The organism is Kitasatospora cinereorecta (assembly GCF_024172095.1).
GTDB classification, from domain to species: domain Bacteria; phylum Actinomycetota; class Actinomycetes; order Streptomycetales; family Streptomycetaceae; genus Kitasatospora; species Kitasatospora cinereorecta.
Genome location: NZ_JAMZDX010000001.1, coordinates 372,071 through 428,966 on the forward strand (window position 1 = coordinate 372,071; position 56,896 = coordinate 428,966).

Here is a 56,896-nt window from a genome sequence, read left to right on the forward strand (position 1 = left end):
GTTCTCGTCGAACAGGTCCCTCATGTCCGCCCCTTCCGTGCCCGGGAGCCGTCACCATACCGCCGCCGCCGACCCGGCGCACCACCCCGGCGGGCATCGGTCCGTACGCTCCCGAATCACCCGTGTGCCTGCTGTCCTCGCAGGTCAGCGGGGGGCGATCGTGTCCCCATGACATCTGACACCCCGCCCGGGGCCGACCCGGCGCCGGGCCTGCACCGGGTCGCCGCGGCCGCCCTCACCGGGACCGCCATCGAGTTCTACGACTTCTTCATCTACGGCACCGCGGCCGCCCTGGTCTTCCCGGCCGTCTTCTTCCCCGACCTCGGCGCCGCCGGGGCGCTGCTGGCCGCCTTCTCGGTCTACGCGGTGGCCTTCCTGGCCCGCCCGCTGGGCGCCGTGCTGTTCGGTCACTTCGGCGACCGGCTGGGCCGCAAGGCCACGCTGGTGGTGTCGTTGCTGCTGATGGGGCTGTCCACGGCGGCGGTCGGCCTGCTGCCCGGGTACGGCCGGTGGGGGCTGTGGGCGCCCGCCGCGCTGACCGTGCTGCGCTTCTGTCAGGGGCTCGGACTCGGCGGCGAGTGGGGCGGGGCGGCGCTGCTGCTGGCCGAGCACGCCCCGGCCCGGCGCCGCGGACGGTACGGCGGGTTCCTCCAACTCGGGCCCTGCATCGGCTTCTTCCTCGCCACCGGGGCGTTCCTGGTGCTGGCCGGGGCGCTCAGCGAGCAGGCCTTCCTGGGCTGGGGCTGGCGGCTGCCCTTCCTCGGCTCGTTCGCCCTGGTCGCGGTCGGGCTGTTCGTCCGGCTGCGGGTCGCCGAGACGCCGCTCTTCCTCGCCGCCGGGGAGCGGGCCGACCGCGCCCGGGTGCCGGTCGCCGAGGTGCTGCGCCGGCACGCCCCCGCGGTGCTGCTGGGCGCCGGCGCGATCGTCCTCGGGTACGGGCTGTTCTACCTCACCACCACCTACGCACTGGCGTACGCCACCGGGGAGTTGGGGTACGCCCGCACCCTGGTGCTGGAACTGCTGATGGCCGGCGCGGTCGCCAAGGCCGCCGCCGTCTGGCTGACCGCCGGCGCCGCCGACCGCTTCGGGCGGCGGCGGATGCTGCAACTGGCCACGGCGGCCGCCGCCGGGTGGTCGCTGCTGCTCTTCCCGCTGCTGGAGACCGGGCGGACGGCGTACGCGGCGGTGGCGCTGATCGGGGCGATGACGGTGCTCGGCGCGCTGCTCGGGCCGATCGCCGCGTACCTGCCGGAGCTGTTCCCGACCCGGATCCGGTACACCGGCGCCGCGCTCACCTACAACCTCGGCGGCGTGGTCGGTGGGGCCACCGCACCGCTGGTGGCGACCCGGCTCACCGCGACGTACGGCACCGCGCAGCCGGTGGGCTGGTACCTGGCCGGGCTGGGGGCGGTGTCGCTGCTCTGTCTGGTGGCTCTGCCCGAGACCCGGGGCGGTGATCTCGGCCTGCGGGGCGGGGCGGCACCGATTTCCCAAGGGGTGCGATGACCATGTAATGTCTTCCTCGTTGCGACGGACAGGGAAACCTTCCGAAGCCGGCCCCTATAGCTCAGTCGGTAGAGCGTCTCCATGGTAAGGAGAAGGTCTGCGGTTCGATTCCGCATGGGGGCTCAGCAAGATCGAGGCCTCCGCCCCTGTGGCGGGGGCCTTCGGCGTTTCCGGGGGGACGCCTGCGCCGGGTGGCGTCGCGGTCTGGCGGGACGGGTACCGAATGCGCTGTGATGGTGCGTCATCGACGTTCCGCGGGGTCGGATCCGGGGGTGGGGGCGTGAGCGCTCGGCTCGTGGTGGTCGACGACCACCGGCTGATGGCCGAGGCCCTGGGCACGGCGCTGCAGCAGCGCGGCCACCGCGTGCTCGCGGTCGGCGCCCCGTCGGCCGCCGTGGTGGAGCTGGTCGCGGGCCGGCGGCCGGAGGTGTGCCTGCTCGGGGTGGGACCGGCCGCCGAGCAGGATCCGTACGAGCCGCTGCGCCGGCTGCGCCGGGACCGGCCGGAGATCGCGGTGGTGGTGCTGGGCCCGCTCGGGTCGCCGGGCCGGGTGGCGGCGGCGTTCGCCGCCGGGGCGGCCGGGTACGTGCGCAGCGACGAGCGGATCGAGGTGGTGGACCGGGCGATCGCGCGGGTGCGGGCCGGTGAGGCGGCGGTGGCGGTGGAGGTGCTGCGCGGGGCGTTCGAGCAGCTGCTGTGGCCGTCGGCGGAGCCGGACGACGAGGCGCTGCGGCTGCTGCGGGTGCTGACCCGGCGCGAGGCGCAGGTGCTGGTGCGGATCGCCGAGGGCGAGGACACCGCGGCGATCGCGGCCGGGATGGCGATCGCCTCCAGTACCGCGCGCACCCATGTGCAGCGGGTCCTGATGAAGCTCGGGGCGCGCTCCCGGCTGGAGGCGGCGGCGGTGGCGGCCCGGACCGGGCTGCTGGACCGGCTGCGCTGACCGGGTGCGGCTCGCGGGCGCGCGGACTGTGGGCGCCGCGTGCGGCCGACTGTTGACTTGTGTGCGGTCGTGTTTGAAACTGTTCGACGTGAAGAAGACCGTGACCAAGCTCGCGGACGGCCGCGAACTCCTCTACTTCGACCGTGACGAGACCGTGGTCCGGGACTCCGCCGACCTGCGCCCGCTGGAGCCCGCCACGAGCCTCTCCGAGGTCCGGCTCGACCCCGCCACCGGCGACTGGGTCACCGTGGCGGCCCACCGCCAGGGCCGGACCTACCACCCGCCCGCCGACCAGTGCCCGCTCTGCCCCTCGGCACCCGGGCGGCTCAGCGAGATCCCGGCCGCCGACTACGACGTGGCGGTGTTCGAGAACCGCTTCCCGTCGCTCGCCCTCGGCGCCCCCGACCCCGCCGGGGACGGCAGCCCGCTGCACGGCAGCGGAGCGGGCACCGGCCGCTGCGAGGTGGTCTGCTTCACCGCCGACCACGGCGCCTCCTTCGCCGACCTCGACCCGGCCAAGGCCCGGCTGGTCCTGGACGCGTGGACCGACCGCACCGCCGAACTCTCGGCGCTGCCCGGCATCCGCCAGGTCTACTGCTTCGAGAACCGCGGCGCGGAGATCGGCGTCACCCTGGCCCACCCGCACGGCCAGGTCTACGCCTTCCCCTTCACCACCCCGCGCACCACCCGGATGATCACCGCCGCGGCCGAGCACCGCGCCCGTACCGGCGGCAACCTCTTCGAGGACCTGCTCGACGCCGAGCGCGCCGACCCCGTCCGGGTGGTCCTGGCCGGCGAGCACTGGACGGCGTTCGTCCCCTTCGCCGCCCGCTGGCCGTACGAGGTGCACCTGTACCCGCACCGCCGGGTCGCCGACCTGACCGGTCTCACCGAGGCCGAACGCGCCGAGTTCCCCGGTCTCTACCTCGAACTTCTCCGCCGCTTTGACCGTCTCTTCACGCAGCCGGGGGACAATACTCCGGTCGCACCGACGCCGTACATCGCCGCATGGCACCAGGCGCCGGCCCTCCAGGGCGAGGAGCTGGCACTGCACCTGGAGCTGTTCACGATCCGGCGCACGGTCGGCAAGCTGAAGTTCCTGGCCGGCGTCGAGTCCGGCATGGACGCGTTCGTCAACGATGTGTCGCCGGAGGCGGCGGCGCAGCGCCTGCGGGAGGTCGCATCATGAGCAAGTACCTGGTCACCGGCGGTGCCGGTTACGTCGGCAGTGTCGTCGCCGCCCACCTGCTGGAGGCGGGGCACCAGGTGACCGTGCTCGACGACCTCTCCACCGGCTTCCAGGTCGGCATCCCGGCCGGCGCCGAGTTCGTCCGCGGCCGGATCCAGGACGCCGCCGACGTGCTCGACTCCTCCTACGAGGCGGTCCTGCACTTCGCCGCCTCCTCCCAGGTCGGCGAGTCCGTCGCCGACCCGGAGAAGTACTGGCGCAACAACGTCGCCGGCTCGCTGGAGCTGATCTCCGCCATGCGCAAGGCCGGCGTCGGCAAGCTGGTCTTCTCCTCCACCGCCGCCGTCTACGGCGAGCCGGAGGAGGTCCCGATCGCCGAGACCGCCCGCACCGCCCCGACCAACACCTACGGCGCCACCAAGCTGGCCGTCGACCACCTGATCACCAGCGAGGCGGTCGCCCACGGCCTCGCCGCGGTCAGCCTCCGCTACTTCAACGTGGCCGGCGCGTACGGGACCTACGGCGAGCGGCACGAGCCCGAGTCGCACCTGATCCCGCTGGTCTTCCAGGCCGCCCTCGGCCAGCGCCCGCACATTTCCGTCTACGGCGACGACTACCCGACCCCGGACGGCACCTGCATCCGCGACTACATCCACGTCGCCGACCTCGCCGAGGCCCACCTGCTCGCCCTCGCCGCCGCCAAGTCCGGCGAGCACCTGATCTGCAACCTCGGCAACGGCAGCGGCTTCTCGGTCCACGAGGTGATCGAGTCCGTCAAGCGCGTCACCGGCCGCGAGATCCCCGTCGTGGTCGCCGACCGCCGCCCCGGCGACCCGGCCGTCCTGGTCGCCTCCGCCGCCCGCGCCCACGAGGCGCTCGGCTGGCAGCCCCGCCGCCCCGAGCTCGACGACATCGTCGCCGACGCCTGGAACTTCACCCTGGAGCACCGAGCCCGATGAGCGACTTCCAGACCGTGTACGGCGCCGCCCCGGCCGGGGCCTGGGCGGCGCCCGGCCGGGTCAACCTGATCGGTGAGCACACCGACTACAACGACGGATTCGTGCTGCCGATCGCCCTCCCGCACGCCGCCCGGGCCGAGGCCCGGCGCCGCGACGACGGCCTGCTGCGCCTGTACAGCGCGCAGGGCGACGGCGCGGTGACCGAGCTCCGCGTCGACGAGCTCACCCCCGGCGGCGTGACGGGCTGGGCCAAGTACCCGGCCGCCGTGGTCTGGACCCTGCGCCAGGCGGGCCACCCGGTCGGCGGCGCCGACCTGTACATCGACAGCGATGTGCCGACCGGGGCCGGCCTCTCCTCCTCCGCCGCGCTCGAGTGCGCGGTGGTCGGCGCCTACGACGGCCTGTACGGACTCGGGCTCGACGCCGCCGAATCCGCCCTGATCGCCCAGCGCGCCGAGAACGAGTTCGTCGGCGTGCCCTGCGGCGTGATGGACCAGATGGCGTCCATGTGCTGCGCCGAGGGCTCCGCCCTGCTGCTCGACACCCGCGACCTCGGCCGGCGGCAGGTCCCGCTCGACCTCGCCGGGGCCGGCCTGCGCCTCCTGGTGATCGACACCCGGGTCAAGCACGACCTCGCCGACGGTGCGTACGCCGAACTGCGGGCCGGCTGCGAGCGGGCCGCCGCCCTGCTCTCGCTCACCGCCCTGCGCGACCTCCCGCTCGCCGGACTGGACGCCGCCCTCGACCGCCTCCCCACCGAACTCCGGCCGCTGGTACGGCACGTGGTCACCGAGGACGACCGCGTCGAGCAGGCCGTCGCCCTCCTCGACGCCGGCGACCTGGCCGGCCTCGGCCCGATCCTCACCGCCGGCCACGCCTCGCTCCGCGACGACTACCAGGTCTCCTGCCCGGAGACCGACCTCGCTGTCGCCACCGCCGTCGCGGCCGGCGCCCTCGGCGCCCGGATGACCGGCGGCGGCTTCGGCGGCTCCGTCATCGCCCTGCTGGCCGCCGACCGTCTCGACACCGTCGCCGCCGCCGTTGCCGCCGCCTTCCGCGACGCCGGCTACGCCGAGCCCCGCACCTTCGCCGCCACGCCGTCCGCGGGCGCCCGGCGAGTCCGGTAGGGGCTCGGGGACCTGCGAGGCCGACCCCGGGGGCGGGATCCCGCCGGGGTCGGCCCGCCCCCGATCCGGTTCCCTCCGTCGCGGGAACTTCACCAAACCCCCACCCCGCCATCCCCTCCGCCCGTACGCTGAGTCCGGAACCGGTGGGGGTCGGTCCGAGGCAGGGGGGAAGAACGATGGGGCGTATTCGCGTCCTGGTGGTCGACGGCCACCGGATCTTCGCCGAGGCGCTCGCCACGGCGCTCACCGCCGAGCCCGACGTGGACGTCGGCGCCGCGGGCACCGCAGCCGCAGCGGAACGCGCGCTGGAACGCGCCACCGACGAACACCGCCCGTACGACGTGGTCCTGATCGACGCGGACCTCGGCATCACGCCGCCGCTGCCGCCAACAGCGCTGCGCCGTACGCATGTTGGTGCCGAATCCAGACCGCGCCCCACGCTCTCCCTACCGCAGTCGCGCCGGATCGCCGCGATTCCGCCCCAGGCGCCCCGCACGTCCGCGCCGACCATGCCGTCCGGTCCGCCGAGGCCGGCCGTGCCGGCCGCCACCGCGAACCACCAACGCGCCCAGCCCGGCCGGGACCTGCGCCCCGCCTCCCGCAGCGATGCAGCCGCCGGCGCCCGCGCCGCGGTCGACGGCATCGCCCTCCTCGCCCGGGTCTGCCGCACCCATCCGAGGCTCCACGCCGTGGTGCTGGCCGCTGTCGACGACCCGCAGCGGGCGGTGCGCGCCCTCCAGGCGGGCGCCTCCGGCTGGGTGGCCAAGGAGAGTTCGCTGGCCGCGCTGATGACCGTGATCCGCGGCGTGCTGCGCGACGAGACGCACCTGCCGCCTGCCCTTCTCACCGGCGTGGTACGGGAGTTGACCTCTGCGCGGCGCGACCGCTCGGAGAGCGAGCGGTTGGTGGCGGCACTGACCCCGCGCGAGGAGGAGGTGCTGCGGTGCATGGTCGCCGGCCTCGGCCGGCAGGCGGTGGCCGAACGGCTCTACCTCTCGCCGCACACCGTCCGCACCCACATGCAGAACGTGCTCGGCAAGTTGGGGGTGCACTCCACCCTCGCCGCCGTCGCGGTGGCCCGCCGGGCGGGGATCACGCCCTCCGAGCCGCCCGCCCCACCGCCGGCCGCGACCGGCTCGAGCGTCGCACCCGTCAACTCGAGCGTCGTGCCCGTCAATTCGACCGCCGCGCCCGTCAACTCGACCGTCGCCTCGACCACAGGCCGCGGCGCCGGCTGACCGGCACCGTCCGGTCCGAGCCCCCGCCGCACCCGATCCCGACTTCGTGAGGTCTGGGAGACCGGAGGACAGATGTCGCCGAACAGTACTGCCGAACGCCTGGATCCGCCCGAGAGGCCGGGGATACCGGCGCAGCCGGACGGCCGGGTCGGACTGCGGACCCTGGTGGTCGGCGCCGGCGCCGCCGGCACCGCCCTGGTCCGCGACCTCGGCCGGACCCCCGATTTCGGACTCCGCCCGATCGGTGTCCTGGACGACGATCCGGCCAAGGCCGGCCGGGAGGTCGCCGGCGCGCCCGTCCTGGGCCCCCTGGCCGACCTCACCGCCCTCGCCGTCGAGCACGGCGTCCACGTCGTCGTCCTCGCCATCCCCGGCCTCCCGCACCACCGGGTAAGGGAGTTGGCGACCGCGGCGGCCGCCGCCGGAGCGGCCGTCCGCTACCTGCCGTCCTTCCTGTCCGCGCTGCGCCGCGAGGTGGTCGGCTCGGACATGCGCAGCCTGGACGTCAACCGGCTGATCGGCCGGCACGAGGTCCACGTGGTCTCGCCGGACGTCCGTACGGTGATCGAGGGCCGACGGGTCCTGGTGACCGGCGCGGGCGGCTCGATCGGCAGCGAACTCTGCCGCCAGGTCCACGCGTTCGGGCCGTCCGAGCTGTACATGCTGGACCACGACGAGTCCAACCTGCACCGGCTCCAGCTGGAGATCTGGGGTGAGGCGCTGCTCACCGACGACTCGCTGGTGATCGCCGACATCCGGGACCGGCCGCGGATCCAGCAGATCTTCCGCGACCTCAAGCCCGAGGTGGTCTTCCACGCGGCGGCCCACAAGCACCTGCCGCTGCTGGAGCGCCACCCCTCGGAGGCGGTGAAGTCCAACGTGCTGGGCACGGACAACCTGGTGGAGGCGGCGCTGGCCACCGGGGTCGAGCGGTTCGTACTGATCTCCACCGACAAGGCGGCCGATCCCACCTCGGTGCTGGGCGCCTCCAAGCGGCTGGCCGAGCTGATCGTCCGGGCCAACGCCCGGGACGCCCGCAACCTGGGCACCGGGGTGTTCTCCGCGGTCCGGTTCGGCAACGTGCTCGGCTCGCGCGGCTCGCTGCTCTCCGTCCTCGCGGAACAGCTGCGCAGCGGCGGCCCGGTCACCGTCACCCACCCGGACGTGACCCGCTTCTTCATGACCATCGAGGAGGCGGTCGGGCTGGTGCTGGAGGCCGGCCGGATGGCCGAGGGCGGCGAGGTGTTCGTGCTCGACATGGGCGAGCCGGTGCGGATCGTCGACCTGGTGCACAACTTTGCCGAGCAAGTGCAGTTGGGCGCGGAGGAGGTGGAGATCCGCTACACCGGCCTGCGGGCGGGGGAGAAGCTCAACGAGGCGCTGTTCTCGGAGGGCGAGGAGCGGCTGCCGACCGAGCACGCCCGGATCTTCGCCACCGTGGCCGGTGACGGCGCCGGGCCGGAGGACCTGGCGGGCGGCCTCACCGGGCTGTACCGGGCGGCGGCGGGCAACGCCGACGCCGAGGTCCGCCGCCGGCTGGCCGAGCTGCTGCCCGGCTACCGGACGCCGGAGGCGGACCCCGTACCGGCGCTCGCCACGCCGTACCCGGACGGGTTCTGACCAGTCACTGTTTCCGGCCGGTCACTGCTTCCGGTCGAGGGTGGCCAGCAGCAGGTTCGGGTCGGTGGTCGCGAAGGCGGCGCTGGTCACGTGGACGGTGTCGCCGAGCACCGCGACCGAGGTCGGGTTGGAGAGCCCGTCGGCGCCGGTGAGCACGATGGTGTGGGTGCCGTCGGGCCGGACGTACGCCACCTGGTTCGGGGTGTCGAGGGCGGCCAGCACGGTGTCACCGCCCGGGTCGGTGAAGCCGAAGTCGTCGATCCCGGTGAGGTCCCGGGCCCTGGTCTCGATCGGCCCGGCGGTGCCGTCGGGGCAGAACGGGATGCGCAGCAGGGTGCCGGCATCGGTGTTGGTCACCCAGACGGAGTCCTTGTGCATCCGGACGCCGTTGACCCCGATGAAGCCGGACGGCGCCAGTTCGGGGCCGGACGCCCAGGTGGTCACCGGGCCGCCCTGCAGCGGGATGCGGCGGACCACGCCGTGCACCGAGTCGGCGGAGAAGAGCGCCTTGCGGTGCTCGTCCAGGGCGAGGCCGTTCGGGAAGCTGTCGGGCGGCAGTGCGGCGAGCAGCTCCGGGGTGCCGCCGGGGGCGAGCCGGTAGACACCGGTGGCGTCGGTGCCGGTGGCGAAGTGGAAGTAGAGCGTGCCGTCGTGGGCGCGGGCGATGCCGGTGACCGCGGCGAACCCGATCACTGGGGTGGCCGGATCGGCCGGCTCCGGCATCTGCGCGAGCTGTCGTACCTCGCCGCCGGGTGAGACGCGGACGACCTGGCGGCTGCGGATCAGGGTGAGGTCGGCGGAGCCGTCGGGCTCCATGGCGATGTTCTCGGGCATCTGGCCGGCCGCCAGGTCGAAGTGGACCAGGATGCGCGGATCGGAGAGCGGCGGGGAGACCGCGGTGGCGGGGGTGAGGGCGGCGGCCGCGAGCAGGCCGAGTGCGAGGGCGGTGGCGCAGGCGGCTGCGCCGAGCCGGGGACGACGGGACACGGCGGGGTTCCTCCAGGGATGGCCGAGCGGGCTTCCAGATCAGCACGGAGGGCCGTGGCCCACCCTGCCCACGCGGCGTCGCCGACCGGCCGTTCGGGTCGCGGTCGGGCCGGGGCGGGAGGGCACCGCCGGGATTCGCCCGGGCGGCGGGCACCGGGGCGGAGCAACGGCAACGGCAACGGCGGGTGCGGGGCTCAGCCTGCGGAGTGGTCAGCCCTCGGAGTCGTCAGCCTGCGGAGTGGCCGGCCTGCCGAGTGGCCTGCCCGCCGAGTGGTCAGCCCGCGGAGTCGAAGGGGGCGACCAGCTGCCGCAGCAGAGTGGCGAGTTCGACCTGCTGGCCGGAGCTCAGCTGGGCGAGCAGTTCGCGCTCGTGGACGAGCAGACCGGCCAGCGCCTGGTCGGCCTTGTCCCGGCCGTCGTCGGTCAGCCGGACCAGGACCCCACGCCGGTCGTCCGGGTCGGGTAGGCGCTTGACCAGGCCCTTGCCGGTGAGCCGGTCGATCCGGTTGGTCATGGTGCCGGAGGTGACCAGGGTCTGGGTGAGAAGCTGGCCCGGGGACAGCTGGTACGGCGAGCCGGCCCGCCGAAGCGCCGTCAGGACGTCGAACTCCCAGGGCTCCAGGCCGTGCTCGGCGAAGGCGGTGCGGCGGGCACGGTCGAGGTGCCGGGCCAGTCGGCTGACGCGGCTGAGCACCTCGAGTGGTTCCACGTCGAGGTCGGGGCGCTCGCGGCGCCATGCTGCGACCAGGCGGTCGACCTCGTCCTCCATGGCGATCAGTGTATCGGTGGTTGTGTCGATGTGAAGTCTCTTGACATCAAGAGAATGGACGAACCACACTCGGAGATATCTTGATATCGAGATACTTTGCGAGGGAACCGCCATGACCACCTGGGATCCGCAGCAGTACCTCCGCTACGCCGACGAGCGCACCCGCCCGTTCCGCGAACTCCTCGACCGCGTCCCCGTGCTGCCGCCCGCCCCCGTCGTCCTCGACATCGGCTGCGGCCCCGGCAACTCCACCGCCGAACTCCGCCACCGCTGGCCCGACGCCCGCCTGACCGGCCTCGACAACTCCGCCGAGATGCTCGCCACCGCCCGCAGCGAGCGCGGCGAGCCCAGCGCCGAGTACGTCCTCGCCGACGCTGCCACGTATGACCCCGCCCCGGCGGCGCCCGACCTGATCGCCTCGAATGCCACCCTTCAGTGGGTGCCCGGGCACCTGGAACTGCTGCCGCGGTGGGCGGCCGCACTTCGACCCGGCGGAGTGCTCGCCTTCCAGGTGCCGGGCAACTTCGACGCGCCCAGCCACACGCTGCTCACCGAACTGCGCACCAGCGCCCGCTGGCGGGACGTCCTCGGCGACGACGCGGTCCGGGCCGGCGTCCACGACCCCGGCCGCTACCTGGAGGCGCTGCTCGACGCGGGCTGCACGGCGGACGTCTGGGAGACCACGTACAGCACCGTGCTGACCGGACCGGACCCGGTGCTGGAGTGGGTGCGGGGGACCGCCCTGCGGCCGGTCCTGGCCCGGCTGGCGGACCCGGTCGAGCGGGCGGCGTTCGAGGAGGAGTACGGGGCGCTGCTGCGGGAGGCGTACCCGGCGGGGGCGCACGGGACGGTGTTTCCGTTTCGGCGGATCTTTGCGGTTGGCGTGAGGCGGTAGGACAGATTTCGTCATCTGTCATCTGTCATCCGGGATCGGCCGGATGCCCGCTGATGGCGGGGATCGGTCATCGGCCATCGGTCATCGGTCGGCGCCCGACCGTCAGCGCCCGACCGTCGGCGGTCAGCGCTCCTCGTGGTGGTGCTGCGGCAGGTGCGGCCGCGGGAAGTGGTGCTCGTGCCCGGGCATCGCCGGGTGGCGGCCGAGGATCACCACACCGGTGACGATCGCCAGCAGGCCCAGCACCTGTCCGACCACGGCGGCCGGGGTGACCCGGAGCTGGTCGCCGAGGATGCCGACCGCGCAGGCGATCCCGGAGATCGGCTGGGCCGCGGTCAGCGCGGGCAGCGACATCCGCAGCGGCGCCGCCTCGAAGGCGGACTGCACCAACAGCAGGCCCACCACCCCGATCGCCACCACTGCGTACGGCTGCCAGCCGCGCAGCACCTCCGACAGGCCGCCGCTGTTCAGCCGGTCGGAGGTGGTGCGGGTGAGGGCGTCCTGCAGGCCGTAGAGCAGGCCGGCGGCGAGCGCCAGCATGGTGGCCTCCTCGAACAGGTCCAGGTGCCGGGCGAACAGGACCAGCATCAGCGCCAGTCCGACGACCACACCGACCACCAGCCAGTAGCGCAGCGGCCCGGCCTTCGCGCCGCCGCCGGTCGGATGGCCGGCCACGATGAAGGCGGCGACCCCGAGGGCGATCAGCACCACCCCGATCCAGCCGGAGCGTCCGAGCGAGGTCCCGGTCAGCACCCGGGCAAGCGCCATCGCGAAGACCAGGTTGGTGGCCAGCAGCGGTTCGACCAGGGCCACCTCGCCCTGGCTCAGCGCCAGCGCGCTCAGCACCTGGCCGGCGACCATGAAGACGATGCCGAGCAGCCACTCCGGCATCCGGGCCAGGTGGAGCAGCAGCCGCCAGTGCAGCAGGTCGCTCTTGGGTGCGCGCTGGGCCGCGTGCTGTTGCAGCACGAAGCCGAGGCCGAGGAAGCAGGCTGCACTGATCGCCAGGATGAAGACCGCCACGGGGACCTTCCAAACGTCGCCCCCGCCAGCCTATGCCGGGCACCCGTCCCGGGCCTGCTCGGCTCGCGCGCCCGGAGGAGCCGACCGCACCCGAACGGTCACGCACGCGAGCCGGCCCGCTCGCCGCACCGGAGCCGGCCCGCTCACCGCGCGGGCCGGTCCGACCCCACCGGCCTCGCGCACCCCAGCCCCGCGCACCCCGGCCCCGCGCACCCCGGCCCGGCCCGGCTCAGTTCTTGCGCTCGCCGACCAGCTTGGGGTGCCGCTCCAGCCCCTCCAGCCCGTGCCAGGCCAGGTTCACCAGGTGCGCCGCCACGTCGGCCTTGCCGGGCTTGCGCACCTCCAGCCACCACTGGCCGGTCAGCGCCACCATGCCGACGAGCATCTGCGAGTACATCGGCGCCAGTCGGGGGTCGAAGCCCCGGGCCTTGAACTCCAGGCCGAGGATGTCCTCGACCTGGGTCGCGATGTCGCTGATCAGCGAGGCGAAGCTGCCGGTGGCCTGGGCGACCGGCGAGTCCCGGACCAGGATCTTGAATCCGTCGGTCGAGGTGTCGATGTAGTCCATCAGCGCGAAGGCCGCCTGCTCCAGGAGCTCCCGCGAGTGCCCGCCGGTCAGCGCGCCGGTGACCATGTCGAGCAGCAGCTGCATCTCGCGGTCGACCACGACCGCGTAGAGGCCCTCCTTGCCGCCGAAGTGCTCGTACACCACCGGCTTGGAGACGCCGGCCCGCTCCGCGATCTCCTCCACGGAGGTGCCGTCGTAGCCGCGCTCGGCGAAGACCGCCCGGCCGATCTCCAGCAGCTGCTCCCGGCGCTGCTTGCCGGTCATCCGGACCCGGCCGCCGGCCTTCTTGCCTCCGTTGCTCCCGTTCACCCCTACATCATGCGGCAGGTGGCGCCTCATCCGGCGCGGCGGGCTTCGATCCGCTGGGTGCTGGGCCAGCGGACGTCGGTCGCCCACCCGGCCCGCTCGAACCAGCGGATCAGCCGGGCGGAGGAGTCGATCTGGCCGCGCAGCACGCCGTGCCGGGCCGAGGTCGGGTCGGCGTGGTGCAGGTTGTGCCAGGACTCGCCGCAGGACAGCACGGCCAGCCACCAGACGTTGCCCGACCGGTCGCGGGACTTGAACGGGCGCTCGCCGATCGCGTGGCAGATGGAGTTGATCGACCAGGTCACGTGGTGGAGCAGGGCGACCCGGACCATCGAGCCCCAGAAGAAGGCGGACAGCGCGCCCTGCCAGGAGAGCGTGACCAGACCGCCGACCAGCGGCGGCAGCAGCAGGGAGACCAGCGTCCAGACCCAGAACGTCCGGGAGATCCCCCTTATCACCGGGTCGCCCACCAGGTCGGGCGCGTACTTGGCCTGCGAGGTCTGCTCCTCGTCGAACATCCAGCCCATGTGGGCCCACCACAGACCCTTGAGCAGCGCCGGGACGGTCTCGCCGTAGCGCCAGGGGGAGTGCGGGTCGCCCTCCTTGTCGCTGAACCGGTGGTGCTTGCGGTGGTCGGCGACCCAGCGCACCAGCGGTCCCTCGACCGCCAGGCTGCCGGCGATCGCCAGGGCGATCCGCAGGGCCCGGTTGGCCTTGAAGGCGCCGTGGGTGAAGTAGCGGTGGTACCCGATCGTGATGCCGTGGCAGGTGAGGAAGTACATCCCCACGCCGAGGCCCAGGTCGAGCCAGCCCAGGCCCCAGCCCCAGGCCACCGGGACGGCGGCGAGCAGGGCGAGGAAGGGGACGCCGATGAACAGGGCGAGGGTGATCCGTTCGGCGAGCCCCTGGCGCTCCCCGCCTCTGGTGGCGGAGGTGATCGGCAGCTCGGCTGCTTCGAGGGCGCTGGGCGCCGCCTCGTCGGCCTGAATGGTCATGAGGGGTCCCCTGGGTGCGATCAGATACCTACGTTTCCGTAACTTACGGCATCGTAGGTACTGTCCCGGGTCCAAGGGAAGACGTGTCGCCGTCGCGCCCGTGAATGGTGGTGGATGCCGGGCCCGGTTCCCCGTAGTCTTAGCCTTGCCTGCCCTGGCGACGGGGCGGATGAGATGGCAGTCCCGGATCGTCTAATGGCAGGACAGCTGGTTTTGGTCCAGCTTGTGGGGGTTCGAATCCTCCTCCGGGAGCCCATCGCACGGTCCGGACGTCCGGCCTCGGTATTCTCTGTGCTCCCCCTCACCCTCTCGTTCGAGGAGCCCCTCCGCGTGACTGCCAACCAGACCGCTGCCGTGATCGTGCTTGCCGCCGGTGGCGGGACTCGGATGAAGTCGAAGGCCCTGCCGAAGGTGCTGCACCCGATCTGCGGACGGTCGCTGGTCGGGCACGCCGTGGCGGCGGCCCAGGAGCTGGAGCCCGAGCAGCTGGTCGTGGTGATCGGCCACATGCGCGAGCTGGTGCAGGCGCACCTGGCCGAGCACTTCCCGGCCGCCCGCACCGCCGTCCAGGAGGAGCAGAACGGCACCGGCCACGCGGTCCGGATCGCGCTGGCGTCGCTCTCCGCCGACGGCGTGGAGCTGGACGGCACCGTGGTGGTCACCACCGGCGACGCGCCGCTGCTGACCGGCGACACGCTGGCCGCGCTGGTCCGGGCCCACCACGAGCAGGGCAACGGTGTGACCGTGCTGACCGCGGTGGTGCCGGACGCGACCGGGTACGGCCGGATCCTGCGGGACGCCGAGGGCGCGGTGGCCGCGATCGTCGAGCACAAGGACGCCACCGACGGGCAGCGGGCGATCTCCGAGATCAACTCCGGCGTGTTCGCCTTCGACGCCAAGCTGCTGGCCCACGGGCTCTCCCAGCTGCGCACCGACAACGTGCAGGGCGAGGAGTACCTCACCGACACCCTGGAGATCCTGCGTACGGCGGGCCACCGGGTGGGCGCGGTGGTGGCCGACGACCACCGGGACATCGCGGGCATCAACGACCGCGTCCAGCTGGCCCAGGCCCGCCGGATGCTCAACGACCGCCTGCTGGAGCGCGCCATGCGCGAGGGCGTCACCGTGGTCGACCCGGCGAGCACCTGGATCGACGTCCAGGTGAGCTACGAGCCGGACGCGGTGGTGCTGCCGGGCACCCAGCTGCAGGGCGCCACCCACCTGGGCGAAGGCTGCCAGGTCGGTCCGAACACCACCCTGACCGACACCACGGTCGGCGCCGGCGCCCAGGTCAGCAACACCACGGCCGACCGCGCGGAGATCGGCGAGCTGGCCCAGGTCGGCCCGTACGCCTACCTGCGGCCGGGCGCGAAGCTGGCCCGCAAGGCGAAGGCCGGCACCTACGTGGAGATCAAGAACTCCGAGCTCGGCGAGGGCGCCAAGGTGCCGCACCTGTCGTACATCGGCGACGCGACCATCGGCGAGGGCACCAACATCGGTGCGGCGTCGGTCACAGTCAACTACGACGGGGTCAACAAGCACCGGACAGTCATCGGGGCCCACTGCCGCACGGGTTCCGACAACATGTTCATCGCACCGGTGACGGTGGGTGACGGCGCCTACACCGCGGCCGGCTCGGTGATCACCAACGACGTTCCGGCGGGCTCGCTGGGCGTGGCCCGGGCCCAGCAGCGCAACATCAACGGCTGGGTTGAGCGGAAGCGGCCCGGCAGCAGCTCCGCCGCGGCCGCCGCGGCCGCGGGTGAGGCGCAGTAGCCGGGAGGGTCCGGCGAGGATCTTGAGGAGTGGTCCCCGCGCACCGGGTTCGGCCCGGTGCGCGTAACCTGGTGTACATACGTGCGCCACTGGGCCCCCTGTCCGCGCCTCGGCGTACTCCACAATCCCCCGCAACCGCCCGCCCGGGTCCCTGCCCGGGCGCGCCGGGGCGGGTCAATCTGCGGCAGCAACGCGAGGAGACGGTGCAGTGAGCGGGATCACGACGTCGGGTGAGAAGAAGCTCAAGCTCTTCTCCGGCCGTGCCCACCCCGAGCTGGCGGAGGCGGTGGCCAGCGAGCTGGGCACCGAACTCGTCCCGACCAAGGCCCTGGACTTCGCCAACGGCGAGATCTACGTCCGCTTCCTGGACTCCGCCCGCGGTGCGGACTGCTTCGTGATCCAGAGCCACACGGCTCCGATCAACCAGTGGATCATGGAGCAGCTGATCATGATCGATGCTCTGAAGCGGGCCTCCGCCCGGAGTATCACCGCGATCCTGCCGTTCTACGGCTACGCCCGGCAGGACAAGAAGCACCTCGGCCGCGAGCCCATCTCGGCCCGTCTGGTCGCCGACCTGCTGCACACCGCCGGTGCCGACCGCCTGATGGCCGTCGACCTGCACACCGCGCAGATCCAGGGCTTCTTCAGCGGCCCGGTCGACCACCTGTTCGCGCTGCCGATGCTGGCCGACTACGTCGGCGACCGGGTCTCCGACCGGTCCAAGCTGACCATCGTCTCGCCGGACGCCGGCCGGGTGAAGGTCGCCGACCAGTGGTGCGACCGCCTGGACGCCCCGCTGGCCGTGATCCACAAGCGCCGCGACCTGACCCAGGCCAACACCATCCTGTCGGCCCAGGTCGTCGGTGACGTCAAGGACCGGATCTGCGTCCTGGTCGACGACATGATCGACACCGCCGGCACCATCTGCGCCGCCGCCGACGCGCTGTTCGAGAACGGTGCCGCCGACGTGATCGTGGCCGCCACCCACGGCGTGCTCTCCGGCCCGGCCGCCGACCGGCTGAAGAACTCCCGGGTCAGCGAGTTCGTCTTCACCAACACGCTGCCCAACCCGGCCGGCCTCCAGCTGGACAAGGTCACCACCCTCTCCATCGCCCCCTCGATCGCCGCCGCGATCAAGGAGGTCTTCGAGGACGGCTCGGTCACCAGCCTGTTCGAGGGCGTGCACTGACACCCCGCACGAACCCCTCGGCCCCCCGGCGCACCGCGCGCCGGGGGGCCGATTTCACGGTCGGCCGCCCGTGCGGTTAGACTCGTGAGACTGCTCGGCGAGGGATCCCTCCGCGGCTCCGTGATCGACGCGCTGGTTCCACGCGCTGGATCAAGCCGCCGAGCGTCCCCCCAACGTACTTGAGGGTGTGGCCCGGCGGTTCTGTCGTTCCTGCACCCGTTTTGCTTGCCACGAGGAGTGCAGGATGTCCGAGATCCGCCTTGCCGCCGAGCCCCGCACCGAGTTCGGCAAGGGTGCCGCCCGTCGCGCCCGCCGCGCCGGCTTCGTCCCCGGTGTCGTCTACGGCCACGGCCACGCCCCGGTTCACCTGAACCTGCCCGGCCACGACCTGATGATGGCTCTGAAGACCCCGAACGCCCTCCTCGTGCTGCCGATCGACGGCAAGGACGAGTACGTGCTGCCGAAGGCCGTCCAGCGCGAGGCCATCAAGCGCAACATCGAGCACGTCGACCTGCTCCTGGTCAAGCGCGGCGAGAAGGTCACCGTCGAGATCCCGGTCCACACCGAGGGCGAGCTGGCCCCCGGCGGCAACCTGGTCGAGCACGTGCTGACCGCCCTGCCGATCGAGGCCGAGGCCACCCACCTGCCCGAGGGCGTCACCGTCTCCGTCGAGGGCCTGGAGGCCGGCGCCTCCATCACCGCCGGCGAGATCGCCCTCCCGAAGGGCACCACCCTGGCCGTCGAGGCCGACGCCGTCGTGCTGCAGGTCATCGGCGCCCAGGCCCCCGAGGCCACCGAGGAGGAGGCGGCCGAGGCCGCCGAGACCGAGACCGTCGAGGCCTGAGCCTTCACCGTCTGAATCCGCTGCCCCGGTCGCTCCGCTGGAGAGGCCGGGGCAGCGGCGTGTCCGGGATGCTGTGTTGTCAGGAACACGGGGTGAGCAATGTGAGGAGCGGGAGATGAACGCGTACGACGGCCCCTGGCTGGTGGTCGGCCTGGGCAATCCGGGGGAGGGCTACGCCCGCAACCGGCACAACATCGGCTTCATGGTGGTCGACCTGCTGGCCGGGCGGATGGGCGCCAAGTTCAAGACCCACAAGAGCCGCGCCCAGGTTGCCGAGGGGCGGCTCGCCGGCAAGCGGGTGGTGCTGGCCAAGCCGATGTCCTTCATGAACCTCTCCGGCGGGCCCACCACCGCCCTGCGCGACTTCTACAAGGTCCCCAACGAGGGCCTGGTCGCCGTCCACGACGAGCTGGACATCGACTACTCCGCGCTGCGGCTCAAGTGCGGCGGTGGCGACAACGGCCACAACGGGCTGAAGTCCATCACCAAGTCGCTGGGGCCGGACTACTTCCGGGTCCGCTGCGGCATCGGCCGCCCGCCGGGCCGGATGGAGGTCGCCGACTTCGTGCTCAAGGACTTCTCCTCCACCGAGCGCAAGGACCTCGACTGGTTCGTCGACCGGGCCGCCGACGCGGTCGAGGCGCTGGTCTCCGAGGGCCTGGAACGCGCCCAGGGCTCCTACCACTCCTGAGCCTTCGTCAAGAACGCGTACGCGCTTACGCAACGGTCGTACAACGCTTGCCCCGTGGTAACCGAAACCCGGTCGGAACGACCCGATCCATCGGATACGGTCTGACCGGAAACGCAGGGGTTGAGGTGCCGTCTCTGGGGGTAAGGACCGTGGTTCGGTCGGAACGTGTCGGGCGCGTCGTGGGTGGGGCCGTGCTGTGTGCCGCGGCTGCCGGCTGGCTGACGCCCGCCGCCGCAGTCGAGCCGAGCGGCTCGCCGGAGCCCGCCGCCGCACAGCTCACCACCCCGCCCGCCTCGGTCAGCGTCGGCTCCGCCGGCGGGTACGCCGTGGTCGGCGGGCTGGTGGTGGTCGCGGGCGGCGCGGCGACGTGGTTGCGCAAGCGCCGCGCTTCGGCTGATTGAGGCCAACCCAGAGGGGCGCGGGGAACTGCGCGACCAGCCACGCTCTACGTGAGTGCATGGCCGGGCGCGCAGTTCCCCGCGCCCCTGGTGGTTGGCCCGAACAGGCAGGTCAGCCCGTGTTGCGCAGGCCCGCGGCGATGCCGTTGACGGTCAGCAGCAGGGCACGGGCCCGCAGCTGGTTCTCCGGCCGGCCGGCGGCGGCCTCCTCGCGCTGGTGGCGCAGCAGCGCGACCTGCAGGTAGGAGATCGGGTCGAGGTAGGCGTCGCGGACGGCGAAGGTCTGCTTCAACACCTCGTTGTGCTCCAGCAGTTCGCCCTCCCCGGTGAGGCGCAGCACCTCGCGCAGGGTGAGTTCGTGCTCGGCCACGATCTGGTCGAAGATGTGGTGCAGCTCGGCCGGGACCAGCTGCTCGACGTAGTGGCGGGCGATCCGCAGGTCGGTCTTGGCCAGCGTCATGGCGACGTTGGACAGGAAGTTGCGGAAGAAGTGCCACTGGCCGTACATCTCGTCCAGCACGTCGCCGAGGCCGGCCTCGCGGGCGGCGGCCAGGCCGGAGCCGACGCCGTACCAGCCGGGGACGATCTGGCGGGACTGGGTCCAGCCGAACACCCACGGGATGGCCCGCAGGCCGTCCAGGCCGGCGCCGGAGTCGGGGCGGCGGGACGGGCGGGAGCCCAGGTGGAGCGAGGCGAGCTGGTCGACCGGGGTGGCGGCGAAGAAGTACTTGGGCAGGTCGTCCTGCTCGACCAGGCCGCGGTACGAGGTGTGGGCGGCCTCGGAGACCCGGTCCATCGCGGCGTCCCAGCGGGCCAGCTCCTCGGGGGCCTGGCGCGGGGCGGTGTGCAGCGCGGAGGCGGCCAGCGTGGCGGAGATGGTGAGTTCGAGGTTCTCCCGGGCCAGCGACGGCAGCAGGTACTTGTCGGAGATCACCTCGCCCTGCTCGGTCACCTTGATCTCGCCCTCCAGGGTGCCCCAGGGCTGGGCGAGGATCGCCTCGTGCGAGGGGCCGCCGCCGCGGCCGACGGTGCCGCCGCGGCCGTGGAAGAGGCGCAGCCGGATCCCGTAGCGGTGGGCCACGTCGCGCAGCCGGCGCTGGGCGCGGTGGATCTCCCACTGCGAGGTGGTGATGCCGCCGAACTTGGAGGAGTCGGAGTAGCCGAGCATGACCTCCTGGATGTCGCCGCGCAGCGAGACCAGCAGGCGGTAGGAGGGGTCGGAGAGCATCTCCTCCAGGATCCGGTCGGCCTGCTGGAGTTCGTCGGTGGTCTCCAGCAGCGGCACGATGCCGATCTTGGCGATCCCGGAGTGCAGGTCGATCAGGCCGGCCTCGCGGGCCAGCACCGCGGCGGCGAAGACGTCGTCGGCGCCCTGGCACATGGAGATGATGTACGACTCGACGATCTCGTCGCCGAAGCGCTCGAAGCCCTCGCGGATGGTGGTGAAGACGCCGAGGGTCTTGGCGCCGGCGGCGTCCAGCGGAGCCGGGGTGGGGGCCAGCGGGCGGCGCGAGCGCATCTCCTTGGAGAGCAGGCGCTGGCGGTACTCGCGCGGCATGTCGGTGTAGCGCCAGGCCTCCTCGCCGAGCCGGTCGAAGAGCTGGCCGAGCGCGTGGTGGTGGGCCTCGGCGTGCTCGCGGACGTCCATGGTGGCCAGCTGCAGGCCGAACGCCTCGACGGTGCGGATGGCGCGGGCGAGGCGGCCGTCGGCGATCAGGCCGCCGCGGTGGGCGCGCAGCGACTCCTGGATCAGCTTGAGGTCGGCGACCAGCTCGCGGGTGCCGACGTAGTCGCGGCCGACCACGTGCGGGGTGCCGGCGGCCAGGCGGTCCCGGGTGTTCTCCAGCTTGAGCCGGATGCAGGTGGCCTTGAGCCGGTACGGCTCCTCGGCGTTCATCCGCTTGTAGCGGGGGCTGAGTTCGGGCAGCTGCTGGAGGTCGGCGTCGAGCGAGGCGAGCAGTTCCTCGGAGGCGCCGGCCAGGCGGACCGAGGTGGAGAGCGAGGCGCGCAGGTCGTCGACGGCGGCCAGCGCGTCCTTGATGCCGTACTCGTGCTGGAGGTTGAGGACGTCCCAGGTGACCTGCGGGGTCACGTTGGGGTTGCCGTCGCGGTCGCCGCCGATCCAGGTGCCGAAGGTCAGCGGGCGGACGCCCTCGGGCAGCGCCAGGCCGACCCGGGCGAGCTCCTCGTGCAGCTCCTCCAGCACCTCCGGGACGGCCTCGCGGTAGAGCTCGTCCAGGTAGTAGACGGCGTTGCGGGCCTCGTCGGTGGGCTCGGGGCGGGCGATCCGCAGCTCGTCGGTCTGCCACAGCAGGTCGATCACCTCGGCGAGCCGGCGGTCGGCCTGGCGGCGGGCGGAGGTGTGCCGGGCCGGGTCCACCTCGGCCAGCCCGGAGGCGGCGTGCTCGCGGTGGATGCGCTCCAGCAGCTCGCCGATCCGGCGGAGCTTGTTGAGCACCGAGCGGCGGGCCGCCTCGGTCGGGTGCGCGGTGAACACCGGACGGACGGCCAGATGGGCCAGCGTGTCGGCGAGGTGCTTCGGGTCGGCGTCGGCCAGCTGGTCGGCGGTCTGCGCCAGCTGCGAGCCCTCGCGGGCGCGGCGGGCGGCGAACTCCCGGCCGCGGTGCACCTGCTCGGTGACGTTGGCGAGGTGGAAGTAGGTGGAGAAGGCCCGGACCAGCTTGCCGGCGGTCTCCAGGTCGATCTCGCCGAGCAGCTGCGCGGTGGCCTCGCCGTCGGTCCGGCTGAGCAGGCGGACCTGCTCGACCAGGCCGAGCAGTTCGGGGCCCTCCTGCCGGACGAGCGTCTCGCCGAGCAGGTCGCCGAGCCGGCGGATGTCCGCGCGCAGGGCGGCGTTGTCGGCGACGGTCGGCGATGGGTTGTCCGCCGAGGTGGGGACCGGAGCGGTCACGGCTGGCTCCCTGTGGTGGTGGGGTTCGGCAACGGCTCTGCATCACCGTGCGGGGTGATGTGTGCGGACCGCGCTGTCCGGACGCGACCAGCATAGGTGGCACCGGGTGCCGCGTCCGAGACGTGGCCGGATGGCGGACACCCGTGCTGCGTAGGCTGTGCCGCATGAGCAAGACGCAGGGGGACGGCGCGACCCGGGCACCGTGGTGGTGGGGTCGGCGCCGGAGCGTGGTGCTGGACGTGGCGGTGGCGGCGCTGGCCGGCCTGGAGTGCGCGTTCGGCGCGTACGGGCTGGTGCAGGACCGGCTGCACCTGGGGGTGGCGACCGGGGTGGTCGCGGTGGTGCTGGGTGCGCTGGCGGGGGCCTCGCTGGTGGTGCGGCGCCGCTGGCCGGCGGTGCCGGTGCTGGTCGCGCTGGTGTTCGTGCCGGGCCTGTTCGGCGTGGTGCTGCTGGTGGTGTCGCTCTACACGCTGGCCGCCACCTGGGAGTGGCCCTCGCGCCGCCGCCGGGTGGTGCTGCTCTCCGCGCTGGCGATGGCGGAGACCTTCGGCATGGTGCTGTTCGCGATGACCGCGCCCACCGAGGCGCCGCCCACCGAGCCGCTCCCGCCGACCTGGGTGTTCGCGCTGATCGCGGCGGTGATGGCGGTCGGCCTGGTGGCCGCCCCGGTGGCCACCGGGCTGTACGTCGGGGCCCGCCGCCGGCTGGTGGAGTCCCTCAAGGACCGCGCCCACGGCCTGGAGACCGAACTCGACCTGCTCGCCGAGCAGGCCAGGGAGCGGGCCCGGCGGGCCCGACTGGAGGAGCGCACCCGGATCGCCCGGGAGATGCACGACGTGGTCGCCCACCGGGTCAGCCTGATGGTGGTGCACGCCGCAGCCCTGGAACGGGTCATCGCCAAGGACCCGGAGCGGGCCCGGCAGAGCGCCCGGCTGGTCGGCGACGTGGGCCGGCAGGCCCTGGACGAGCTGCGCGAGATCCTCGGCGTGCTGCGGATGGCGGACGCCCACGAGGAGGCCGGACCGGGCGGCGCCGCCCAGCCCGAGCCGGTCGACTCGCTGGCGGCGCTGCCCAGGCTGGTGGACCAGTCGCGGGCGGCCGGGATGGCGGTGACGTTCACGGTCAGCGGCGAGCGCCGCCCGTACGCGCCCGAGGCCGAGCAGACCGCCTTCCGGGTGGTGCAGGAGGGGCTGACCAACGCGCACAAGCACGCCGGCGGCGCGCCGGTGACGGTGGTGCTGGCGTACGTGCCCAACGGGGTGCGGGTGGTGGTGGTCAACGAGCCGGCCGCGGCGAAGGAGACCGGGGTCGCGCTGCCCAGCGGCGGCAACGGGCTGGTCGGGATGCGCGAGCGGGTGCTGGCGCTGGGCGGCAGCTTCGCCGCCGGTCCGGCGGACAGCGGCGGTTTCCGGGTGGAGGCGGTGCTGCCCTCACGCCTGTCGGTGCAGGCCGACCGGCTGGTCTAGGGCCCGTCTGACAATTCCCGCCGGGCGGGCGCCGCCGGAGCACGCACCTCGCCGGCTTGTCGTCGGTCGCCGATGCTCCGCATGGACTCCCTCCTCCGCACCGCCGAGCCACGCACTCCAACGCCGCCCGCTGATCCGACGGGAATTGTCAGACGGGCCCCAGGGCCTGCCGGTCCTGGCGCTCGGTCCGGTCCTGGCGCTCGGTCCGGTCGGTGTCCGCTTCCCGTTGGGGCCGCTGGGGTGCCAGCAGGCGTCCGAGCGGCGGCTGCACCAGCGGGCGGAGCAGCCGGACCACCGGCGGCAGGGCCAGCACCACCGCCAGGGCGAGCGCGCAGCCCCCGAGCAGCGGCAGCGCCGTCCACCAGTGGTGCAGGGCGCGGGCGTGGTAGATCCCGGACGCCTGGACCAGCTTCAGCGGCAGGCCGTGCAGCAGGTAGACGTAGAGCGAGGCGGCGCCGAGCGCGGTGAACCGGGTCCGGCCCTCCGGGAGCACGGCCAGGAACGCGGCCCCGGCCACCAGCGAGACCAGGCCGAGCGCCGCCCGTACTCCCAGCCAGACCGGGAAGGAGACGTGCAGCTGGGCGGCGCTGTCGGTGTACTCCAGCCAGCCCGGCTCCAGCAGCTCGGGCGCCGCCGCCCACACCCCGGCGGCCACCGTCGCCAGCACCGGCCACCCCCAGCGGCGCACCCGGGGCCGGCGCAGCAGCGCGAAGTGCTCGGGGCGCAGCACCAGGCCCAGGACGAAGAACGGCAGGAAGCCGACGGTCCGGCCGAACGCCAGGTCCGGCGGGAAGGCGTCCACCGCGCCGGAGGCCGCGGCCACCAGTACCGCGACCGGGAGCGGGTGGCGCAGCGCCGTCCACAGCGGCACGGTCAGCCGCCAGACCAGCAGCGACAGCAGGAACCAGGTCAGCCAGCGCGGTTCCAGCAGCGGGATCGGGGTGATCCGGCGCTCCAGCACCATCCCGACCACGTTGTACAGCAGCTGGAACACCACGTACGGCACGGCCAGCTGGCCGACCAGCCGGGGGCCGTCGACCAGTGGGCGGCCCGGGCGCGGCTGCGCGAAGTAGCCGCACAGGGTGATGAACAGCGGCATCGAGAAGGCCGCCACCGTGAGCACGGCGGCGGCGGTGGTGCGGTCGTACGACAGCAGCGGCATCCAGGTGTGGGCGCAGACCACCAGGGCGACCGCGGCGAACTTCGCGTTGTCGAAGAGCGGTTGGCGCTCGCCCATCCTGGTCTCCTCAAAAGCTCCACATCTCGGTTGCCACAGTGTGGCGGCAACGGTGTGCGGAGGGGAGGGGATTGGCGAATCCCGGCGGCGCACCGGCCGGGACGCGCGCCGGTCAGTCGGCGGAACGCAGCAGGTGCGGGGTCAGGCCCAGGACCAGCGTGGAGATCGCCAGGTCGATGGTGGCGCCGAGGAACCACTCGCCGGTGTGGTCGAGGCTGAACACCCGGCCTTGCTCGTCGATGGCCAGCAGCGCCTGCCCGTACCGCTCCTCGCCGAGCGGGGCGAGCCGGGTGCCCAGCGCCCGGCCCAGGTCGGCCAGGGTGCGCGGCTGGTGCAGTCCGCAGACCGGGTCCAGCAGGAACGGGGTGCGGGCCAGGGTGCGGCCGGGGCCAGGGACGTCGAAGGCGAGGCCGCCGAACTCGGCCCAGGCCTCGACCGCGGCCGGGAAGACCGTGTGCGGGACGTCCAGCGGCTCGCCGTGGGCGGCCAGGACGTCCGCCCACTCCTCGGCCTGGCGGATCTCCCAGCGGCCCGGGTGCCAGCCGGCCTGCTTGAGCGCGGCGGCGACGTCGGCGGGGAAGCGCGGCTGGGAGCGCAGAGTGCTCGCGTTCAGGGTGTGCTCCGGTGACTCGGGGACAGGACGGCGGCGTCAGCGGTCGGCGGGGCCGACGGCGACGCTCGCGACGTTCAGATGCTCCAGCAGGGGAGCGCAGGAGCGGCACGGCGGCGCGTGCGTACCGTGCGCCGGATCGCCCTCCTCGCGGATGCGCAGCGTGGTCAGCCGGGCGCCCTTGAGCGCCTTGCGCGCCTCCTGGACGGTCATCGGCTTGCGCGCCGCGCGCTTGGAACGCGCCGCGTCCACCGAGGTCAGGTACTGGGAGAGGAGCGCCGCCTCCGGGCAGCGGCCCAGGAAGCGCTCCCGCTGCTCCACCGGCAGGGCGGCCAGGAACTCCGCCACCAACGGGTGAAGCGCGGGCGGCAGCTCCGACTTGTCACCCGCCAGGGTGTGCACGTCGCCGCCGCGCAGCGACAGCGCCGCGGCCACGGCCGGCAGCAGGCTGTCCCGCTGGTGGTGCAGCGCGGGCACCTGCAGCGCGGGCACCTCTGGTTCCGCGTGATCCATGGCCGCTCCTCGGTCGTGCTCGGTGCGCCGGCAGTTCTCGGCTGCCGGGGGTCTGCTGACGGACGGTGATCTCCCCGTGAAGGGACCAGCCTGCCAAACGCCTCCGACAACCGCCGCGCCGGGGTGCGCGCAGGGCCCGTGACCGGGTCCGGACACACCCGGTCCCACGCTGGCGCACGGGCCCGCGGACGGGGGCGGCTTTCCCGAATAGGGCCCCGTCGCACCGGCCCGGCCGGTAGCGTTCCCACGACGCGGCAAGGGGGGTCTTGCAATGGCGAGCGCATCCAAGGACGTGGCGCACGAAGCGCCCGGAGAGCACGTACCGACGCCCGGGGTGCCGGAACCCCGGCCCACGGAACGCATCGGACTGGCGGTGGTCGGCGCCGGGTACTGGGGACCGAATCTGGTCCGCAACGCCCAGCAGACACCGGCACTGAAACTGCACTGGCTGTGCGACCTCGACGACGCCCGCAGCCGGCGGGTGCTGGGCGAGTACAGCACCGTGACCGCCACCACCTCGTTCGAGGAGGTGCTGGCCGACGAGCGGGTGCGGGCGGTGGCGATCGCCACCCCGGCGGCCGCGCACTACCGGCTGGTCCGGGCGGCCCTGGAGGCCGGCAAGCACGTCCTGGTGGAGAAGCCCATCACCACCACCGTGGCCGACGCCGCCGAGCTGGTCGAACTCGCCGAGGCCCGCGGGCTGGTGCTGATGTGCGACCACACCTTCTGCTACACGCCGGTGGTCCGGCGGATCCGCGAGCTGGTGCACGGCGGCGAGATCGGCGACGTCCAGTTCTTCGACTCGGTCCGGATCAACCTCGGCCTGGTCCAGCCCGACGTGGACGTGCTGTGGGACCTCGCCCCGCACGACCTGTCCATCCTCGACTTCGTCCTGCCGCCCGGTGTCGAGCCGATCGGCGTCAGCGCCCAAGGCGCCGACCCGATCGGGGCCGGCCGCGCCTGCGTGGCGTACCTCACCGTGCGGCTGTCCAACGGCGCGCTGGCCCACTGCCACGTCAACTGGCTCTCCCCGACCAAGGTCCGCACCACCCTGATCGGCGGCTCGCGGCGCACCCTGGTCTGGGACGACCTCAACCCGCACACCCGGCTCGCCATCCACGACCGCGGCGTCGACCTGACCCCGCCGGACGAGCTCACCGACGCCATCCGGCACCGCGCGCTGATCTCCTACCGGGTCGGCGACGTGGTCGCCCCCGCCCTGGTCGAACAGGAGGCGCTGCGCAACGTGATGGCCGAGTTCGCCGCCGCCATCACCGAGGGCCGCGCCCCGCTCACCGACGGCCGCTCGGGCCTGCGGGTGCTGCAACTGCTGCACGCCGCCTCCCGCAGCCTCGAACTCGGCGGCGCCACCGTACCGGTCGGGCCCGGTGCCGACGGCCTCGACGCCGGCCTCGGCAGTGACTCCGACGTAGCACTGATCACCGCACAGGAGAGGGCCGTCGCCCGATGAACGCCGTTCCCATCGAGGGTTCCCGCTGCCTGGTGACCGGCGGCGCCGGCACCATCGGCTCCACCGTCGTCGACCAGCTGATCGAGGCCGGGGCGGGCGAGGTCGTCGTCCTCGACAACTTCGTCCGCGGCCGGAAGGCCAACCTCGCGTACGCCGAGTCCATCGCCCGCCCCGGCCGGCTGCGGGTCGTGGACGGCGACATCCGCGACCGCGCGCTGCTGCGCGAGCTCCTCGGCGACCGCACCGACCTGCTCTTCCACCTCGCCGCCATCCGGATCACCCAGTGCGCCGCCGAACCCCGGCTCGCCCTGGAGATCATGGTCGACGGCACCTTCGACGTGGTCGAGGCCGCCGCCGAGCAGGGCGTCGGCAAGGTCATCGCCTCCTCCACCGCCTCGGTCTACGGCCTCGCCGACACCTTCCCGACGCCCGAGACCCAGCACCCCTACAACAACGACACCCTCTACGGCGCCGCCAAGGTCTTCAACGAGGGCCTGCTGCGCAGCTTCCACGCCATGTCCGGGCTGGACTACGTCGCCCTGCGCTACTTCAACGTGTACGGCCCCCGGATGGACGTGCACGGCAAGTACACCGAGGTGTTCATCCGCTGGATGGAGCGGATCGCCGGCGGACAGCCGCCGCTGATCTTCGGCGACGGCGCCCAGACCATGGACTTCGTCTACACCGAGGACATCGCCCGGGCCAACCTGCTCGCCGCCGCCGCCCCCGTGACCGACCGGGTCTACAACATCGCCTCCGGCTCCGAGGTGTCGCTGCGCGGCCTCGCCGACGCCCTGCTCGCCGCGATGGACTCCGACCTCGACGTCGAGCACGGACCCGCGCGGGGCACCGCCGGCGGCGTGGTGCGACGGCTGGCGGACGTGTCCGCCGCCGAACGCGACCTCGGCTGGAAGCCGGAGCTCGGACTCGAGGACGGCCTCCGCCGGCTCGTCGCCTGGTGGCGGTCTCAGGCATAGGTCTTCAGGGGCGCGGGGAACTGCGCGACCGACCATCACCACTCAGTCAGATCGCGGCACGTGCAACTGGCCCTCGTGGGGGCGATCCAACGCGCCGTACCTTCCGCATTCGCGCAGTTCCCCGCGCCCCTGTTGATAGGAGTTGCTCTCCGATGTCGACCATCCCCGTCATGATCCCCTGGCTCGGCGAGGAGGAGGCCGAGGCGGCGGCAGCCGCCGTGCGGTCCGGGTGGGTGGCGCAGGGCCCCCGGGTGGCGGAGTTCGAGCAGGCGTTCGCCGCGTCGGTGGGCGCGGAGCACGCGGTGGCGGTCTCCTCGTGCACGGCCGCGCTGCACCTGGCACTGATCGGCGCCGGGGTGGGCCCGGGCGACGAGGTGGTGGTGCCGTCGCTGTCCTTCATCGCGACCGCCAACGCCGTCACGTACGTCGGGGCGACCCCGGTGTTCGCCGACGTGGACGCGGCCACCGGCAACCTGACGGCGGCCACGGTCGCCCCGCTGCTGACCGAGCGGACGCGGGCGGTCATCGCGGTCGACCAGGGCGGTGTCCCGGTCGACCTGGAGGCGATCCAGGAGCTCGCGGAGCCGCTCGGCATCACGGTGGTGGAGGACGCGGCGTGCGGCGCCGGTTCGACGTACCGCGGCCGTCCGGTCGGCGCGGCGGCGGAGATCGCCGCGTACTCGTTCCACCCGCGCAAGCTGCTGACCACCGGCGAGGGCGGCATGGTCACCTGCCGCGATGGCGAACTCGCGGCCCGGCTGCGGCGCCTGCGCGAGCACGGGATGAGCGTCTCGGCGGCGGACCGGCACGCCGCGGCGGGCGGGGCGAGCGTGGTGGAGACGTACGACGAGATCGGCTTCAACCACCGGATGACCGACATCCAGGCGGCGATCGGTCTGGTGCAGCTGCGCAAGCTGCCGGCGATGGTGGCCCGCCGCCGCGAACTGGCCGCCCGCTACCGGGAGCTGCTGGGCGACCTGGCCGGCGGCCTGGTCGCGGACCCGGAGCACGGGACGGGCAACTTCCAGGCGTGCTGGCTGCTGCTGCCCGAAGACGCGCCCGACCGGACCGTGGTGCTTGCCCGGCTCGCCGAGCGGGGCGTCTCGGCCCGGCGCGGGATCATGGCGGCGCACCTGGAGACCCCGTACAAGGGCACCGCCCGCGTCCCGCTGCCCGCCACCGAGCTGATCACCGGCCGTTCGCTGATCCTGCCGCTGTTCCACACGCTGACCGAGCAGCAGCAGGACCGGGTGGTCGCGGCCCTGCGGGACGCAGTCGGGTGACGTCGATCAGGCACCTCGGGCACGCCGGCTTCCTGGTCGAGCACGCCGGACTGCGCATCCTGATCGACCCCTGGTTCCACCCGGCCTTCCTGGAGGCCTGGTTCCCGTACCCCGACAACCGGGCGCTGCTGCCCGAGGTGGTCGCCGGCTCCTACGACTACCTGTACGTCTCGCACGCCCACGAGGACCACTTCGACCGTCGGCTGCTGGAACGGCTGTCGCGGGACGTCACCGTGCTGGTGCCGGACTTCCGCAGCCGGGCCATGGCCCGGCGGCTGGCCCGGCTCGGGTTCCGCCGGCAGGTGCGGCTCGGCCACCGCGAGCGGTACCGGCTCGGCCCGGACTCCACCGCCACCATGCTGCTCGACACCAGCCACAAGGAGGACAGCGGACTGCTCCTGGACCTCGGGGGCCTGCGCTTCCTGGACCTGAACGACTGCAACACCCCGATGTCCGAACTGCCGTCCGACGTCGACGTGCTGGCCGCCCAGTACTCCGGCGCGATGTGGTACCCGAACGCGTACGACTACCCGCCTCGGACGATGGTGGCCAAGACCGCGGCGGTCCGCGCCGACCTGCTGGACACCCTCGCCCGCAAGGTCAAGCTCACCGGCGCCCGGACGTACGTGCCCTCGGCCGGTCCGGCCTGCTTCCTCGACCCGGAGCTGGCCCGCTTCAACGACCGGGCGGCCACCATCTTCCCGCACTGGGAGGACGTCGCCGCCGACTTCGCGGCCGCCTGCCCGGAGACCGAGGTGGTGCGCACCGCGCCCGGCGACCGGCTGGACGCGCCGTCCGCGCCCGGCCGCTGGCTCACCGACCCGGACGGCTACCTGGCCGACTACCGGGAGCGCCGCCGCCCCGAGTGGCAGGCGTACCACGCGGAGCCGTACCGGCCGCCCGGCGCGGAGGAGGTCCGGGAGCACTTCGCCCGGCTCCAGCGGCTCAACCGCCCGCTGCTCGCCGACTACCGCCAGGAGCTGCGGATCGAGGCCGGCGGCGCCGCCTGGGGCCTGCCGCTCGGCGACCTGGCCGAGCAGGTCGAGCTGGAGGACTGCCCGGTCGACCCCGGGTACACCATCCGCGTCCCGCCCCGGGCGCTGCGCGCGGTCCTGGACGGCCGGGCCGGCTGGGAGGAGGCGCTGCTCTCCATGCGGCTCAGCCTCCACCGCGACCCTGACGTCTTCGACCTGACCCTGCTCAGCCTGCTCCGCTACGGCCACCAGCCCGCCCAGACCCGGCAGTTGGTGCGCGAGCGGTCCGGCCGGCAGGGCGAGCTGATCAGCCGTGACGGCTACCGGCTGCAGCGGTACTGCCCGCACGCCGGCGAGGACCTCGGCCACGCCGTCATCGCGGACGGCGTGGTCGAGTGCCCGCGCCACCACTGGAAGTGGTCCACCACCACCGGCGCCTGCCTGGAAGGCGGCGCCCTCCCGTTGTTCATCGAACCTGAGGAGCCCCCCGGATGACCGACATCCCCCTCGTCGACCTGCACGCCGCGCACGCCGAGATCGCCGAGGAGGTCCGTGAGGGCTTCGACCGGGTGCTGGCGAGCGGCGCCTACATCAAGGGACCGGACGTCACCGCGTTCGAGCGGGAGTACGCGGCGTTCTCCGGGGTCCGGCACGCGGTCGGCACCGCCAACGGCACCGACGCGCTGGAGCTGGCCCTGCGGGCACTCGACCTCCCGGCCGGCGGCGGGGTGGTGCTGCCCGCCAACACCTTCGTGGCCACCGCCGAGGCCGTGGTCCGGGCCGGGCTGCGACCCGTCCTGGTCGACGTCGACGAGGAGCACCTCCTGATCGACCCGGCCCGGGTGGCCGAGGTGCTGCCGGACGCGGTCGCCCTGGCGCCGGTCCACCTGAACGGGCAGCTCGCCCCGATGGAGGCCCTGCTGGAGCTGGCCGGCGACCGCCCGCTGGTCGAGGACGGTGCCCAGTCCCAGGGCGCCCGCCGGCACGGCCGCCCCTCCGGCTCCTGGGGCCGGATCGCCGCCACCAGCTTCTATCCGGGCAAGAACCTCGGCGCGTACGGCGACGCCGGCGCCGTGGTCACCGACGACGAGGACCTGGCCACCGCGGTCCGGCTGATCGGCGACCACGGCTCCGGCCGCAAGTACGTGCACGAGCGGTTCGGCTTCAACTCCCGGATGGACACCCTGCAGGCCGTGGTGCTCCGCGCCAAGCTGCGCCGGCTGCCGGACTGGAACGAGGCCCGGCGGGCGGCCGCCGAGCGCTACGACAAGCTGCTCGGCGGCATCGACGGGCTCACCACCCCGCGCACCCTGCCCGGCAACGAGCACGTCTGGCACCTGTACGCGGTGCGGATCGAGCGCGGCCGCGACGCCGTCCTGGCCGAGCTGCAGGCGGCCGGCATCGGCGCCGGCGTGCACTACCCGGTGCCGGTCCACCTGCAGCCCGCGTTCCGGTCGCTCGGCCACGCCGAGGGCGCCTTCCCGGTCGCCGAACGGGCCGCGGCCCGGCTGCTGACCGTGCCGCTGTTCCCGCAGATCACCGAGGAGCAGCAGACCCGGGTGGCCGAGGTACTGGCCCGCGCCGTCGGCCGGGCCGCGTAGCGGGAGCAGGAGCGCCGGGCGGGAGCGCCGGGCGGGCCACTGACGGCATGTTGTGTCCCCTAGGCTGGTGTCGAGGTAGTCACCTTCAGCCAGTGGGGGAGCCCAGATGACGACAGGTCGGCCCGGCGCCGCCGCCGTGCCCAACTCGGCGTACGCGGGACAGGTGGTGCAGTTCCCCGACCCGGTACGGGCCGAGCTGCATCCGGCCGGCGTCCGCGTCGACGAGTACGGCTTCCCGGACTTCGCGCCGTACGCGGCCGCCGCCGCCGAGGTCGCCGACCCGCCGCAGGGCTTCGGCGTGGACGAACTCCGGCTGACCGACTACGTCTCCGCGAACGCCGCCCTGTACACCGAGGGCCACCCGCTCTGGGCCGACGTGGACTCCGCCGTCGCCACCCCGCCCGGCTGGACCTGGCACCACGTGGTCGGCCGGGCGGCCCCCGGCCTGCGCCGGATGGAACTGGTCCCGGTCGAGGTCAAGGCGCTGCTGCGGCACCACGGCGGGCTGGCCCGCTCCAGCGCCGACCACTCCCGCCGCGGCACCCGCCCGCTCCAGGAGCACCGCCCCGCCCACCTCTCGCTGGCGAGGGACGGCGGCGACCCGATCGCCGTTCCCGAGGACCTGGTCCAGCGCGCCGAGCAGCGCCTCGGCCACCCGCTGCCCGCGGCCTACCGCAGCTTCCTCAAGCTGGCCGGCGGCCGGGCCCCTGCGGGGGTGGCGCTGGACGTCGAGTTCGGCCTGCTGCTCGACCAGCCGTTCCTGACCCTCAGCGAGGAGTACGGGATCCACGACCTGGTGTACGCCAACAAGTGCCTGCGCGACCACCTCACCAAGGACTACCTGGGCGTCGCCTATGTGCAGGGCGGCCTGCTGGCGCTCAAGGTGCGCGGGGAGCGGACCGGCTCGGTCTGGTTCTGCCCCTACGACGACGCCCGCGACGACGGCTCCGACGAGCCGGCCGAGGCCCGGGTGGAGCGGCTGCTGCTGCCCTGCGGCGACACCTTCGACGACTTCCTGCTCCGGCTGGCGGGGAGCCCGCCGGAGCTGGAGACGGTCGCGGAGCTGATGGTGGACGGCGGGTTCGCCCGGGCCGTCCCGGTGAACTGATGCGCGGGAACGAAGGGGTGGACCTGGCGTGGTGACGACGTACGCGCAGGCGCAGGAGATCGCCGAGGACTGGATCAACGGCGGCGTGCCGCGCTCGCTCCAACGCGAGGTGCGGGTGCGGGAGTTCGACCTCGGCTTCGTCTGCTGGGCGGAGGACCGGCCGGACGCCGGGCAGCCGTCCGGCGGCGAGGTGCGACTGGTGATCGCCCGCGACAGCGGCGCCAGCACGCTCTGGCCGCCGCTGCCGGTCAACGAGGTGGTCCGCCAGTTCGAGGAGCTGTACGGCACCCGGGTCGAGCCCAACCCGGCCGGCGCGGCCAAGCCCGTGCGCGGCGCGGTCGAGGCGACCTCCTTCCTGCTCAGCCCCCCGCAGTGGCTGCAGGAGGCCGGCGCGGCCGCCGTCGCCGAGGAGTCCGCCCGGCTGGGCGGCGCGGGCGCGCCCGCCCGGCAGACCACCCCGCCCGACTCCGGCCGCCCGGCCGGCGACGCGCCCACGCTGCTGGCGCCGCCGCCCGCGGCCGTGCCCGGGCTCGGGCACGGAGAGGACCTGACCGTTCCGCTGCCGGAGCTGCCGTTCCCGCCGCCCCCGCCCGCGGCGGTCCCGCCGTCGTTCCCGCCGCCGCCCGTGCCCCCCGGTGGTACGCCGGTGCCCGGGGTGCCCGTACCGCCGCCGTACGCCGGAGCGCCCGTGCCCCCCGGCGGCACGCCCGTACCCGGCATGCCCGTTCCCGGCGCGCCGGTGCCGTCGCAGCCCGGCGGGCCGGGTATCGCGCATGCCGCGACCATGCTCGCCACCCCCGACTTCCCGCCGCCGGGCCAGGCCGCCGCGCCCGCCCCGTCGATGGAGTACGCCCCGACCATGCTGGCCTCCGACGGCCCGCCCGGACTGATGGGCTTGCCCGGTGCGCCCGGCACCCCGGGTGGTCCGGCGCCGCTCGGCCGCAGCGGTCCGGCGGTTCCGCCGCCCCCGCCGCCCGGCGAGCTGCTGGGCCAGGGTGCCGGTCCGGCGCACGGCGCCACCGGCCGGGGCGGTCCGGGTACCCCGCCGCCCCCGCCGCCGGGCGAGCTGCTGGGCCAGGGCGCGGGCCCGTCCCGCGGTGCCACCGGCCGCGGTGGTCCGGGCGCTCCGCCGCCCCCGCCGCCCGCCGGGCTGCGCGAGGGCGCCCCCGCCGAGCCGAAGGCTCCCGCGCCGGACGCCGCCGGCGTCGCCTACCAGGCCACCCAGCTGGCGCCCGCCCTCGACATCCCCGGCGCGTTCCCGCCCGGGGCGCCGATGCCGCCCGGAGCGACGCCTCCCGGCCCGCCGGCGCCGCCCGGCGGCGTCCCCGGCATGCCGCCGGTCGGCTACGGCTACCCGGTCGCCGGCGCACCCGTCGGCGCCGCGCCGGTGCAGGCCCCGCCGGCCGCCCCGGCCGGGGTACCGGTCCCCCCGGGCGCACCCGCGCCCGCCGGGGCGCCCGCCGGTGCGCCCACCATCGGCCCCGGCACCCAGGCGGTGGTCAGCTACCGCGGGCCGGACGGCTCCGAGCAGACCGTGATCATGCGCAGCGAGCCCGGCACCATGCACCCGGAGGCGAAGGCGCTCCAGGAGCTGCGCCGGCTGGGCGTGCCCGCCGACCAGGTGCTGGAACTCCACACCGACCTGGAGCTGTGTGACCTGCCCGGCGGCTACTGCGCCCGGATGGTCAAGGCGGCCTGGCCGAACGTCCGGATCAGCCACACCGTGCCGTACGGGCGGGACACCGCCGCCCGGCAGTCCGGGATGGCGATGCTCCACGACCACTTGGACCAGCTGCACCAGCTCGCGTCCGCGCCGCAGCGCCCGCGCTCGGTGCGGGTGCCGCTGCCGCCGCCGGGAACGGTGCCGGTACTGCCGCCCGTTCCGCCGCAGCAGCTGGCCGGCGAGCTCGGGCAGGTGTTCGGCCCGGGGGTGTTCCGGTTCGAGCAGCGCGCGGTCGCCCGCCAGGGCGTGCCGGAGGTGGTCGCCCAGACCCTGATGTGGGCCGGGCTGCCGCGTGACTTCACGCCGTTCTTCTGGGCCCAGGCCCAGGAGGGCCGCCCGATCCCGACCCTCGCCGAGCTGGCCGCCGAGCGCGGCCTGCCCGCCGGGCCGGACTTCGGCGGCTACCTGGTGCTCGGCAACGACTACGGCCGGCAGCTGTGCGTCCAGTACGGCACCGCCGCCGTGGTCGGCGTCGAGCTGGACCGCCCCGGCGAGCCGCCGCGCTTCGTCAACAGCAGCGTGCCGGAGTTCGTCCGCTGCCTGGCCGTCCTCGGCCGGATGTGGCCGCTGCGGCACGGGCTGAACCCGGAGCAGGCCGGCCGCTGGACCACCGACCTCCAGGCCCAGCTGATGGCGGTCGACCCGGCCGCCCTGCACACGCCCGAGTCGTGGTGGGCGGTCCTGGTCGAACAATTCTGGGACGGCCTGATGTAGGCCCCGGTTGCCCCGCCGCACACCGCGCGACCTGCGGAAAGCGAGGGGCCGTACCGGTGGCCGGTACGGTCCCTTCGCGTGGCGTGGCCGCGTCGACCTGTTTGGTTTACTGCCTTATCTGCGCAAAATAGGTCAAGCGGATGGGACGGACCATCCGCTGATCACCGCAGGTGGCGGGGCTGCGCAGCCCGCGAGCACGAGGGGAAGAGCCGATGAGCGACGCCGTCTCCCAGAACGGCTTCACCGTTGCCCGGCGTGGCTACGCGCCCGAGCAGGTCGACCACACGCTGGCGGCACTGATCGCCGAACGCGACGAGGCGTGGGAGCGCCTCAGCGTGCTCGGTGCCGGCCTCCGGGAGATGGAGAAGCGTCTCACCGACATCCGGCAGGCTGCCGAGAACGCCCCAGACCCCGACTACTCGCTGCTCAGCGAGCAGGCCGCCGGGCTGATGAAGACCGCCCAGGCCGAGGCGCTCGCCGTGCACACCGCCGCCACCCAGGCCGCCGAGAACGCCCGCGAGCAGGCCCACGACGCCGGCCTGGCCGCCTCCACCCAGGCCAACGAGTACGCCAAGACCACCCGAGACGACGCCGACCGGGCATCGCGCCGCAGCGAGGAGCAGGCCCGCGCCGAGGCCGAGCGGATCCGCAGCGAGGGCGACCGCGAAGCCCGTTCCATCCGCGACACCGCCACCGCCGAGGCCGCCAAGACCCGGGTCGCCGCGGCCGCCGCCGAGGAACAGGGCGAGAGCCGCCTCGCCGAACTCCGGCGCGCCGCCGAACAGGCCCTCGCCGCCAAGGAGGCCGAGGCCGACCGGGCCGAGGAGGAGATCTCCGCCGGTGCCGTACGCCGGCTCAAGGAGTCCGAGCAGCACCGCGAGGAGATGATCGCCGAGGTCCGCCGGATCGACACCGACGCCCAGGCCAAGGCCGACCGGCTGGTCGGCGACGCCCGGGCCGAGGCCGAGCGGATCCGGGCGGCGAGCGAGCGCGAGCACGCCGACTTCGCCGTCCGGCTGGAGACGGTGCAGGAGCACCTCGACACCATCAAGGGGAAGCTCGCCGAGCTCACCGGCTCGGTGGTCGGCGCGCCGGAGGTCGCGGACCCGGACGCAACCGCCTCCGATGCCGAGGCGGAGGCGGAGGCGGAGGCCGGCGAGGGGGCTGCGCACGACGACGCGACCACCATGCTGCGCGCCGTCGCTGCGGCTGCCGCCGCCCCGCCGAAGCCGGCCGGCGCTCCGGCCACCCCGCCCCCGCCGCCCGCCCCCTGGGCCACGCCCGTCATCGACGCCGAGGCGGAGGAGCCCGCCGAGGACGCCGAGGACAAGATCACCCCGAAGATCGTCATCGTCGACGACGGCTCCTCCTACGACGAGCGCAACTACCGCATCACCCGCCGCTGACCGCCTCCGGCGCCGCCCGGACAGGCTCGGGCCCGGCTCCCCACGACGGGGACCCGGGCCCGCGGCGTACCCCCGGCGCGCGCACCCCGACGCCGGTGGGCCGGTCGGGTCGGGAGCGGGACCTACCGGCCGAGGACGGCGCCGCCGTTGAGGCCGATGATCTGGCCGGTGAGGTAGCCGGCGGCGGGGGAGGCGATGTAGGCGACGGCGGCGGCCACGTCGGCGGGGGTGCCGGCGCGGCCGACCAGGGTGTCGGCGATCTTGGCGTCGTGGAACCCGGGGCTCCAGTAGTCGCCGAAGATCTCGGTGTCGGTGACGTAGCCGGGCGCCAGCACGTTGACGGTGATGCCGTCGGGGCCGAGCAGCCGGGCCAGGCCGAAGGCCCAGCCGTGCAGGCCGGCCTTGGCGGCGGCGTACGAGCCGGCGGACTGCGGTCCGGCCCCGCCGCGCTGGGCGGCCGCGGAGCTGATCATGATCAGCCGCCCGCCGGGCCGTCGCAGGGAGCCGAGCAGCGCCGAGGTGAGCAGGACGGCGGTGATCAGGTTGGTGTCGAGGTCGTGCCGCCAGGCGTCGGCGAGGGAGGCGAGCGAGTCGTCCGCGGGCGGGGTGATCACGGCGCCGGCGTTGTTGACCAGGACGTCGACCGGCCCGAGGGCGGTGATCCGTTCGGCGGCGGCGGTGACCTGGGCCGGGTCGGTCAGGTCGGCCGCGACCGGGACGGCGCTGCCGGGCCCGGCCAGGTCGTCGATCTCGTGCGCGGCGTGTTCCAGCACCTCGGCCCGCCGTCCGATCAGCGCCACGCGGTGCCCGGCGGCCGCCAGCTCCGCGGCGATCGCCTTCCCGATGCCGGTGCCTCCGCCGGACACCACCGCCAGCCGTTCCCGCACTGCCCCGCCCGCTTCGATGATCATGGAGTCAGCGTAGATCGGCGGGCGGGGCGCCGGGGGCGGATCAGAGCACCTCGACGCCGGCCCCGGTGAGCCGGCGGCGGCAGTCGAGGACGTAGCGGGAGTGGGCGACGACGGCGTCGTAGTCGAACTCGTCGTGGTCGGCGAGCAGCACGACCGCGTCGGCGGCGGCCAGTTCCTCGGGGGTGGCCTCGACCCGGCGGACGGAGGCCAGCGGCCCGCCGTCGTGGGCGGCGGTGCGCTGGCCGGGGATGCCGGGGACGGCCGGTTCGGCGACGTGCACGCCGGCCACCACATGCGGGTCGGCGGCGCGGACGTCGGCGCCCATCCGGCTGAGCAGTTCGACCACCCGGGCGGCCGGGGTCTCGCGGGCGTCGCCGGTGTTCTTCTTGTACGCGAGGCCGAGGACCAGGATCCGCGAGCCGTTGACCGACAGCCGCCGCTCGTTGAGCGCCTCCACCAGGCGGCGGACCACATAGTCGGGCATGTGGCTGTTGACGTCGTTGGCCAGCTCGACGAAGCGGAAGGACTGGCCGAGCGCCCGCTCGACCCGCCAGGACAGGTACGAGGGGTCGATCGGCAGGCAGTGGCCGCCGACGCCGGGGCCCGGGGTGAAGCGCAGGAAACCGAAGGGCTTGGTGGAGGCGGCGTCAATGGCCTCCCACACGTCGATACCGAGGTCGTGGGCGAACATCGCCAGCTCGTTGACCAGGGCGATGTTGACGTGCCGGAAGGTGTTCTCCAGCAGCTTGGTGAGCTCGGCCTCCTTGCAGGAGGAGACCGGGACGGTGCGCTCGACCAGCTGTCCGTAGAACCCGTCGACCGCGGCCAGGCCCTCGGGGGTGGTGCCGGAGACGACCTTGGGGGTGTTCTCCAGCTTCCACACCGGATTGCCGGGGTCGATCCGCTCGGGGCTGTAGCCGAGGTGGAAGTCGCGTCCCGCGGTCAGCCCGGAGCCCTGCTCCAGCAGCGGGGCGAGCAACTCCTCGGTGGTGCCGGGGTAGGTGGTGGACTCCAGGACCACGGTGGCGCCCGGGCGCAGGTGCTCGGCCAGCAGCCGGGCGGACGCCTCGATGTACGAGAGGTCGGGCGCGCCCTCGCGCAGTGGGGTGGGCACGGTGATCACCGCGATGTCGAAACCGGCCACGTCGGCCGGGTCGGCGGAGGGCAGGTAGGCGCCGTCCTCCAGCAGCGGGCGCAGCCGCTCGCCGGGGATGTCCTCGACGTACGACTCGCCGACGGCGAGCCGCTTGATCCGGCGCTCGTCCACGTCGTACCCGACGACCCGATGGCCCACCTCGGCGGCACGTACCGCCAGCGGGAGCCCGACATAGCCCTGACCTGCGATGACGACGCGCATGACGAAGAAACCCCCTGCATCGCGAACCGGTGTCCCCACACCTTCTTCACGTGAGGGTACGGAGGTCGGCCCGTCGTGCGGGGCGGTTCCGGTGAAGTGGGCGCAAAGCCGCCCGAACGTCCCGGGAAGCGGGTCGTCGACAGGAACGGCGAGAGGAACGGCGACAGGAACGGCCGCGGGCACGTCGGCGCCGAGACCCGCGGCGCCCGTGACAGGAAGTGGGGCGCCGCGGTCCCGGCGATGGTGGCGCGGGCGCCCCCACCCAGGGTCGCCCGGCCCTCGCACCCCCGACCCCCATCGGGAAGTGCGACCGCGCTGCCACAGCCATCCCCCACGGTTGGATGCGGCGTGCGCTGAGACCATCTTGCGCGCCGACCATGGACGGACAGTGACAGGAGTATGTCCGATTCATGATCTCTGGTGTCGGGCGGGCGGCTGCGCCCCGGCCGTCGGCGCCGCCGCGCCGCGTGCGCGCCGGAACTGCGGCGTAGGCTGGATACCCCCGGGGCGCACCGCGTGCCGGGCCGTTCGTGCTGCCCGGCTCGCCGTTCGGCGCCGGGCCACTCCTGCCGTGGAGATCTTGACGTATGAGCCTGTCCGGACTGCTCGATGTCGTCGTACGCGACGCCGCTCTCGCCGAGGCGATCGAGGCGGCCGCCACGGGACACAGGCAGCACCTCGACCTGGTCGGCCCGCCGGCCGCCCGGCCGTTCGTGATCGCCGCGCTGGCCCGCTCGCTCGCCGACCGGGCCGGTGAGCACGGCCGCCCGGTGCTCGCGGTGACCGCGACCGGCCGCGAGGCCGAGGACCTGGCGGCGAGCCTGCGCTCGCTGCTGCCGCCCGACGCGGTCGCGGAGTTCCCGGCCTGGGAGACGCTGCCGCACGAGCGGCTCTCCCCCCGCTCGGACACCGTCGGCCGGCGGCTCGCGGTGCTGCGCCGGATCGTTCATCCGCGTGCCGACGACGCGGCGGCCGGCCCGGTCCAGGTGGTGGTCGCGCCGGTGCGCAGCGTGCTGCAGCCGCAGGTGAAGGGGCTCGCCGAGCTGGAGCCGGTGGCGCTGCGGCGCGGTGAGCAGCACGACCTGGACTCGGTCGCCCGCCGGCTCGCCGCGGCCGCCTACGCCCGGGTCGAACTGGTCGAGAAGCGCGGCGAGTTCGCGGTGCGCGGCGGCATCCTGGACGTCTTCCCGCCGACCGAGGAGCACCCGCTGCGGGTGGAGTTCTGGGGCGACGACGTCGAGGAGATCCGTTACTTCAAGGTCGCCGACCAGCGGTCGCTGGAGATCGCCGAGCACGGCCTGTGGGCGCCACCGTGCCGCGAGCTGCTGCTGACCGAGGAGGTCCGCTCCCGGGCGGCCGCGCTGGCACAGGACCACCCCGAGCTGGGCGAGATCCTGGACAAGATCGCCCAGGGCATCGCGGTGGAGGGCATGGAGTCCCTCGCCCCGGTGCTGGTGGACGACATGGAACTGCTGCTGGACGTGCTGCCCCAGGGCTCGGTCGCGGTGGTCTGCGACCCGGAGCGGGTGCGTACCCGGGCGGCCGACCTGGTGGCGACCAGCCACGAGTTCCTCCAGGCGTCCTGGGTGGCGGCCGCGGCCGGCGCCGACCGGCCGATCGACCTGGAGGCGATCGACGTCTCGGCCGCCTCGCTCTGGTCGCTGGCCTCGGTGCGCGAGCACGCCGCCGAGATCGGGCTGCCCTGGTGGTCGGTGAGCCCGTTCGCCACCAGCGACTCGAGCGTCAGCGAGATCCTGGAGTTCGACGCGGACACGCTCACCCTGGGCATGCACGCCGTGGAGGCGTACCGGGGCGACACCGCGCGGGCCATCGCCGACGCCAAGGAGCGGCTGAACGCCGACTGGCGGGTGGTCATGGTGACCGAGGGCCACGGCCCGGCCGCCCGCCTCGCCGAGGTGCTCGGCAACGAGGGCATCCCGGCCCGGCTGGTCGCCGACCTGGCCGAGGCACCGACCCGGGACGTCGTGTACGTCTCCTGCGGCTCGATCGAGTACGGTTTCGTCGACGAGGAGTTGAAGCTCACCGTCGTCACCGAGACCGACCTGTCCGGCCAGAAGTCCTCCACCAAGGACATGCGCCGGATGCCGTCCCGCCGCCGCAACGCCATCGACCCGCTGGCCCTGGTGGCCGGCGACTACGTGGTGCACGAGCAGCACGGCGTCGGCAAGTACGTGGAGATGGTGCAGCGCACCGTCCAGGGCGCCACCCGCGAGTACCTGGTGCTGGAGTACGCGCCCGCCAAGCGCGGCCACCCCGGCGACCGGCTGTTCGTGCCCAGCGACCAGCTGGACCAGGTCACCAAGTACGTCGGCGGCGAGGCGCCCACCCTGCACCGCCTGGGCGGCGCGGACTGGGCGAAGACCAAGCAGCGGGCCAAGAAGGCGGTCAGGGAGATCGCCGCCGACCTGATCAAGCTGTACAGCGCCCGGATGGCCGCGCCCGGCCACACCTTCGGCCCGGACACCCCGTGGCAGCGCGAGCTGGAGGACGCCTTCCCGTACGCGGAGACGCCCGACCAGCTGACCACCATCGCCGAGGTCAAGGCGGACATGGAGAAGTCCGTCCCGATGGACCGGCTGATCTGCGGCGACGTCGGCTACGGCAAGACCGAGATCGCGGTCCGGGCGGCCTTCAAGGCGGTGCAGGACGGCAAGCAGGTGGCGGTGCTGGTGCCCACCACGCTGCTGGTGCAGCAGCACTTCTCCACCTTCGCCGAGCGGTACGCCAACTTCCCGGTGACGGTGAAGGCGCTGTCCCGCTTCCAGACCGACTCCGAGGCGAAGGCGGTACTGGAGGGCCTGTTCGAGGGCTCGGTGGACGTGGTCATCGGCACCCACCGGCTGTTCTCCTCCGAGACCCGGTTCAAGGACCTCGGCCTGGTGATCGTCGACGAGGAGCAGCGCTTCGGCGTCGAGCACAAGGAGCAGCTGAAGAAGCTGCGGGCCAACGTCGACGTGCTGACCATGTCGGCGACCCCGATCCCGCGCACCCTGGAGATGGCGGTCACCGGCATCCGCGAGATGTCCACCATCACCACCCCGCCGGAGGAGCGGCACCCGGTGCTGACCTTCGTCGGCCCGTACGACGAGAAGCAGATCTCCGCCGCGATCCGGCGCGAACTCCTGCGCGAGGGCCAGGTCTTCTACATCCACAACCGGGTGGAGTCGATCGACAAGGCGGCGGCGCGGCTGAAGGACCTCGTCCCCGAGGCGCGGGTCGCCACCGCGCACGGGCAGATGGGCGAGACCCAGCTGGAGAAGGTCGTGGTCGACTTCTGGGAGAAGGAGTTCGACGTCCTGGTCTCCACCACGATCGTGGAGTCCGGCATCGACATCTCCAACGCCAACACCCTGATCGTCGAGCGCGGCGACACCTTCGGCCTCTCCCAGCTGCACCAGCTGCGCGGCCGGGTCGGCCGCGGCCGCGAGCGCGGCTACGCGTACATGCTCTACCCGCCGGAGAGGCCGCTCACCGAGACCGCGCACGAGCGCCTGGCCACCATCGCCCAGCACACCGAGATGGGCGCCGGTATGTACGTCGCCATGAAGGACCTGGAGATCCGCGGCGCCGGCAACCTGCTCGGCGGCGAGCAGTCCGGGCACATCGCGGGCGTCGGCTTCGACCTCTACATGCGGATGGTCGGCGAGGCGGTGGCCGAGTTCCGCGAGTCGCTGGAGGCGGGCGGCGCCGAGCCGGAGGAGGAGCCGCTGGAGGTGAAGATCGAGCTGCCGGTCGACGCCCACGTGCCGCACGACTACGCGCCGGGGGAGCGACTGCGGCTCCAGGCGTACCGCTCGATCGCGGCGGTCAACTCGGAGGAGGACATCGTCCACGTCCGGGAGGAGCTCACCGACCGCTACGGCAAGCTGCCCGAGCCGGTGGAGAACCTGCTGCTGGTGGCCGGGCTGCGGCTGTACGCGCGCCGCTGCGGCATCGGCGACATCACCCTGCAGGGCAACTTCGTCCGCTTCGGGCCGGTGGAACTGCGCGAGTCGCAGGAGCTGCGGCTGAACCGGCTGTACCCGCGCACCCAGGTCAAGGCGGCCGCGCAGCAGCTGCTGGTGCCGCGGCCGTCCAGCGGCGGGCGGATCGGCGGCAAGCCGCTGCTCGGGCGGGAACTGCTGTCGTGGTCCACGGAGTTCCTCACCACCATGTTCGACGACCTGGCCGGCTCGAAGCGCTAGCCGCTTGGACAGGTCGGGGGTGGCGCTCCGGTGCGGGCGCCACCCCTCGGTGGTTCACGGCCCATTTCACGGCTGGACGAGCAGGTCCTTGCCGTAGATCGTCGCCCGGTGGTCGGTGCCGGGCTGGTTGGAGGCGAAACCGAGGCCGAGCCGGAACACCCCCGGCTGCGCCGGGTCCGGGACGTGGATGCCGAGGCCCTCCGGCTCGCGGTAGTCCAGCGTGTACGCGGCCTTGGTGGGGCGGGTCTCGACGACGGCGCCGGTGGTGAGGTCCACCGAGCTGAGGAAGGTGTTCCCGATGCCCGGTCGGGAGATCACCACCTCGGTGCCGTCGACGGTCTCGGTGCTGCCGTACGCGTTGCCGTGCAGCAGGTAGAGGTAGCGGCCGACCGCGGCGTAGCCCTGGAACGCGGGGTGCCCGTAGGTGGCCGCGTCCACGGTGATCTGCGGTTCGTCGATCCCGGCGAGCGGCCGGTCCCAGACGCCGAGGCGGGCGAGGGCCAGGTCGTGCACCCGGTAGTGCATCAGGCCCGTGCCGAGCGAGTAGCGGTGGACCAGCCGGCCGTACACCGGGTCGACGCTCGCCGTGTTCACCGTGGAGCCCGGGACGGGCGTGTGCTTCACCAGGGCGGGCGACGTACTGTCCAGCACCGTGCCGTCGGCGAACGGGAAGCGGGCCAGCCGGGTGCCCCGGCTGGTGTGATCCGCCTGCTCGACGGCGTCGACCTCGGTCCACAGGTACGCGGTCGGACCGACCGGCTCGACCCCGATGCTCACACCGTGGCCGAAGCCGCGCAGGTACATCGAGCCGAGCCGATTGCCCGCCAGGTCCCACTGGGTGATCGCCAGGTCGCCGTGGCGGCTGCGCTCCGCGCCGGACACCGCCGCCGGTTCGTCGGCCAGCCGGATCCCGCCCTGCATCACCTGGGCCAGGTAGATCCGGCCGTTGGCGCTGTCGTAGCCGAAGGACTGCAGCACGGTGGAGTTCTGCAGGGCCTTCTCCCGGATCCAGCTGTCCGAGCCGTCGTTCAGGTCGATCCGGGCCGAGGGCACCAGCAGCGCCGAACCCGGGGACGGGTCCGCGGCCGCCGCGGCCGGGCCGGTGCCGGCCGTCAGCGCTCCGCCGGCGGCGAGGACGGCAGCACCGCCCCGGGCGAGGATCGAACGGCGGCTCGGGCGCGGTGGCTCGCTCATGATCGTCATCCCGGCATGTCATCACGCCGGACGGGACCGCGGTAGACCGCGTCGCGGCCGGGCCGCGCCCGACGGGCCGGTTCAGCCGAGCTTCCACTGGCCGGTCTGCTGGGCGAAGCCGCTGTCCAGGCCGAACTGGGCCTTGTCCAGCTTGGCGTCCTTGGGGACCTCGAAGGTGATGAAGCCGAGCGCGCTCTCCCCGGGGGCGATGTTCGCCGGCACCTGGAAGCCGGGACCCGCCTTGGTGTCGGCGACGGTGGAGCCGTACGCCTGGCCCTGGGCGTCGATCAGCTTCGCGCTGTTCTGCGGGGCGTCGCTGTAGGCCTTGGCGCCGGTCGCCTTGATCTGGAACTGGACGGCGACGAAGCGCTTGCCGTCGGCCGGCTTGGTGAACTCGTCCTCCCCCTCGGCGTTGTCCACCACCTTCACCAGCGTCACATCGGCGGTGTTGGTCTTCTCGGTGCCCTTGAGCCCGATGGTGTCGCCGACCTTGGCGGCACCGGCCGGGGCCGGCTTGGCGTCGCCCGAGGCGGCGGCGGAGGAGGTCTGCTTGGCGTCGGTGGAGACCGAGCTGCCCGACGGGTCGCAGGCGGTGACCCCCAGGACGACCAGCGAGGCGCCGAGCAGGACGGCGGCGCTGCGACGGGCGGTGGTGCGGCGGGCGATGTTGCTGCGGTTGGTGGCGATGGCCATGACGAACTCCCCCTGGACGAGTGCTGATTCGCGGGCCGCTCGGCCCTGGCGATGCATCGATCACACCATGCGAATGTGAACAGTGTCAACGGCAATTCATCAAACCTCTCTGTTCACGTGTGAACGGACCGGTCGGGGTGGCATGGCTATGCTGTGTGGTCACAACGCCCGCCCGTCGAGCCCACCGAGGGAGCCCCCGTGCCGGACCGCCCCGAGGTGACCGCCGTCGAGATCGCCCGACTCGCCGGCGTCGGCCGGGCCGCCGTCTCCAACTGGCGCCGCCGCCACCCCGACTTCCCCCGCCCCATCGGCGGCACCGACAGCAGCCCGACCTTCCCCCTCGACCAGGTCGAGCAGTGGCTGCGCAGCCAGGGCAAACTCGCCGAACTCCCGCTGCTGGAACAGGCCTGGCGGCTCACCGAAACCCTCCGCGACCCGGCCGGGCCGCCGCTCGCGCCACTGCTCTGGGCCGGCGCCCTCCTGCTCCTGCTCCACCGCATGCCGCAGGACTGGACCGAGCTCGCCGACCGGCCCGACACCCGACTCGCCACTGCCCTGCCGCGCGCCCTGCGCCGCACTGCCGAGGCCGCGCTCGGCACGCCCGCCACCGACACGCTCGGCCTCCCCGCCCTGGCCGGCTCCACCTCCCTCGACCTCGCCCGCCTGCTCGCCCGCCTCGCCGAGCAGCACGGCCCCACCGGCACGTACGAGCAGCTGCTCACCCGCCACGCCGAGGCCAACAGCCGCCAGCTCGCCCCCACCCCGCCGGAGGCCGCCGCCCTGCTCGCCGCCCTGGCCGGAGCTGGACCGGGCGCGGACGCCTGGCCGCACGAGGGCCGTACCGGACCGGTCACCGTGCTCGACCCCGCGTGCGGGCTCGGCGCGCTGCTGCTGGCCGCAGGCCCCGACACGGCCCGGGCCGGCCAGGACCTCGACCCCGGGTACGCGGCCCTCGCCCTGCTCCGGCTCGCCCTGCACACCCCCGCCGCCGTCCCGGGCCCGCTGACCCTCGACCTGCGGTCCGGCGACGCGCTGCGCGCCGACGCCCACCCCGGCCTCACCGCCGACCTGGTGCTCTGCCAACCCCCGTACAACGAGCGCGACTGGGGCCACGACGCCCTGCAGTACGACACGCGCTGGCCCGGCGGCGTCGTCCCGCCGCGCGGGGAGTCCGAACTCGCCTGGGTGCTCCACTGCCTCGCCCACACCCGGCCCGGCGGCCTCGCCGCCCTGCTGCTGCCGCCCACCGTCGCCTCCCGGCGGGCGGGCCGACGGGTGCGCGCCGAACTGATCCGCAGCGGCGCCCTGCGCGCCGTGGTCGCCCTCCCGGCCGGCGCCGCCCCGCCCTACGGCGTACCGCTCCACCTCTGGGTGCTGCGGCGCCCCCGCCCGGACGACGAGTTCCGGCACCTGCTGCTGCTCGACGCCGCCGCGACCCACCCCACCGCCGAGGGCGGCCGCGAACGCGTCGACTGGCCCGCGCTCGGCCGTACCGTCCTCGACGCCTGGCACGCCTTCGACGCCGCCGCCCGCACCGGCGGACCGCTCCCCGCCGACCGGCCCGGTGTCCACCGCGCGGTCGCCGCCCTCGACCTGCTCGACGACGAGACCGACCTCTCGCCCGCCCGCCACCTCCCCGCCGCCGCACCGGCCGCCGGCGCCGACACCCTCTCCCACCTGCGCGGACGGCTCGGCGAGCTGCTCGGCGAGCTCGCCGACCTCGACCACCGCCTGCCCGCCGTCACCGCCGTCCCGGCGGTGACCACGCCGGTCGTCACCGTCGGCGAACTCGCGCGCGGCGGCGCACTCGAGATCCACTCCGCGGGGCCGGGCGGCCCCGGGCGGGCGTCCGGTCCGGGGTCGGGCGCCCCCCTGCTCACCGACCAGGACCTGCTCGCCGGCCGTCCCCCGAGCGGTGCCACCGACCCCGGCCACCCCGAGGCCCTCACCGCGCGGCCGGGCGACGTCCTGGTGCCGGCCCTCGGTGGCGAGACGGCCCATGCCGTGCACGCCGGCGACCGGTACGACGGGGCCGTCCTCGGCCCCCGACTCCACCTGCTGCGGCCCGACCCGGCCCAGCTCGACCCCGACTTCCTGGCCGGCCGCCTCCGCGCCACCGGCACCACCCGCCGCGCCAGCAGCCACGCCTCCACCACCACTCGGCTCGACATCCGCCGCCTCGAAATCCCCCGTCTCCCGGTCGAGCGTCAACGCACCCTCGGCGCCGCCTTCCGCCGCCTCGCCGACTTCCACACCGCCCTCACCGACGCCGCCGGCCTCGGCCGCGACCTCGCCCGCGCCCTCACCGACGCCATCGCCTCCGGCACGGTCGAGCCGGCCGAGTAGGACGGACGGGGTGGCGAGCCGTCACCCTCGTGCGTCCTGTCCGGGGTTGTGAACGCGGCTCCGTGCGGGGGAGCGGTGGCGGTACGGTGTGCGAAGCCCTGTCACCGCTGTCGCTGAGGAGCGTGCATGCCCGGCCCCGTCGCGTCCGGTCCGTACCGCGTCGGGACGACCGTCCTGTGCTGTGCGCTGCCGCTGCTCACGTTCGGGGTCCTCGGCATGGCGCCCTCGCTGGTCCTGGCGGCCGGGCGCCGACGGGCGGTCGACATCGTCTGGGCGGTCGTCTTCGGGGCGCTCCAGCTGACGTTCTTCGTCTGCGCCGGACTGGCGCCGCACGGCAGCACCGACACGGTCTACGACAACGTGGGCGCGGCCTCGATGGTGGCGCTGTGGTTCGGCGCGCCGGTGCACTTCCTGGTGATGAACCGTCGGGTCAGCTGGCCGGCACCGAAGGTGTTCGCGCCGCCGCCGAACCCGTACGCCGTGCCCGGCTACCCGGCCCAGCCGTACCCGACCCCGACCCCCGCCCCGTACCCGACCACGTACCCGACCCCGACCCCGTACCCGCCCACGGCGCCGACCCACCCGTACGTCCCCCAGGCCCAGGTCCAGGTCCAGGCCCAGGCCCAGCCGAGCGACCGGCCGCAGGCGCAGCCGCGGACCCCCGCGCCCGGGCCCGCCACCGGCGAGGACCTCCAGCAGCTCGCCGAACTGCTGCGGCGCCAGGCGCAGGAGGGCCGGCCGTGACCGGTGCCCGGCTGGTCGACGGCCGGTACCGGCTGGTCGACGGCCGGTACCGGCTGGTCGAGAAGATCGGGCACGGCGGCATGGGCCAGGTGTGGGCGGCCCGCGACGAGCGGCTGGAGCGGCCGGTCGCGGTGAAGCTGCTGCGCACCGACCGGCTCGCCGAGGCCGGCGCCGGCAGGACGGCCGGCCGGGCGGAGGAGTTGCGCCGCCGCTTCCTGCGCGAGTGCCGGATCAGTGCGGCGCTCGACCACCCGGGGCTGGTCACCGTCTTCGACGCCGGGTCGGACGGCGGCGAGCTGTACCTGGTGATGCAGCGCGTCCCGGGCCTGAGCCTGGCGGACCTGCTCGCCGAGGAGGGCCCGCTGACGGCGGACCGGGCGGTGGCCGTCGCCGCGCAGGTGTGTGCGGCGCTGGCCGCGGTGCACGCCGTCGAGGTGGTGCACCGGGACCTCAAGCCGAGCAACGTGATGGTCCGGGACGACGGCCGGGTGGTCCTGCTGGACCTGGGCATCGCCACGGCGCTGGACCCCGAGTCCACCCGCCTCACCCTCACCGGCAGTCCGATCGGCAGCCCTGCCTACATGGCCCCCGAGCAGGCGCTGGCCGCGGCCGTGGACCGGCGCAGCGACCTGTACGCGCTCGGCTGCATGCTGCACGAGATGCTGACCGGCGACGCGCCGTTCCCGGCGCCGAGCGCGCTGGGTGTGCTGCGCCGCCACGTGGACGACCCGCCGGTACCGCTGCGCGAGGTGCGGCCGGAGCTGCCGATCGAACTGGAGGCGCTGGTCCTCGACCTGCTGGCGAAGCAGCCGGCCGACCGTCCGGCCGACGCCCGGGCGGTGCACGCCCGGTTGCTGCCGCTGCTCCCCGCTCCGGCGGGGACGCCCCAGCCCCCGCCCGGCCCGGTGCCGGACCCGTCCCGTCCCTTCCGCTTCCCGCACCACCCGGCGCCGTCCGGCCCGATCGATCCGCGGACCGGCGGGTGGACCGTCCCGGGCCGGAGCCCTGCCCGGGCCTCGACCCCGACCCCGTCCGGCCTGCGCCCGTCAACCCCGCCGCCGACGGCACCGCAGCCGCCCGAGGAGCTGGCGAGCGCCTGCGCCCGGCTGTCCGATCTGGTCGCCGCCCGCCGCCACACCGAGGTGATCGGGCTGGCCGGGCTGCTGCTGCCGCGGGCCCGGACCGAACTCGGCGAGGGCGCGCCGCTGGTGCAGACCGTCCGGGCGATCCTGGCGCGGACGCTGCTGGCGGAGCACCGGTACGGCGACGCGCTGCCCGAGTACCGGCAGCTCGCGGCGGTGGCGGCCGCCGAGCGGGGCCCGTACGACCCGGCCGTGCTGGATCACCGGGGCCGGGCGGCCCGCTGTCTGGAGGGGCTCGGTCGGGCGGCCGAGGCGCTGGCCGAGTACCGGGCGCTGCTGGCGGTGCACCCGCCGGACGCTCCGGCGGTGCCGGAGCTTCGGGAGCGGGCCGGGCTGCTGCGGGCCGGCGGCGGCGATCGGGACGGCGGCTGGCAGGAGCTGCTGGAGCTGCTGCTGGACACCGAGCGCCGGTACGGCCCGCACCACCCGGACGTGCGCCGCGTGCGCGGGCACCTGGAGGCGCTGGGCACCGGCCGGACGACCACCGGCCCGCACCGCGCGTAGCCGGCACCACGCGCAGCGCAGCACCGCGCGCAGCCCGTACCGCGCCGGACGTCGGCCCGTTCGGGCGACGGTCTGGGCAAGGGTGGGTGCGGCGCTCTACTGTTCGTCCCAGCTCGTCGTACGTGCCAGGAGTACCACCGGAACGCACCAGCCCCACCCACTGCCCGGGAGGCCCCACGTGATCCGCACCAGCTCCGCCCGCCGCCGCAGCCTGCGGACCGCCGTGGGCGTCGCGCTCGCCGCCGCCGCGCTGTCCGCCTGCGGGGCGCAGCCGGCCCACCCGGGCGCCGCCGCCGTGGTGGGCGGGGAGCGGATCAGCGTTGCGTCGGTGGAGGCCCGGATGGCGGCCGTCCGGGACGCGTCGGCGGGTCAGGGCGGGGCGCGGACCGAGCGGGCCGGGCTGGCCAAGCGGACCGTCGCCGACCTGGTCCTGGACCGGGTGATCGCCAAGGCGTTGAACGACCGTCAGCTGTCGGTGAGCGACGCGGAGATCGCCACCAGCCGGGCGGCCGATGCCAAGGTGCTGGGCGGCGAGAGCCAGTTGGAGCGCGAGCTGCTGGCCCGCCAGGGCGTCCCCTCGGCGGACATCGACACCTTCTACCGGCAGCAGCTGGGCATCCAGAAGCTGGCCGCCGCGCAGGGCGAGGACGCCCGCACCACGGTCGGTGACGCGGTGGTCCGCAAGGCCCTGGTGGAGGCGGGCGGCAAGCTCGACATCCAGGTCAACCCGCGCTACGGCCGCTGGGACGTGCAGCAGATCACGCTCGCCGACACGGTCGACGACTGGCTGCCGCAGAACCACCAGCTGTTCTGAGGAAGGCCGCGCGCCGAGCAGGTAGGTTCAAAGGCGTGGACACTCCGAAGCTGACCCTGCTCACCACCACCCACCGCGTCGCCCCCGGCCTGCTGTCCTGGCCGGCGTGGGAGGCCCTGCGGGGCGCTCCCCGGGTGCTGGCCGGTGACGCCGCCCATCCGCAGCTGCCGGCCGTCCGGCAGGCGGGGGTCGAGGTGGAGCTGGTCGAGCGCGGTTCGGCGCCGGCGCTGGCACGGCGGCTGCTCGGAGCGGCGCCGGCCCTGTGGCTGGGCAGCCCGGACGGCGACCCGGGGCTGACCGACGCGCTGGCCCGGATCGCGGTCGAGGAGGCCGGGCAGGTGCCGGAGATCGAGGTGCTGCCCGGCTCGTACGACCTGCCCGGGGCGCGGCTGCTGGACCTGGCCTCGGTGATGGACCGGCTGCGCTCGCCGGGCGGCTGCCCGTGGGACGCCGAGCAGACCCACGAGACCCTGGTGAAGTACCTGGTCGAGGAGGCCTTCGAGCTGGTCGAGGCGATCGAGGAGGGCGACCGGGCGACGCTCCGCGAGGAGCTGGGCGATGTGCTGCTCCAGGTGTTCTTCCACTCCCGGATCGCCGAGGAGCACCCGGAGGACCCGTTCTCCGTCGACGACGTGGCCGGCGACATCGTGGAGAAGCTGATGTACCGGCACCCACACGTGTTCGGGGAGGTGGAGGCGACCGGGTCGGCCCAGGTGGAGGCCAACTGGGAGCAGCTGAAGGCGGCGGAGAAGCAGCGCGAGTCGGTGCTGGACGGGGTGCCGGCCGGCCTGCCGTCGCTGGCGTACGCGGCGAAGCTGGTCTCCCGGGTCCGGCGGGCGGAGTTCACCGCGGTGCCGGACCGGCCGTACGAGCTGCCCGCCGAGTTCACCGAGGAGTCGGCGGGGGAGCTGCTGCTGGCCGTCGCGCAGCGCGGCTACGACGCCGGGGTGGACGTGGACGCGGCGCTGCGGGCGGCGGCCCGGCGCTACCGGGCGGCGGTGCGGGCGGCCGAGGGGCTGTCGGAGGGCTGACGCTGGGTCGGGACGACCTCACCGATCGCCTCGCCGACCTCGGCGAGCAACTCGGCCAGCGGGTCGAGGTGGTGCGGCAGCTCGGCGAGCTGGACGATCCGCTCGCCGTGCGGCCCGGCGACCGCGAACAGGTCGACCGGGCCGAGGTGGCCGGTCGCGGTGTCCACCAGGGCGGCGATGTCGCTGGGGCGGTGCACGTCGCCGCAGACGCCGACCACCGGGCACCCCGGGCGGTCCAGCTCGGTCGCGAGGTCCTCGGCCACACCGGGCCGCAGGTCGGCGATGAGCAGACCGGACGCGCCGGCGGCGGCGAACCGGCGGGCCAGGTCGGCCCCCGAGCCTCCGTCGAGCACGGCGATGACCACCACGGCCCCGGCTACTCGCATGGCTTGCTCCTCCTTGAGCGTCACCTCGCGGACGGCCCGCACTGCCGTCCACCACGGTTATCGGAGGATCGTAGGCACGTCACGACCCTCCGCAACAGGGATTACCCCCCAGGTGACCAGACTCACGCCCGACCGCCACCGGATACGGTCGGGGCATGTCCGACACGCCCGTTCCCGCCCGGCCCGAGCTCTTCACCTGGGAGTTCGCCGCCGACCCCTACCCCGCGTACGCCTGGCTCAGGGAGCACGCGCCGGTGCACCGGACCACGCTGCCGAGCGGTGTCGAGGCGTGGCTGGTGACGCGCTACGCGGACGCCCGGCAGGCGCTGGCCGACAGCCGGCTCTCCAAGAACCCGGCGCACCACAGCGAGCAGGCGCACCGCACCGGCCGGGTCGGCATCCCGGGGGAGCGGCAGGCCGACCTGATGACGCACCTGCTGAACATCGACCCGCCGGACCACACCCGGCTGCGCCGCCTGGTGTCCAAGGCGTTCACCCCGCGCCGGGTGGCGGAGTTCGAGCCGCGGGTGCAGCAGCTCACCGACCGGTTGATCGACTCCTTCGCGGGGCGCGGCGAGGCCGACCTGATCCACGAGTTCGCCTTCCCGCTGCCGATCTACGCGATCTGCGACCTGCTCGGCGTCCCGGCGGAGGACCAGGACGACTTCCGGGACTGGGCCGGCATGATGCTGCGACACACAAAGCCGGGCCACCACGGCGGGCAGCGCGGCGGCGTCGGCCGGGCCGTGAAGAAGATGCGGGCGTACCTGCTCGAACTCATCCACCGCAAGCGCGCGGACCTCGGCGACGACCTGATCTCCGGGCTGATCAGGGCCAGTGACCACGGCGAGCACCTCACCGAGAACGAGGCCGCGGCGATGGCGTTCATCCTGCTCTTCGCCGGCTTCGAGACCACCGTGAACCTGATCGGCAACGGCCTGTACGCGCTGCTGCGCAACCCCGGCCAGCGGGAGCTGCTGCAGGCGGCGCTGGGCCGGGGCGACGGCGCCCTGCTGGAGACCGGCATCGAGGAACTGCTGCGCTACGACGGTCCGGTGGAGCTGGCCACCTGGCGGTTCGCCACCCGGCCGCTGAGCATCGGCGGGGTGGACATCCCGGTCGGGGACCCGGTGCTGGTGGTGCTGGCCGCCGCCGACCGCGACCCGGCCCGGTTCGCCGACGAGAACACCCTCGACCTCGCCCGGAAGGACAATCCCCATCTGGGATTCGGACACGGAATCCATTACTGCATCGGCGCGCCGCTGGCCAGGCTGGAGGGCCGTTCGGCGATCGGCACGCTGCTCACCAGGCTGCCCGATCTGCACCTCGCGGCGGACCCGTCGGAATTGCGCTGGCGCGGAGGTTTGATCATGCGGGGGCTGCGTGAGCTGCCGGTCGGGTTCACTCCTGCGAGTTGACGGCGCGTCGGAACCATCGGCTCCGGATCGGGACAACCCGGGACATGCAGGCATTGTTCGTATCCGATACATGACTCGTCGTAATTTCGGCGTGATATCGGTGATATGAGCTTGTGATCGTCCGTCGGATCTGCCTACTCTCCATCAGTCCGCAGCCGCGGGCCCCGAGTGCGGAACGCCCAACCCTGTCCGCCGCACTGCAGGGAAACCGACCAGACCCGGGCAGGGGCGGGGGAACCAGGTTTGACGCCGTCCCCCAACGGCTTGGGGTGAAGCCGCACGGCAGGAGCATTTCCTGCCGCCGCGGCCGGGCTACTTTCCGGCCCGAACCCGACAGCTCACCTCGCAGGCGTGCGGAGAGGACTCGTCATGCTGTTCACCGGTTCCGGCAAACACCGCCGCAGTACCAAGGCCGAGAAGGCGATCGCCGCCGCAGGCGTCGCGAGCCTGGGACTCGCCCTCCCGCTGCTCGCCGCCACCGGCGCCCACGCCGCCTCGGTCTCCACCTGGGACAGGGTCGCGCAGTGCGAGAGCGGCGGGAACTGGAGCATCAACACCGGCAACGGCTACTACGGTGGCCTCCAGTTCTCCTCCTCCACCTGGAAGTCCTTCGGCGGCACCCAGTACGCGCCGATGGCCCACCAGGCCAGCAAGGGCCAGCAGATCGCCGTGGCCGAGAAGGTGCTGGCCTCGCAGGGGCCGGGCGCCTGGCCGGTCTGCTCGATCAGGGCCGGTCTGGCCAAGGGTGCAGCGCCCGCCCAGGTCGACACCGCCGCGCGCACCGAGGCCAAGCCCGCCGTCAAGAGCGCCGCCCCCGCGCCGAAGCCCGCCACCCCGAAGTCCGCCGCGCCGAGCGCCCCGACCGCCGCCCCGGAGGCCGCGCCGGCCGTCGTGCCGGCCTCGACCGAGCAGACCCCGGCCGCGCCCGCGTCCGGTACCGCCTACACCGTCCGCGAAGGTGACACGCTGTCCGGCATCGCCGCCGACCAGCACCTCGCCGGCGGCTGGGAGCAGCTCTACCAGGCCAACCGCGCCGTGGTCGGCGACAACCCCGACCTGATCCTCCCGGGCCAGACGCTCGCACTCTGACCGGGCCCGCTCCGGCGACGCCCCGGCGCGCGCCCCGCGAGGGGCGCGCCCGGGGTGTCCGCATTTGCTCGACATTCAGGTGAACTACCAGCGAGTACGGCGCCACACGGTGAGACAGGACCATGCTCGGCGTGGCCCCGGAGCGAGCTGCGGTTAGGCTCTGGACGTAACGACTCACATCCGCTTCCGCTAGGAGATGCCTCGTGCCGTCCATCGATGTCGTCGTAGCCCGTGAAATCCTCGACTCCCGCGGCAACCCCACTGTCGAGGTCGAGGTGGGTCTCGACGACGGCAGCACGGGTCGTGCCGCCGTTCCGTCCGGTGCCTCCACCGGCGCCTTCGAGGCTCTGGAGCTCCGCGACGGCGACAAGAACCGCTACTTCGGCAAGGGCGTCGAGAAGGCCGTCCTGGCCGTCATCGAGCAGATCGGCCCCGAGCTGGTCGGCTACGACGCCACCGAGCAGCGGCTGATCGACCAGGCCATGCTCGACCTGGACGCCACCCCGGACAAGTCCTCGCTCGGCGCCAACGCCATCCTCGGCGTCTCGCTCGCCGTCGCGCACGCCGCCTCCGAGGCCAGCGACCTGCCGCTGTTCCGCTACCTGGGCGGCCCGAACGCGCACGTCCTGCCGGTGCCGATGATGAACATCCTCAACGGCGGCTCGCACGCGGACTCCAACGTCGACATCCAGGAGTTCATGATCGCCCCGATCGGCGCGGAGTCCTTCTCCGAGGCCGTCCGCTGGGGCGTCGAGGTCTACCACACCCTCAAGGCGGTCCTGAAGGAGCGCGGCCTGTCCACCGGCCTCGGCGACGAGGGCGGCTTCGCCCCGAACCTGGACTCCAACCGCGAGGCCCTGGACCTCATCACCGAGGCCATCAAGAAGGCCGGCTACACCCCGGGCAAGGACATCGCGCTCGCCCTGGACGTCGCCGCCACCGAGTTCCACAAGGACGGCGTCTACCAGTTCGAGGGCAAGGGCCTGTCCGCCACCGAGCTGATCGACTACTACGCCGACCTGGTCGCCTCCTACCCGCTGGTCTCCATCGAGGACCCGCTGAACGAGGAGGACTGGGAGGGCTGGAAGGCCATCACCGAGAAGCTGGGCGACAAGGTCCAGCTGGTCGGCGACGACCTGTTCGTCACCAACCCGGAGCGCCTGCGCCGCGGCATCGAGTCCGGCACCGCCAACGCGCTGCTGGTGAAGGTCAACCAGATCGGCTCGCTCACCGAGACCCTGGACGCCGTCGAGCTGGCCCAGCGCAACGGCTACCGCTGCATGATGTCGCACCGCTCCGGCGAGACCGAGGACGTCACCATCGCCGACCTCGCCGTCGCCACCAACTGCGGCCAGATCAAGACCGGCGCCCCGGCCCGCTCCGAGCGCGTCGCCAAGTACAACCAGCTGCTGCGCATCGAGGAGATCCTCGACGACGCCGCCGAGTACGCCGGCCGCGGCGCGTTCCCGCGGTTCAAGCACGAGGGCTGAGTACAGCTGAGCCCCGGGCGCTGACACACAGCGCTTGAGATCCGGTGCCCCGGCTTCCACCGCGTAGGGTGGGGGCCGGGGCACCGGCGTGCGCAGGAGGGGTACGAGATGGGCAAGTGGAAGATCCCGGGGCTGGCGGGGCGTCCGCGCTTCACCAGCCGCGCCACCGTCCTCGTGCTCGTCCTGTGCTCGCTGGTCGCGATACTCGCGTACCCGACCCGGCAGTTCATCGCCCAGCGGTCGGAGATCGCCGCGCAGCAGGCCAAGGCCGAGCACGCCAGGCAGCAGGTCGAGGAGCTCCGCCGGGAGCGGGCCCGCTGGCAGGACCCCGAGTACGTGAAGGCCCAGGCCCGCGAGCGGCTGCACTACGCCCTGCCGGGCGAGACGCCGTTCGTCTCGGTCGACCCGTCGCCCTCGGCGAGTGCCCGGCCCTCCTCCGCCGACGCGGCCCCCGGTACCGGGACCCGGCCGAAGGCCGTCAAGCCCTGGTACGTCAGCTTCTGGGAGTCGGTCGACCTCGCCGACGCCGGACAGCCCCGTACCGAACTCCCCGCC

At 73.9% G+C, this 56,896-nt stretch carries 47 protein-coding genes, 2 tRNA genes and 1 riboswitch (2 of these 50 cut by a window edge); of the genes, 34 read left to right on the plus strand and 15 right to left on the minus strand.

Annotated elements, in window-relative coordinates:
* Positions 1–24, minus strand: the start of a protein-coding gene (locus FHR36_RS01780) for a hypothetical protein (RefSeq protein ID WP_253793133.1). The gene continues 174 nt to the left of window position 1, outside the view; the window shows 24 of its 198 coding nt (coding positions 1–24); its start codon is at positions 22–24; its stop codon lies beyond the left edge, outside the window.
* Between the two features lie 144 nt (positions 25–168).
* Here FHR36_RS01780 and FHR36_RS01785 point away from each other — a divergent pair, with 144 nt between their 5' ends.
* From FHR36_RS01785 to FHR36_RS01820, 8 genes are all read left to right on the plus strand, one after another.
* Positions 169–1,506: an MFS transporter gene (locus FHR36_RS01785; RefSeq protein WP_253793136.1), complete on the plus strand. Its 1,338-nt coding sequence runs from the start codon at positions 169–171 to the stop codon at positions 1,504–1,506.
* A gap of 50 nt (positions 1,507–1,556) precedes the next feature.
* Positions 1,557–1,629: transfer RNA gene (locus FHR36_RS01790), tRNA-Thr, on the plus strand.
* A gap of 157 nt (positions 1,630–1,786) precedes the next feature.
* Positions 1,787–2,449, plus strand: a complete 663-nt coding sequence (locus FHR36_RS01795; RefSeq protein ID WP_253793138.1) for a LuxR C-terminal-related transcriptional regulator — start codon at positions 1,787–1,789, stop codon at positions 2,447–2,449.
* Between the two features lie 88 nt (positions 2,450–2,537).
* Positions 2,538–3,638 carry a galactose-1-phosphate uridylyltransferase gene (galT, locus tag FHR36_RS01800; protein ID WP_253793139.1) on the plus strand — a complete coding sequence of 367 codons (1,101 nt, stop codon included), beginning with the start codon at positions 2,538–2,540 and terminating at the stop codon, positions 3,636–3,638.
* On the plus strand, positions 3,635–4,597 hold the full coding sequence (galE, locus tag FHR36_RS01805; protein ID WP_253793141.1) for a UDP-glucose 4-epimerase GalE: 963 nt from the start codon (positions 3,635–3,637) through the stop codon (positions 4,595–4,597). Before galT ends, galE begins: the two co-directional genes overlap by 4 nt.
* Positions 4,594–5,724 (plus strand): galactokinase, encoded by a 1,131-nt coding sequence (galK, locus tag FHR36_RS01810; RefSeq protein ID WP_253793143.1) that lies wholly within the window; start codon positions 4,594–4,596, stop codon positions 5,722–5,724. Before galE ends, galK begins: the two co-directional genes overlap by 4 nt.
* A 176-nt stretch (positions 5,725–5,900) precedes the next feature.
* Entirely contained in the window at positions 5,901–6,962 is a 1,062-nt protein-coding gene (locus tag FHR36_RS01815) for a LuxR C-terminal-related transcriptional regulator (RefSeq protein ID WP_253793144.1), read from the plus strand.
* Between the two features lie 72 nt (positions 6,963–7,034).
* The gene (locus tag FHR36_RS01820; protein WP_253793146.1) at positions 7,035–8,582 is read left to right on the plus strand and encodes a polysaccharide biosynthesis protein; all 1,548 of its coding nucleotides are present in this window, start codon (positions 7,035–7,037) and stop codon (positions 8,580–8,582) included.
* Positions 8,583–8,603: 21 nt separating this feature from the next.
* Here FHR36_RS01820 and FHR36_RS01825 read toward each other — a convergent pair whose 3' ends face one another.
* Together FHR36_RS01825 and FHR36_RS01830 are read right to left on the minus strand one after the other, a co-directional pair.
* Entirely contained in the window at positions 8,604–9,569 is a 966-nt protein-coding gene (locus FHR36_RS01825) for an NHL repeat-containing protein (protein ID WP_253793148.1), read from the minus strand.
* Between the two features lie 274 nt (positions 9,570–9,843).
* Positions 9,844–10,338: a MarR family winged helix-turn-helix transcriptional regulator gene (locus tag FHR36_RS01830; protein WP_253793150.1), complete on the minus strand. Its 495-nt coding sequence runs from the start codon at positions 10,336–10,338 to the stop codon at positions 9,844–9,846.
* 112 nt (positions 10,339–10,450) lie between these two features.
* Between FHR36_RS01830 and FHR36_RS01835 the strand changes: the two genes are divergently transcribed.
* Entirely contained in the window at positions 10,451–11,233 is a 783-nt protein-coding gene (locus tag FHR36_RS01835; RefSeq protein ID WP_253793152.1) for a trans-aconitate 2-methyltransferase, read from the plus strand.
* Between the two features lie 123 nt (positions 11,234–11,356).
* On the opposite strand, the gene FHR36_RS01840 is transcribed toward FHR36_RS01835, so the two are convergent.
* From FHR36_RS01840 to FHR36_RS01850, 3 genes are all read right to left on the minus strand, one after another.
* Entirely contained in the window at positions 11,357–12,256 is a 900-nt protein-coding gene (locus FHR36_RS01840; RefSeq protein WP_253793154.1) for a DMT family transporter, read from the minus strand.
* 229 nt (positions 12,257–12,485) lie between these two features.
* Positions 12,486–13,088 (minus strand): TetR/AcrR family transcriptional regulator, encoded by a 603-nt coding sequence (locus FHR36_RS01845; protein ID WP_253794652.1) that lies wholly within the window; start codon positions 13,086–13,088, stop codon positions 12,486–12,488.
* Positions 13,089–13,159: 71 nt separating this feature from the next.
* Positions 13,160–14,125, minus strand: coding sequence for an acyl-CoA desaturase (locus tag FHR36_RS01850; protein WP_253793156.1), 966 nt, complete (start codon positions 14,123–14,125; stop codon positions 13,160–13,162).
* 181 nt (positions 14,126–14,306) lie between these two features.
* Between FHR36_RS01850 and FHR36_RS01855 the strand changes: the two genes are divergently transcribed.
* The 6 genes from FHR36_RS01855 to FHR36_RS01880 all read left to right on the plus strand — a co-directional run bounded on the left by FHR36_RS01855 (position 14,307) and on the right by FHR36_RS01880 (position 19,026).
* A tRNA-Gln gene (locus FHR36_RS01855) sits at positions 14,307–14,377 on the plus strand.
* Between the two features lie 78 nt (positions 14,378–14,455).
* Positions 14,456–15,901 carry a bifunctional UDP-N-acetylglucosamine diphosphorylase/glucosamine-1-phosphate N-acetyltransferase GlmU gene (gene glmU / locus FHR36_RS01860; RefSeq protein ID WP_253793157.1) on the plus strand — a complete coding sequence of 482 codons (1,446 nt, stop codon included), beginning with the start codon at positions 14,456–14,458 and terminating at the stop codon, positions 15,899–15,901.
* A gap of 208 nt (positions 15,902–16,109) precedes the next feature.
* On the plus strand, positions 16,110–17,090 hold the full coding sequence (locus tag FHR36_RS01865) for a ribose-phosphate diphosphokinase (RefSeq protein WP_253793160.1): 981 nt from the start codon (positions 16,110–16,112) through the stop codon (positions 17,088–17,090).
* Between the two features lie 244 nt (positions 17,091–17,334).
* Complete coding sequence (locus tag FHR36_RS01870; RefSeq protein WP_253793162.1) at positions 17,335–17,934, plus strand: 50S ribosomal protein L25/general stress protein Ctc; 600 nt, start codon at positions 17,335–17,337, stop codon at positions 17,932–17,934.
* 115 nt (positions 17,935–18,049) lie between these two features.
* Positions 18,050–18,625, plus strand: a complete 576-nt coding sequence (gene pth / locus FHR36_RS01875) for an aminoacyl-tRNA hydrolase (protein ID WP_253793164.1) — start codon at positions 18,050–18,052, stop codon at positions 18,623–18,625.
* Between the two features lie 191 nt (positions 18,626–18,816).
* A complete protein-coding gene (locus tag FHR36_RS01880) occupies positions 18,817–19,026 on the plus strand; it encodes a hypothetical protein (protein ID WP_253793166.1) in 210 nt (69 codons plus the stop codon).
* A gap of 109 nt (positions 19,027–19,135) precedes the next feature.
* Here FHR36_RS01880 and ppc read toward each other — a convergent pair whose 3' ends face one another.
* Positions 19,136–21,934, minus strand: a complete 2,799-nt coding sequence (ppc, locus tag FHR36_RS01885) for a phosphoenolpyruvate carboxylase (protein ID WP_253793168.1) — start codon at positions 21,932–21,934, stop codon at positions 19,136–19,138.
* A 164-nt stretch (positions 21,935–22,098) separates the two neighbouring features.
* Between ppc and FHR36_RS01890 the strand changes: the two genes are divergently transcribed.
* Positions 22,099–23,400, plus strand: a complete 1,302-nt coding sequence (locus FHR36_RS01890) for a sensor histidine kinase (RefSeq protein ID WP_253793170.1) — start codon at positions 22,099–22,101, stop codon at positions 23,398–23,400.
* 148 nt (positions 23,401–23,548) lie between these two features.
* On the opposite strand, the gene FHR36_RS01895 is transcribed toward FHR36_RS01890, so the two are convergent.
* The 3 genes from FHR36_RS01895 to FHR36_RS01905 form a co-directional block, all read right to left on the minus strand.
* On the minus strand, positions 23,549–24,637 hold the full coding sequence (locus tag FHR36_RS01895; protein WP_253793172.1) for an acyltransferase family protein: 1,089 nt from the start codon (positions 24,635–24,637) through the stop codon (positions 23,549–23,551).
* Between the two features lie 112 nt (positions 24,638–24,749).
* Positions 24,750–25,250 (minus strand): SUKH-3 domain-containing protein, encoded by a 501-nt coding sequence (locus tag FHR36_RS01900; RefSeq protein WP_253794654.1) that lies wholly within the window; start codon positions 25,248–25,250, stop codon positions 24,750–24,752.
* A 36-nt stretch (positions 25,251–25,286) separates the two neighbouring features.
* The gene (locus FHR36_RS01905; protein ID WP_253793174.1) at positions 25,287–25,760 is read right to left on the minus strand and encodes a YwqJ-related putative deaminase; all 474 of its coding nucleotides are present in this window, start codon (positions 25,758–25,760) and stop codon (positions 25,287–25,289) included.
* Positions 25,761–26,031: 271 nt separating this feature from the next.
* Here FHR36_RS01905 and FHR36_RS01910 point away from each other — a divergent pair, with 271 nt between their 5' ends.
* From FHR36_RS01910 to FHR36_RS01945, 8 genes are all read left to right on the plus strand, one after another.
* Complete coding sequence (locus FHR36_RS01910) at positions 26,032–27,231, plus strand: Gfo/Idh/MocA family protein (RefSeq protein ID WP_253793176.1); 1,200 nt, start codon at positions 26,032–26,034, stop codon at positions 27,229–27,231.
* Complete coding sequence (locus FHR36_RS01915) at positions 27,228–28,208, plus strand: NAD-dependent epimerase/dehydratase family protein (protein WP_253793178.1); 981 nt, start codon at positions 27,228–27,230, stop codon at positions 28,206–28,208. Before FHR36_RS01910 ends, FHR36_RS01915 begins: the two co-directional genes overlap by 4 nt.
* Before the next feature lie 152 nt (positions 28,209–28,360).
* Positions 28,361–29,491, plus strand: coding sequence for a DegT/DnrJ/EryC1/StrS family aminotransferase (locus FHR36_RS01920; RefSeq protein ID WP_253793180.1), 1,131 nt, complete (start codon positions 28,361–28,363; stop codon positions 29,489–29,491).
* Positions 29,488–30,960: an MBL fold metallo-hydrolase gene (locus FHR36_RS39800; RefSeq protein ID WP_253793182.1), complete on the plus strand. Its 1,473-nt coding sequence runs from the start codon at positions 29,488–29,490 to the stop codon at positions 30,958–30,960. Before FHR36_RS01920 ends, FHR36_RS39800 begins: the two co-directional genes overlap by 4 nt.
* Positions 30,957–32,066 carry a DegT/DnrJ/EryC1/StrS family aminotransferase gene (locus tag FHR36_RS01930; RefSeq protein WP_253793183.1) on the plus strand — a complete coding sequence of 370 codons (1,110 nt, stop codon included), beginning with the start codon at positions 30,957–30,959 and terminating at the stop codon, positions 32,064–32,066. The genes FHR36_RS39800 and FHR36_RS01930 overlap by 4 nt, the downstream gene beginning before the upstream one ends.
* A 106-nt stretch (positions 32,067–32,172) precedes the next feature.
* A complete protein-coding gene (locus FHR36_RS01935; RefSeq protein ID WP_253793185.1) occupies positions 32,173–33,174 on the plus strand; it encodes an SMI1/KNR4 family protein in 1,002 nt (333 codons plus the stop codon).
* A gap of 28 nt (positions 33,175–33,202) precedes the next feature.
* Complete coding sequence (locus FHR36_RS01940) at positions 33,203–35,611, plus strand: SUKH-4 family immunity protein (RefSeq protein WP_308199123.1); 2,409 nt, start codon at positions 33,203–33,205, stop codon at positions 35,609–35,611.
* A gap of 212 nt (positions 35,612–35,823) precedes the next feature.
* A complete protein-coding gene (locus tag FHR36_RS01945; RefSeq protein WP_253793187.1) occupies positions 35,824–37,017 on the plus strand; it encodes a hypothetical protein in 1,194 nt (397 codons plus the stop codon).
* A 122-nt stretch (positions 37,018–37,139) separates the two neighbouring features.
* Here the strand turns inward: FHR36_RS01945 and FHR36_RS01950 are convergent, their stop codons facing one another.
* Both FHR36_RS01950 and FHR36_RS01955 read right to left on the minus strand, forming a co-directional pair.
* Positions 37,140–37,928, minus strand: coding sequence for an SDR family NAD(P)-dependent oxidoreductase (locus tag FHR36_RS01950; RefSeq protein ID WP_253793189.1), 789 nt, complete (start codon positions 37,926–37,928; stop codon positions 37,140–37,142).
* A gap of 40 nt (positions 37,929–37,968) precedes the next feature.
* Positions 37,969–39,285 carry a nucleotide sugar dehydrogenase gene (locus tag FHR36_RS01955; RefSeq protein ID WP_253793191.1) on the minus strand — a complete coding sequence of 439 codons (1,317 nt, stop codon included), beginning with the start codon at positions 39,283–39,285 and terminating at the stop codon, positions 37,969–37,971.
* Positions 39,286–39,872: 587 nt separating this feature from the next.
* Between FHR36_RS01955 and mfd the strand changes: the two genes are divergently transcribed.
* Positions 39,873–43,490, plus strand: coding sequence for a transcription-repair coupling factor (mfd, locus tag FHR36_RS01960; protein WP_253793193.1), 3,618 nt, complete (start codon positions 39,873–39,875; stop codon positions 43,488–43,490).
* Between the two features lie 66 nt (positions 43,491–43,556).
* Here the strand turns inward: mfd and FHR36_RS01965 are convergent, their stop codons facing one another.
* Entirely contained in the window at positions 43,557–44,684 is a 1,128-nt protein-coding gene (locus FHR36_RS01965) for a phage baseplate protein (protein WP_253793196.1), read from the minus strand.
* Positions 44,685–44,765: 81 nt separating this feature from the next.
* The gene (locus tag FHR36_RS01970) at positions 44,766–45,377 is read right to left on the minus strand and encodes a DUF4352 domain-containing protein (RefSeq protein ID WP_253793198.1); all 612 of its coding nucleotides are present in this window, start codon (positions 45,375–45,377) and stop codon (positions 44,766–44,768) included.
* A gap of 198 nt (positions 45,378–45,575) precedes the next feature.
* On the opposite strand from FHR36_RS01970, the gene FHR36_RS01975 reads away from it, so the two are divergent.
* The 5 genes from FHR36_RS01975 (at position 45,576) to FHR36_RS01995 (ending at position 51,958) form a co-directional block, all read left to right on the plus strand.
* Positions 45,576–47,723 carry an N-6 DNA methylase gene (locus FHR36_RS01975; protein ID WP_253793200.1) on the plus strand — a complete coding sequence of 716 codons (2,148 nt, stop codon included), beginning with the start codon at positions 45,576–45,578 and terminating at the stop codon, positions 47,721–47,723.
* 126 nt (positions 47,724–47,849) lie between these two features.
* Entirely contained in the window at positions 47,850–48,467 is a 618-nt protein-coding gene (locus tag FHR36_RS01980) for a hypothetical protein (protein WP_253793201.1), read from the plus strand.
* Positions 48,464–50,113: a protein kinase domain-containing protein gene (locus tag FHR36_RS01985; protein ID WP_308199125.1), complete on the plus strand. Its 1,650-nt coding sequence runs from the start codon at positions 48,464–48,466 to the stop codon at positions 50,111–50,113. The genes FHR36_RS01980 and FHR36_RS01985 overlap by 4 nt, the downstream gene beginning before the upstream one ends.
* A gap of 178 nt (positions 50,114–50,291) precedes the next feature.
* Positions 50,292–50,927 (plus strand): SurA N-terminal domain-containing protein, encoded by a 636-nt coding sequence (locus FHR36_RS01990; RefSeq protein WP_253793204.1) that lies wholly within the window; start codon positions 50,292–50,294, stop codon positions 50,925–50,927.
* A gap of 35 nt (positions 50,928–50,962) precedes the next feature.
* On the plus strand, positions 50,963–51,958 hold the full coding sequence (locus FHR36_RS01995) for a nucleoside triphosphate pyrophosphohydrolase (protein ID WP_253793207.1): 996 nt from the start codon (positions 50,963–50,965) through the stop codon (positions 51,956–51,958).
* Here the strand turns inward: FHR36_RS01995 and FHR36_RS02000 are convergent.
* Positions 51,913–52,344 (minus strand): SDR family NAD(P)-dependent oxidoreductase, encoded by a 432-nt coding sequence (locus tag FHR36_RS02000; protein WP_253793209.1) that lies wholly within the window; start codon positions 52,342–52,344, stop codon positions 51,913–51,915. The genes FHR36_RS01995 and FHR36_RS02000 overlap by 46 nt on opposite strands.
* Before the next feature lie 155 nt (positions 52,345–52,499).
* Here FHR36_RS02000 and FHR36_RS02005 point away from each other — a divergent pair, with 155 nt between their 5' ends.
* From FHR36_RS02005 to FHR36_RS02025, 4 genes are all read left to right on the plus strand, one after another.
* Positions 52,500–53,762 carry a cytochrome P450 family protein gene (locus tag FHR36_RS02005; protein WP_253793211.1) on the plus strand — a complete coding sequence of 421 codons (1,263 nt, stop codon included), beginning with the start codon at positions 52,500–52,502 and terminating at the stop codon, positions 53,760–53,762.
* A 200-nt stretch (positions 53,763–53,962) separates the two neighbouring features.
* Positions 53,963–54,128, plus strand: a riboswitch (cyclic di-AMP (ydaO/yuaA leader).
* Positions 54,129–54,131: 3 nt separating this feature from the next.
* On the plus strand, positions 54,132–54,851 hold the full coding sequence (locus FHR36_RS39140) for a LysM peptidoglycan-binding domain-containing protein (RefSeq protein ID WP_301329680.1): 720 nt from the start codon (positions 54,132–54,134) through the stop codon (positions 54,849–54,851).
* A 203-nt stretch (positions 54,852–55,054) separates the two neighbouring features.
* A complete protein-coding gene (gene eno, locus FHR36_RS02020) occupies positions 55,055–56,341 on the plus strand; it encodes a phosphopyruvate hydratase (RefSeq protein WP_253793213.1) in 1,287 nt (428 codons plus the stop codon).
* 108 nt (positions 56,342–56,449) lie between these two features.
* Positions 56,450–56,896, plus strand: the 5' portion of a protein-coding gene (locus FHR36_RS02025) for an FtsB family cell division protein (protein WP_253793214.1). Its footprint extends 9 nt past the window's final position; the window shows 447 of its 456 coding nt (coding positions 1–447); its start codon is at positions 56,450–56,452; its stop codon lies off the right edge, out of view.

Bases quoted from the DNA above. Each gene is read 5' to 3' on its own strand.
- FHR36_RS01785 (WP_253793136.1), top strand. From the start codon at position 169: ATGACATCTGACACCCCGCCCGGGGCCGACCCGGCGCCGGGCCTGCAC.
- galE (WP_253793141.1), top strand. From the start codon at position 3,635: ATGAGCAAGTACCTGGTCACCGGCGGTGCCGGTTACGTCGGCAGTGTC.
- galK (WP_253793143.1), top strand. From the start codon at position 4,594: ATGAGCGACTTCCAGACCGTGTACGGCGCCGCCCCGGCCGGGGCCTGG.
- FHR36_RS01815 (WP_253793144.1), top strand. From the start codon at position 5,901: ATGGGGCGTATTCGCGTCCTGGTGGTCGACGGCCACCGGATCTTCGCC.
- FHR36_RS01820 (WP_253793146.1), top strand. From the start codon at position 7,035: ATGTCGCCGAACAGTACTGCCGAACGCCTGGATCCGCCCGAGAGGCCG.
- FHR36_RS01830 (WP_253793150.1), bottom strand. From the start codon at position 10,338: ATGGAGGACGAGGTCGACCGCCTGGTCGCAGCATGGCGCCGCGAGCGC.
- FHR36_RS01835 (WP_253793152.1), top strand. From the start codon at position 10,451: ATGACCACCTGGGATCCGCAGCAGTACCTCCGCTACGCCGACGAGCGC.
- FHR36_RS01845 (WP_253794652.1), bottom strand. From the start codon at position 13,088: ATGACCGGCAAGCAGCGCCGGGAGCAGCTGCTGGAGATCGGCCGGGCG.
- FHR36_RS01850 (WP_253793156.1), bottom strand. From the start codon at position 14,125: ATGACCATTCAGGCCGACGAGGCGGCGCCCAGCGCCCTCGAAGCAGCC.
- FHR36_RS01870 (WP_253793162.1), top strand. From the start codon at position 17,335: ATGTCCGAGATCCGCCTTGCCGCCGAGCCCCGCACCGAGTTCGGCAAG.
- pth (WP_253793164.1), top strand. From the start codon at position 18,050: ATGAACGCGTACGACGGCCCCTGGCTGGTGGTCGGCCTGGGCAATCCG.
- FHR36_RS01890 (WP_253793170.1), top strand. From the start codon at position 22,099: ATGAGCAAGACGCAGGGGGACGGCGCGACCCGGGCACCGTGGTGGTGG.
- FHR36_RS01895 (WP_253793172.1), bottom strand. From the start codon at position 24,637: ATGGGCGAGCGCCAACCGCTCTTCGACAACGCGAAGTTCGCCGCGGTC.
- FHR36_RS01905 (WP_253793174.1), bottom strand. From the start codon at position 25,760: ATGGATCACGCGGAACCAGAGGTGCCCGCGCTGCAGGTGCCCGCGCTG.
- FHR36_RS01910 (WP_253793176.1), top strand. From the start codon at position 26,032: ATGGCGAGCGCATCCAAGGACGTGGCGCACGAAGCGCCCGGAGAGCAC.
- FHR36_RS01915 (WP_253793178.1), top strand. From the start codon at position 27,228: ATGAACGCCGTTCCCATCGAGGGTTCCCGCTGCCTGGTGACCGGCGGC.
- FHR36_RS01920 (WP_253793180.1), top strand. From the start codon at position 28,361: ATGTCGACCATCCCCGTCATGATCCCCTGGCTCGGCGAGGAGGAGGCC.
- FHR36_RS01930 (WP_253793183.1), top strand. From the start codon at position 30,957: ATGACCGACATCCCCCTCGTCGACCTGCACGCCGCGCACGCCGAGATC.
- FHR36_RS01935 (WP_253793185.1), top strand. From the start codon at position 32,173: ATGACGACAGGTCGGCCCGGCGCCGCCGCCGTGCCCAACTCGGCGTAC.
- FHR36_RS01945 (WP_253793187.1), top strand. From the start codon at position 35,824: ATGAGCGACGCCGTCTCCCAGAACGGCTTCACCGTTGCCCGGCGTGGC.
- FHR36_RS01950 (WP_253793189.1), bottom strand. From the start codon at position 37,928: ATGATCATCGAAGCGGGCGGGGCAGTGCGGGAACGGCTGGCGGTGGTG.
- FHR36_RS01955 (WP_253793191.1), bottom strand. From the start codon at position 39,285: ATGCGCGTCGTCATCGCAGGTCAGGGCTATGTCGGGCTCCCGCTGGCG.
- mfd (WP_253793193.1), top strand. From the start codon at position 39,873: ATGAGCCTGTCCGGACTGCTCGATGTCGTCGTACGCGACGCCGCTCTC.
- FHR36_RS01965 (WP_253793196.1), bottom strand. From the start codon at position 44,684: ATGAGCGAGCCACCGCGCCCGAGCCGCCGTTCGATCCTCGCCCGGGGC.
- FHR36_RS01970 (WP_253793198.1), bottom strand. From the start codon at position 45,377: ATGGCCATCGCCACCAACCGCAGCAACATCGCCCGCCGCACCACCGCC.
- FHR36_RS01980 (WP_253793201.1), top strand. From the start codon at position 47,850: ATGCCCGGCCCCGTCGCGTCCGGTCCGTACCGCGTCGGGACGACCGTC.
- FHR36_RS02000 (WP_253793209.1), bottom strand. From the start codon at position 52,344: ATGCGAGTAGCCGGGGCCGTGGTGGTCATCGCCGTGCTCGACGGAGGC.
- FHR36_RS02005 (WP_253793211.1), top strand. From the start codon at position 52,500: ATGTCCGACACGCCCGTTCCCGCCCGGCCCGAGCTCTTCACCTGGGAG.
- FHR36_RS39140 (WP_301329680.1), top strand. From the start codon at position 54,132: ATGCTGTTCACCGGTTCCGGCAAACACCGCCGCAGTACCAAGGCCGAG.